This is a genomic window from Diplocloster modestus, assembly GCF_019042245.1.
GTDB classification, from domain to species: Bacteria; Bacillota; Clostridia; order Lachnospirales; family Lachnospiraceae; genus Diplocloster; species Diplocloster modestus.
Map to the genome: position 1 here is coordinate 1 of NZ_JAHQCX010000015.1, position 57,671 is coordinate 57,671.

The 57,671-nt window shown below is 48.8% G+C and carries 46 protein-coding genes, 1 riboswitch and 1 other annotated feature (1 of these 48 running past the window's edge); of the genes, 6 read left to right on the forward strand and 40 right to left on the reverse strand.

Annotated features, from left to right (window positions below):
- Window positions 1-382: 382 nt before the first annotated feature.
- The 10 genes from KTH90_RS18145 to KTH90_RS18190 all read right to left on the reverse strand — a co-directional run bounded on the left by KTH90_RS18145 (window position 383) and on the right by KTH90_RS18190 (window position 14,244).
- Window positions 383-736 carry a YraN family protein gene (locus KTH90_RS18145; RefSeq protein WP_158354330.1) on the reverse strand — a complete coding sequence of 118 codons (354 nt, stop codon included), beginning with the start codon at window positions 734-736 and terminating at the stop codon, window positions 383-385.
- 51 nt (window positions 737-787) lie between these two features.
- Entirely contained in the window at window positions 788-1,678 is an 891-nt protein-coding gene (pgeF, locus tag KTH90_RS18150; RefSeq protein ID WP_330656087.1) for a peptidoglycan editing factor PgeF, read from the reverse strand.
- A 291-nt stretch (window positions 1,679-1,969) separates the two neighbouring features.
- Entirely contained in the window at window positions 1,970-3,157 is a 1,188-nt protein-coding gene (locus KTH90_RS18155; RefSeq protein WP_158354329.1) for an FprA family A-type flavoprotein, read from the reverse strand.
- Between the two features lie 140 nt (window positions 3,158-3,297).
- Window positions 3,298-6,819 (reverse strand): pyruvate:ferredoxin (flavodoxin) oxidoreductase, encoded by a 3,522-nt coding sequence (nifJ, locus tag KTH90_RS18160; protein WP_238727229.1) that lies wholly within the window; start codon window positions 6,817-6,819, stop codon window positions 3,298-3,300.
- A 356-nt stretch (window positions 6,820-7,175) separates the two neighbouring features.
- Window positions 7,176-7,949 carry an ABC transporter ATP-binding protein gene (locus KTH90_RS18165; RefSeq protein ID WP_158354327.1) on the reverse strand — a complete coding sequence of 258 codons (774 nt, stop codon included), beginning with the start codon at window positions 7,947-7,949 and terminating at the stop codon, window positions 7,176-7,178.
- Window positions 7,942-8,823 (reverse strand): ABC transporter permease, encoded by an 882-nt coding sequence (locus KTH90_RS18170; protein WP_158354326.1) that lies wholly within the window; start codon window positions 8,821-8,823, stop codon window positions 7,942-7,944. Before KTH90_RS18170 ends, KTH90_RS18165 begins: the two co-directional genes overlap by 8 nt.
- A gap of 168 nt (window positions 8,824-8,991) precedes the next feature.
- Window positions 8,992-10,134 (reverse strand): ABC transporter substrate-binding protein, encoded by a 1,143-nt coding sequence (locus tag KTH90_RS18175; protein WP_158354325.1) that lies wholly within the window; start codon window positions 10,132-10,134, stop codon window positions 8,992-8,994.
- A 299-nt stretch (window positions 10,135-10,433) separates the two neighbouring features.
- Window positions 10,434-10,690 (reverse strand) — a binding site (T-box leader).
- Window positions 10,691-10,759: 69 nt separating this feature from the next.
- Window positions 10,760-11,860, reverse strand: a complete 1,101-nt coding sequence (locus tag KTH90_RS18180; RefSeq protein ID WP_158354324.1) for an iron-containing alcohol dehydrogenase family protein — start codon at window positions 11,858-11,860, stop codon at window positions 10,760-10,762.
- A gap of 184 nt (window positions 11,861-12,044) precedes the next feature.
- Complete coding sequence (locus tag KTH90_RS18185; RefSeq protein WP_158354323.1) at window positions 12,045-13,217, reverse strand: aminotransferase class I/II-fold pyridoxal phosphate-dependent enzyme; 1,173 nt, start codon at window positions 13,215-13,217, stop codon at window positions 12,045-12,047.
- 265 nt (window positions 13,218-13,482) lie between these two features.
- Window positions 13,483-14,244, reverse strand: coding sequence for a GntR family transcriptional regulator (locus tag KTH90_RS18190; RefSeq protein WP_158354322.1), 762 nt, complete (start codon window positions 14,242-14,244; stop codon window positions 13,483-13,485).
- Window positions 14,245-14,458: 214 nt separating this feature from the next.
- On the opposite strand from KTH90_RS18190, the gene KTH90_RS18195 reads away from it, so the two are divergent.
- From KTH90_RS18195 to KTH90_RS18215, 5 genes are all read left to right on the forward strand, one after another.
- Window positions 14,459-15,889, forward strand: coding sequence for a sodium:solute symporter family transporter (locus KTH90_RS18195; RefSeq protein ID WP_158354321.1), 1,431 nt, complete (start codon window positions 14,459-14,461; stop codon window positions 15,887-15,889).
- 229 nt (window positions 15,890-16,118) lie between these two features.
- Window positions 16,119-16,868, forward strand: coding sequence for a 5-formyltetrahydrofolate cyclo-ligase (locus tag KTH90_RS18200; RefSeq protein ID WP_158354320.1), 750 nt, complete (start codon window positions 16,119-16,121; stop codon window positions 16,866-16,868).
- Between the two features lie 541 nt (window positions 16,869-17,409).
- Window positions 17,410-17,715 (forward strand): BMC domain-containing protein, encoded by a 306-nt coding sequence (locus tag KTH90_RS18205; protein ID WP_158354319.1) that lies wholly within the window; start codon window positions 17,410-17,412, stop codon window positions 17,713-17,715.
- A 21-nt stretch (window positions 17,716-17,736) separates the two neighbouring features.
- On the forward strand, window positions 17,737-18,030 hold the full coding sequence (locus KTH90_RS18210; RefSeq protein WP_158354318.1) for a BMC domain-containing protein: 294 nt from the start codon (window positions 17,737-17,739) through the stop codon (window positions 18,028-18,030).
- A 140-nt stretch (window positions 18,031-18,170) separates the two neighbouring features.
- Window positions 18,171-18,737, forward strand: coding sequence for a flavin reductase family protein (locus KTH90_RS18215; RefSeq protein ID WP_158354317.1), 567 nt, complete (start codon window positions 18,171-18,173; stop codon window positions 18,735-18,737).
- A gap of 94 nt (window positions 18,738-18,831) precedes the next feature.
- Here the strand turns inward: KTH90_RS18215 and KTH90_RS18220 are convergent, their stop codons facing one another.
- The 16 genes from KTH90_RS18220 to gcvT all read right to left on the reverse strand — a co-directional run bounded on the left by KTH90_RS18220 (window position 18,832) and on the right by gcvT (window position 40,854).
- On the reverse strand, window positions 18,832-22,032 hold the full coding sequence (locus KTH90_RS18220; protein ID WP_158354316.1) for a hypothetical protein: 3,201 nt from the start codon (window positions 22,030-22,032) through the stop codon (window positions 18,832-18,834).
- A 1-nt stretch (window position 22,033) separates the two neighbouring features.
- Window positions 22,034-24,796, reverse strand: a complete 2,763-nt coding sequence (locus tag KTH90_RS18225; RefSeq protein ID WP_158354315.1) for an alpha-L-rhamnosidase — start codon at window positions 24,794-24,796, stop codon at window positions 22,034-22,036.
- Between the two features lie 49 nt (window positions 24,797-24,845).
- Window positions 24,846-25,682 (reverse strand): carbohydrate ABC transporter permease, encoded by an 837-nt coding sequence (locus tag KTH90_RS18230; protein ID WP_158354314.1) that lies wholly within the window; start codon window positions 25,680-25,682, stop codon window positions 24,846-24,848.
- Between the two features lies 1 nt (window position 25,683).
- The gene (locus KTH90_RS18235; protein ID WP_238727230.1) at window positions 25,684-26,559 is read right to left on the reverse strand and encodes a carbohydrate ABC transporter permease; all 876 of its coding nucleotides are present in this window, start codon (window positions 26,557-26,559) and stop codon (window positions 25,684-25,686) included.
- Window positions 26,560-26,630: 71 nt separating this feature from the next.
- The gene (locus tag KTH90_RS18240) at window positions 26,631-28,289 is read right to left on the reverse strand and encodes an ABC transporter substrate-binding protein (protein ID WP_158354312.1); all 1,659 of its coding nucleotides are present in this window, start codon (window positions 28,287-28,289) and stop codon (window positions 26,631-26,633) included.
- A gap of 318 nt (window positions 28,290-28,607) precedes the next feature.
- Window positions 28,608-29,621 (reverse strand): LacI family DNA-binding transcriptional regulator, encoded by a 1,014-nt coding sequence (locus tag KTH90_RS18245; protein ID WP_158354311.1) that lies wholly within the window; start codon window positions 29,619-29,621, stop codon window positions 28,608-28,610.
- 219 nt (window positions 29,622-29,840) lie between these two features.
- Complete coding sequence (locus tag KTH90_RS18250; protein WP_275061436.1) at window positions 29,841-30,221, reverse strand: iron chaperone; 381 nt, start codon at window positions 30,219-30,221, stop codon at window positions 29,841-29,843.
- 225 nt (window positions 30,222-30,446) lie between these two features.
- Complete coding sequence (locus KTH90_RS18255; protein WP_238727231.1) at window positions 30,447-31,217, reverse strand: PepSY domain-containing protein; 771 nt, start codon at window positions 31,215-31,217, stop codon at window positions 30,447-30,449.
- 149 nt (window positions 31,218-31,366) lie between these two features.
- Entirely contained in the window at window positions 31,367-32,734 is a 1,368-nt protein-coding gene (locus tag KTH90_RS18260; RefSeq protein WP_238727232.1) for a sensor histidine kinase, read from the reverse strand.
- Between the two features lie 54 nt (window positions 32,735-32,788).
- A complete protein-coding gene (locus tag KTH90_RS18265; protein WP_238727233.1) occupies window positions 32,789-33,457 on the reverse strand; it encodes a response regulator transcription factor in 669 nt (222 codons plus the stop codon).
- A 565-nt stretch (window positions 33,458-34,022) separates the two neighbouring features.
- Entirely contained in the window at window positions 34,023-35,393 is a 1,371-nt protein-coding gene (gene lpdA, locus KTH90_RS18270) for a dihydrolipoyl dehydrogenase (RefSeq protein ID WP_158354307.1), read from the reverse strand.
- Between the two features lie 150 nt (window positions 35,394-35,543).
- On the reverse strand, window positions 35,544-36,542 hold the full coding sequence (locus KTH90_RS18275; protein ID WP_158354306.1) for a lipoate--protein ligase: 999 nt from the start codon (window positions 36,540-36,542) through the stop codon (window positions 35,544-35,546).
- Window positions 36,532-37,962 carry an aminomethyl-transferring glycine dehydrogenase subunit GcvPB gene (gene gcvPB, locus KTH90_RS18280; protein ID WP_158354305.1) on the reverse strand — a complete coding sequence of 477 codons (1,431 nt, stop codon included), beginning with the start codon at window positions 37,960-37,962 and terminating at the stop codon, window positions 36,532-36,534. The genes KTH90_RS18275 and gcvPB overlap by 11 nt, the downstream gene beginning before the upstream one ends.
- Window positions 37,959-39,278 (reverse strand): aminomethyl-transferring glycine dehydrogenase subunit GcvPA, encoded by a 1,320-nt coding sequence (gene gcvPA, locus KTH90_RS18285; protein ID WP_158354304.1) that lies wholly within the window; start codon window positions 39,276-39,278, stop codon window positions 37,959-37,961. The genes gcvPB and gcvPA overlap by 4 nt, the downstream gene beginning before the upstream one ends.
- A gap of 44 nt (window positions 39,279-39,322) precedes the next feature.
- Window positions 39,323-39,700: a glycine cleavage system protein GcvH gene (gene gcvH / locus KTH90_RS18290; RefSeq protein WP_158354303.1), complete on the reverse strand. Its 378-nt coding sequence runs from the start codon at window positions 39,698-39,700 to the stop codon at window positions 39,323-39,325.
- Window positions 39,701-39,762: 62 nt separating this feature from the next.
- The gene (gene gcvT / locus KTH90_RS18295) at window positions 39,763-40,854 is read right to left on the reverse strand and encodes a glycine cleavage system aminomethyltransferase GcvT (protein WP_158354302.1); all 1,092 of its coding nucleotides are present in this window, start codon (window positions 40,852-40,854) and stop codon (window positions 39,763-39,765) included.
- 239 nt (window positions 40,855-41,093) lie between these two features.
- A riboswitch (glycine riboswitch) is annotated at window positions 41,094-41,176 on the reverse strand.
- A gap of 150 nt (window positions 41,177-41,326) precedes the next feature.
- Between gcvT and KTH90_RS18300 the strand changes: the two genes are divergently transcribed.
- Window positions 41,327-41,944 carry a superoxide dismutase gene (locus KTH90_RS18300; protein ID WP_158354301.1) on the forward strand — a complete coding sequence of 206 codons (618 nt, stop codon included), beginning with the start codon at window positions 41,327-41,329 and terminating at the stop codon, window positions 41,942-41,944.
- 117 nt (window positions 41,945-42,061) lie between these two features.
- On the opposite strand, the gene KTH90_RS18305 is transcribed toward KTH90_RS18300, so the two are convergent.
- The 14 genes from KTH90_RS18305 to KTH90_RS18370 form a co-directional block, all read right to left on the reverse strand.
- Window positions 42,062-42,934 carry a phosphatidylserine decarboxylase gene (locus tag KTH90_RS18305; RefSeq protein WP_158354300.1) on the reverse strand — a complete coding sequence of 291 codons (873 nt, stop codon included), beginning with the start codon at window positions 42,932-42,934 and terminating at the stop codon, window positions 42,062-42,064.
- Window positions 42,931-43,614: a CDP-alcohol phosphatidyltransferase family protein gene (locus KTH90_RS18310; protein WP_158354299.1), complete on the reverse strand. Its 684-nt coding sequence runs from the start codon at window positions 43,612-43,614 to the stop codon at window positions 42,931-42,933. Before KTH90_RS18310 ends, KTH90_RS18305 begins: the two co-directional genes overlap by 4 nt.
- Window positions 43,611-44,678: a lysylphosphatidylglycerol synthase transmembrane domain-containing protein gene (locus tag KTH90_RS18315; protein WP_158354298.1), complete on the reverse strand. Its 1,068-nt coding sequence runs from the start codon at window positions 44,676-44,678 to the stop codon at window positions 43,611-43,613. Before KTH90_RS18315 ends, KTH90_RS18310 begins: the two co-directional genes overlap by 4 nt.
- A complete protein-coding gene (locus KTH90_RS18320) occupies window positions 44,675-45,394 on the reverse strand; it encodes a phosphatase PAP2 family protein (RefSeq protein ID WP_158354297.1) in 720 nt (239 codons plus the stop codon). The genes KTH90_RS18315 and KTH90_RS18320 overlap by 4 nt, the downstream gene beginning before the upstream one ends.
- Window positions 45,395-45,885: 491 nt before the next feature.
- On the reverse strand, window positions 45,886-46,668 hold the full coding sequence (locus KTH90_RS18325; RefSeq protein ID WP_238727234.1) for a sulfite exporter TauE/SafE family protein: 783 nt from the start codon (window positions 46,666-46,668) through the stop codon (window positions 45,886-45,888).
- Between the two features lie 4 nt (window positions 46,669-46,672).
- On the reverse strand, window positions 46,673-48,058 hold the full coding sequence (locus KTH90_RS18330; protein WP_238727235.1) for a sulfatase-like hydrolase/transferase: 1,386 nt from the start codon (window positions 48,056-48,058) through the stop codon (window positions 46,673-46,675).
- 54 nt (window positions 48,059-48,112) lie between these two features.
- Complete coding sequence (locus KTH90_RS18335; RefSeq protein WP_238727236.1) at window positions 48,113-49,180, reverse strand: ABC transporter substrate-binding protein; 1,068 nt, start codon at window positions 49,178-49,180, stop codon at window positions 48,113-48,115.
- A gap of 55 nt (window positions 49,181-49,235) precedes the next feature.
- Window positions 49,236-50,207, reverse strand: coding sequence for an ABC transporter permease (locus KTH90_RS18340; RefSeq protein ID WP_158354294.1), 972 nt, complete (start codon window positions 50,205-50,207; stop codon window positions 49,236-49,238).
- Window positions 50,207-51,721, reverse strand: a complete 1,515-nt coding sequence (locus KTH90_RS18345) for a sugar ABC transporter ATP-binding protein (protein ID WP_158354293.1) — start codon at window positions 51,719-51,721, stop codon at window positions 50,207-50,209. Before KTH90_RS18345 ends, KTH90_RS18340 begins: the two co-directional genes overlap by 1 nt.
- Window positions 51,722-52,071: 350 nt before the next feature.
- Complete coding sequence (locus tag KTH90_RS18350) at window positions 52,072-52,839, reverse strand: MerR family transcriptional regulator (RefSeq protein ID WP_158354292.1); 768 nt, start codon at window positions 52,837-52,839, stop codon at window positions 52,072-52,074.
- 59 nt (window positions 52,840-52,898) lie between these two features.
- Window positions 52,899-54,314, reverse strand: a complete 1,416-nt coding sequence (locus tag KTH90_RS18355) for a sugar ABC transporter ATP-binding protein (protein WP_158354291.1) — start codon at window positions 54,312-54,314, stop codon at window positions 52,899-52,901.
- Window positions 54,311-55,354 carry a sensor histidine kinase gene (locus tag KTH90_RS18360; protein ID WP_158354290.1) on the reverse strand — a complete coding sequence of 348 codons (1,044 nt, stop codon included), beginning with the start codon at window positions 55,352-55,354 and terminating at the stop codon, window positions 54,311-54,313. Before KTH90_RS18360 ends, KTH90_RS18355 begins: the two co-directional genes overlap by 4 nt.
- 11 nt (window positions 55,355-55,365) lie before the next feature.
- On the reverse strand, window positions 55,366-56,991 hold the full coding sequence (locus KTH90_RS18365; RefSeq protein WP_158354289.1) for a response regulator: 1,626 nt from the start codon (window positions 56,989-56,991) through the stop codon (window positions 55,366-55,368).
- A 76-nt stretch (window positions 56,992-57,067) separates the two neighbouring features.
- Window positions 57,068-57,671, reverse strand: partial view of a Gfo/Idh/MocA family protein gene (locus KTH90_RS18370; RefSeq protein WP_238727237.1) — the 3' portion only. The gene runs 374 nt beyond the window's last position; 604 of the gene's 978 nt are visible here — the last part of the coding sequence; the start codon falls outside the window, past its right edge — the gene reads right to left on this strand; its stop codon occupies window positions 57,068-57,070.

A 57,671-nucleotide genomic window follows, 5' to 3' on the forward strand; every position in this document is an offset into this window, starting at 1 on the left:
CAAGGCCTGGACGTTTGGAGAAGTTGTCGCGTTCAAGATCCATGCGGTTGATTTCAGAAAAAAGAATATCTTTGGTATGGGAAGAAAAAGTCATAACTGAAAAACCTCCTTGTACTAAGTAGAAAAAACAATCCTCTAAGTACAAGGGCCGTTTTCACTGATCAATCAGTGAAAACGGCCGCACATTTAGGTTATGATGTCAAGTGCTATTTTGAAAAATGATACAAAATTTTAAAATTTTAGTTAGACCCTCATAGATTGAATACCCTATGAGCTTAACTAACTGACATTGATTCACGGCTGATTTTTAAAGGGCCGGGAGCGGGGGGCGAGACTTGCCGCCCGGCTCATCCCACTGTACTACACAGAAACCAGGATCAGATTAATAGCAGTAGGAAAACGCGTCCTTGATCAACTTCATCTCTTTCCCACAGATACAAACCACATCAAACCGGCATGGCAGATCCTCCGGCACTTTTCTGACCATCCGGTAATAATCTGCGGTCCTGCAGATGCGGTATATCTTCCGCCGATCGACGGCCTCCTCCGGTAATCCCCTGCTCTCGTCCAACCGGTATTTTACCTCTATAAATACCAAATAACTTCCGTCCCGGCCGATGATATCGATCTCTCCCGCCCGGCATCGGAAATTCCGGCAGAGAATTCGATAGCCGGCACTTTTCAGATATGCTTCCGCCTGATCTTCATAATCATTACCCTTGTGCCGAAGATTCATCGTGGAATCCCCCTCCTTATCATTTACACGTTCTTTTTCTATTGGCTTCCTTCAAACCTGCTCCGGCAATAGTTCCAGAAAAGCCGCCAGGTTCCCGCGCTTTCCATTTGTAGCCCGGTGTGAGAACAGCCAATCCTTCTGGCAGCAGGTACAGATTCCCGCCGTGAACAGATGCCCTTTACGGATTCCCGCTTCACTTAAGATTATCTGGTTTGCCCTCCACAGATCCAACTGATATTTCCCATCCTCTTTTTGTTCTGCAAGCTCCGGCATCTGTACCTCCGTGAATTCTTCCCGAAAAGCATCCGCCACGTCTTTACTCACCTCATAGCATTCCTGTCCGATCGAAGGGCCGATCGCGGCCAGGATGTCCGACGGATCGCTCCCGAAATGTTCCCGCATCATACGAACTGCCTTATCTCCGATTTTTCCAACCGTTCCCCGCCATCCGGAATGTACCAGGGCGATCACACGTTTTACAGGATCTGTGAAAAAAAGAGGGACACAGTCTGCATAAAAGGTAGTCAGTACCAGATTCGGTGTATTCGTGATCAGTCCGTCCACATCCGTATAAGGGATAGGCCTGGAATAACCGATGCCCCTGTCTTCCTCTGTTACTAACCGGATATTGGTCGTATGGGTCTGTTTTGAAAATACAAGATCCTCCACCGAAAAACCAATGGAGGAGGCGATCCGGCGGTAATTCTCCCGCACTGCCTCCGGATCATCCCCGCGCTCAAAACTCAAATTCAGCGAAGCGCAGCTTCCCTGGCTGACACCTCCAAGCTTCGTGGAGAATCCATGCCGGATGATCCCTGTTTTTGCAAGAGCCGGGAACATCAGATAGGGGGCCGGTCCTTCCGTACACAACTCCATACTGTCACATTGCTTTATCCTGTCTGTATCGCCTGTTCCCTGGTCTGCCATAAAATATTTTGTCATAGGGTTCCACTCCTTCCCTTATATCGAAACTCATCGCCCTTGCATTTTACTGTATGATCTTTATTTATCCTATCTTCTTTCTCTAAATCTTTTATTTTACCTTTTTGCTTAAAAGTAATTATACTATAATTCCGATCCTGAATCCACAGTACGTCTATTTTAGTTTTTTAAAATAAAAAACTGTTACCTCTGCGGGTTTGTCTGTATTCTTTCAACAGAAAACCGCCAGGGTAACAGTTATTTTAACGTAATTCATTGCACCATGTATTTATAGCAAGTACAAAAGATTTATCAACCTTCGATCATTCTCAAAAATTCTTGCGCCTTCTCTTCCACTTTGGACAAATCGCTGTCCGAGGGCTTGAACACGCAGGTAACGGCTTCCTCAAATACTTTATATTTCAAAACGCTCAGAAGCTGCGTCAGCTGCTTGGACGCTTCTCCGCTCCATCCATAGGAGCCGAACACCAGCACCGGTTTATTGATATTGTTTACCACATCACTGCTGGAGATCAGATCTATAATGGGTTTGAGCGCCTGCTTGTTGATCGTGGGGGAACCGAAAAGAACCGCACTAGCCTCATTCATCACAGCCGCCAGCTCTGCCTGCGGATGCTCGATGGCATTATAAAGTTCGGTTTTGATCCCTGCGGCCTCAAATATTTCTGCAAATTTCCTGGCCATGATTTCGGTATAACCATAAGCAGTTACATAGAAGATGGCTATCTTCTTCTCAACCGGCTGTTCCGTAGACCAGGTACGGTACAGCTCCATGGTTTCTTTTAATTTTTCCTGAAGGACCGGGCCGTGACTGGTGCAGGCTGTCTCGATCTCAAGTCCTTTTAATTTATCCATTCCCGCGATTACAAACTTCTTGAACGGGGAGAAAATGCAGGTATAATAATTCAGCCGCTCGCTGGCATAAGCCGCAGGATACTTGATATACCGGTCTAATACCGAGGGTTCGCAGAAATGAGAACCAAAGACATCACAGCTGAACAGAACCTTATCCGCCTTCAGATACGTAAACATCGAATCCGGCCAATGCAGCATAGGAGCCACGATGAAATCCAGTACGACACCGCCGCCCAGATCCAGCTGCTCTCCTGTCACCTGCTTGATCGCCCGGCTCTTGAACTCCATGTTGGTGATATTCGCCAGATTACGGATCGCCGCGGTTGTTCCGATGACTTCCACCTGGGGATTCGCCGCCACGATCTTGCATAGGCTGCCGGAGTGATCAGGTTCTGTATGATTTAAAATGACATAGTCTATGGCGGCCACATCAATATAATTTTCGATGTTATGGAAAAACTCTTCTGAGAATGCATCATGTACGGTTTCAATCAGGGCACACTTTTCCCCCTGCACGAGATAGCTGTTGTAACTGGTACCATAGTTGGTAGTCATGATAATGTCAAATACACGCATAGAAGGATTCTGCACACCAACATAAGAAACATGTTCCGTAATTTTCATTGTTTACCTCCAGTGGCGCATTTACTGCGCCTTAATTTCAGGGATGGACGAACTGTTTTTGTTCGGCCTTACCTTTCCTTTTGATTTTAATAAAAAAGAGCAGGCGGGGAAGTTTAAACTTATTCCCCGCCCCTTATATACTATTCTGCCAATTTTACCAGATGAGCATACTTCTCTTTTGCAGATTTTTCTGCTTTTGCGAAAAGATCTTTTGCTCTTTCCGGATTCTGGCGCATCAGTGCGCTGTAACGTACTTCGCTCTGAATGAATTCCTGATAGTCAGCCTTCGGCTCTTTGCTATCTAACTGGAACGGATTCTTGCCTTCTTCTGTACGTCTCGGATCGAAGCGGAAGTTATGCCAGTAACCTGATTCCACCGCTCTCTTCTCTTCTGCCTGTGCGTTCTTTAAGCCGCCCTTGACACCGTGATTGATACAAGGTGCGTAAGCGATAATCAGGGAAGGTCCGTTGTAGCTTTCCGCTTCTACGAATGCCTTGATACACTGATTCATATCAGAACCCATGGCGATCTGTGCTACATATACATAGCCGTAGCTCATAGCGATAGCTGCCAGGTCTTTCTTCTTCACATCTTTACCGCCTGCTGCGAACTGAGCGGTTGCGCCGGTAGGTGTGGATTTGGAGGACTGTCCGCCGGTATTGGAGTAAACTTCGGTATCGAATACCAGTACATTTACATCCTGTCCGCAAGCCAGTACATGATCCAATCCACCGAAACCGATGTCATATGCCCAGCCGTCTCCGCCGAGAATCCACTGGGATTTCTTGGAGAGATACTGTTTTCCTTTCAGGATCTCTTTGGCAGCGTCACAGCCGCAGGCTTCCAGCGCACCAACCAGATCAGTGGTAGCTTTGCCGTTGGCAGCACCGCTGTTGTAGGTTTCAACATAGTTTGCAACTGCTTCTTTCACATCTGCCTTGTCCGTACTCTCAGCCAGAGCTTCCAATTTACCTCTTAAGCGGTCACGTAAGGTCTTTTGGCCTAAGAACATACCATAACCGAACTCCGCATTATCCTCAAACAGGGAATTCGCCCATGCGGGTCCGTGTCCTTCTTTGTTAACCGTGTAAGGCGTGGAAGGTTCGGAACCACCCCAGATAGAGGAACAACCGGTCGCATTGGAGATATACATTCTGTCTCCGAACAGCTGGGTAGCCAGTTTTGCGTAAGGTGTCTCACCACAGCCGGCACAGGCTCCGGAGAACTCAAGCAGCGGCTGTTTGAACTGGCTTCCTTTTACGGTGTGCTCTTTGAACTTCGCTGCGACTGCAGGCTTGGCATCCAGTTCCCTTGCGTAATCGTAAACTTCCTGCTCTTTGAGCTGGCTGTCTAAGGGTTTCATCACTAATGCTTTTTCGCCCTTCTTGCCAGGACATACATTCGCGCAGGCACCGCATCCGGTACAATCCAGTACGGTAACGGTCATAGCAAACTTCATATCTGCCACGCCGGTCATCGCAAGGGTCTTGGTTCCTTCCGGTGCATTCGCAGCTTCTTCTTCGGTCATGGCTACCGGACGGATTACTGCGTGCGGGCAGACATAAGAACAGAAGTTACATTGGATACAATTTTCCGGATTCCATTCCGGAACATCTACCGCGATACCGCGTTTTTCGTAAGCAGCGGTTCCCTGAGGGAAGGTACCATCAGCCATATCTACGAACGCGGATACAGGGAGATTGTTTCCTTCCTGCGCATTTACCGGGATCTGGATATTGTTTACAAAATCAACAACATCTTTTAAGCCCTTGGTAGCCTTCATGCCCAGATATTCGTCTTCACAGTCTTTCCACTCCGGCTTCACCGGAACTTCCACTACGTCCATAATACCTCTGTCGATGGCGTCATGGTTCATCTTGACGATGGCCTCACCTTTTCTTCCATAGGTAGCGGTAGCGGCATCTTTCATATATTTTACAGCGTCATCAACCGGGATAATATTCGCCAGTTTGAAGAATGCTGCCTGAAGTACGGTATTGATTCTTCCGCCAAGGCCGATCTCTTTACCAATCTTGATACCATCAATGGTATACATTTTGATATTGTGCTCTGCCATATAGCGTTTTGCCTGTCCGGGCAGATGCTGCTCGATCTCTTCCGGAGTCCAGCTGCAGTTTAACAGGAAGCTTCCGCCGTCCTTTAATTCCTGAACCATGTTATATTTTCTAACATAGGAAGGATTGTGGCATGCTACAAAGTCTGCCTGATGGATCAAGTAGGTGGACTTAATCGGTTTCTTACCAAAACGCAGGTGGGACATGGTTACGCCGCCGGATTTCTTCGAGTCATAGTCAAAGTATGCCTGGGCATACATATCCGTATGGTCGCCGATGATCTTGATGGAGTTCTTGTTCGCTCCAACCGTACCATCTGCTCCCAAACCCCAGAACTTACAGTTAACGGTTCCTTCCGGAGTGGTAACCGGGTTCTCGGTACGCTCTAAGGACAGATGTGTAACATCATCGTTGATACCAACGGTAAATTTGTCTTTGTCTTTGTTGTTAAATACAGCGATGATATCGCCAGGGGTCGTATCTTTGGAACCAAGTCCGTAACGGCCGCCTACAACCTTAACACCGTCAAACTTTGTGCCTTTTAATGCGGCTACAACATCCAGGTACAGAGGCTCGCCCAGTGCTCCGGGCTCTTTGGTTCTGTCTAATACGCTGATGAATTTAACAGTCTCAGGAAGAGCATCGATAAAATGGCTTACGCTGAAAGGTCTGTACAGACGTACTTTTAACACACCAACTTTTTCACCCTTGCTTACCATGTAGTCGATCGTCTCTTCAATGGTATCATTGACAGATCCCATAGAAATAATAACATGCTCTGCATCGGCAGCGCCGTGGTAGTTGAACAGTTTGTAGTCCGTTCCGATCTTCTCGTTTACCTTGTCCATGTATTTCTCTACGATAGCAGGCATCTTGTCATAATATTCATTGCAGGCTTCTCTTGCCTGGAAGAAGATGTCAGGGTTCTGAGCGGAACCACGCAGTACCGGATGTTCCGGATTCAGCGCGCGTGCACGGTATGCGTCAACCGCATCCATGTCTACCATTTCCTTCAGATCTTCGTAATCCCACATCTCGATCTTCTGGATCTCATGAGAAGTTCTGAAACCGTCGAAGAAATGGATGAAAGGAACCCGTCCCTCGATCGATGCCAAATGCGCGACCGCACCCAGGTCCATAACTTCCTGAACGGAACTTGCGCAAAGCATCGCGAAACCGGTCTGGCGGCATGCGTAAACGTCAGAATGGTCACCGAAAATGGATAACGCATGGCTTGCCAATGCTCTGGCGGATACATGGAAGACGCAGGGCAGTAATTCACCGGCGATCTTGTACATGTTCGGGATCATTAAAAGCAAACCTTGAGAAGCTGTATATGTAGTCGTCAATGCACCTGCCTGAAGAGATCCGTGTACGGCACCTGCAGCGCCTCCTTCAGACTGCATCTCTGCAACTTTTACTTCTTGTCCGAAGATGTTCTTTCTTCCCTGTACTGCCCACTCATCCGTATGTTCTGCCATGGGCGAGGACGGGGTGATAGGGTAGATGGCTGCAACGTCGGTAAACGCATAAGAGACATGTGCTGCGGCAGTGTTGCCATCCATGGTTTTCATTTTTCTTCCCATTGTTGTAAATCCTCCTTATGGTTTTTCTTTCTATTGTACATATAATTTGTCTCCGTTCCTATTTTAAATCAGAAGTACCGCAATGTAAAGGGTAAACGGGGGGATTCGCATTGTTTTTTTTGTTGTACAATTTTTGCGGGGGACAGGGATGCACTTCATTATGTGGATGATATGAATAACTTTTCCTTCTATAAAAAAAGGGACTTCGTATTTTCAAATCCCGGCGAAGGAAATCCTGTATTTTGAAGCCGCTTACAGAAAATAAAGACAGATGGATACGCTGGAACATGGTTTTAACGAAAAAAATATCCATAATGCCATTCAAAAATATAATGGCATTATGGAAAACCAGAGCATCAGTTTCCGCATTCAATGCTGATTTCGTTGAACAGCTTCAGGATTTCGTCGACCTGGGTGCGGCTTTTTGAAGAACCGCTTTTATCCAGCACGCATTCCCCCTGATGCATCATCAGCAGCCGGTTCCCGTAGTCCACGGCAAACCTTAAGTTGTGGGTGACCATGATGGTGGTCAGATTCTTTTCTTTGACGATCTTGTCGGTCAGTTCCATGATCGTATCAGCGGTCTTAGGATCCAGTGCAGCCGTGTGTTCGTCGAGGATCAGGAATTCGATGGGTGTCATGGTGGACATCAGAAGGGCCATGGCCTGACGCTGTCCGCCGGAGAGGGAACCCACTTTTACGTCCAATTTGTCTTCCAGGCCCAGATTCAGCAGGCTTAACTGATCCCGGTAGTAATCTTTGCGTTTTTTGTCCGTGCCTTTTCCCAGGAGATATAACTTACCCTTGTTATCGGCCAGGGACATGTTCTCCAGGATGGTCATGGTCGGACAGGTCCCCATGGCGGGATTCTGATAGACACGGCCGATGTGGCTCATACGCTTGTATTCTTTTTCTCTGGTGATATCACGGCCGTTCATGAGGATCTGACCGCGCTCTACCCGGATACTTCCGCAGATGATGTTGAGCAGGGAGGTTTTTCCGGAACCATTGCTGCCCACCACGGATACGAATTCGCCGTCCCGGACCGTGAGATCAAAATTGTCAAACAGGCACATTTCATTGATCGTGCCGGGATTGTAATATTTATGAATCTGTTTTAATTCAATCATTGGTCTTCACCTTCTTTTTAAGCTGCATGCTGATCACCAGAATGATCAGGAAGAGGACGGCGGTAATCAGTTTCATATAGGTTGGCGGAAATTTCGCCAGCGCGGTGGCCACACAAGCTTTATACAGGATGGAACCGATCAGGACAGTGGTGGTGGATCCAAGGAAAGTCAGTCCGCGCAGCAGGCTGATCCCTATGATTACACTGGCCAGACCGATGACGATCGTTCCGGTTCCCATGGAAATGTCAAAATATCGCTGCTGCTGTGCCATAACGCTTCCCCCCAGGGCTACGAGGCCGTTGGCAATCGCCAGACCGACGATTTTAACCAGGCCCTTATCTTTGGCCAGGGAGGTGACCAGTACATCATTGTCCCCGGCTGCCCGCAGGAGGAAACCGGACTTCGTCTTCAGGTAGGCATCCAGCAAAAACTTACAGATTAAGGCCAGGACCAGGACAATAATCAGTGTTTTAAAGTTTGCCATTTTTCCGGTAAAGATGTTGTTTATAAAAGTATTATCAAAGATCGTTTCCCGGCTGAACAAGGGCACATTGGCTTTGCCGGCGACTACCATATTAATGGTATATAAGGCGGTCATCATGATAATTCCGGACAGCAGGTCGCGAACCTTTAATTTTACATGAATCAATCCGGTACAGATACCGGCCAGGACTCCTGCCGCAAAGGAAATCAGCAGGGTCAGATAAGGATTCACGCCATGGGTGATCAACAGGGCACTCATCGCCGCTCCCAGCGGGAAGCTGCCGTCAACCGTCAGATCCGGAAAATCCAGAATTTTATATGTGATATATACGCCAAGAGCCATAATTCCAAAGATCAGCCCCTGTTCCAAAACACCTAAGATGATGCCCATATCCTTTCCCTCCATGAAAGAAACTTATAAGAGAGCATCCGCTCCCTTATAAGTGTGACTGTGACCCAATTGTCCAGCTCTTTATTTTCTCTCTAAACTGATACCTGCTTTACTTACGCTTTTTTTGTGGCAATCGTCCGCCGTATTGATTACACTTGTTTACAGAAATTATTCCGCCGCCACGATTTCCGTAAAGGTTTCAGAAGCCCGGGTCTTTACGTCATCCGGAAGGGAGATACCCAGATCATCCGCCACCTTGGTATTCAGATACAGTTCACTTCCGGTGATGGTCTCCATTTTGATCTCACTGGCTTTCTTTTCACCTTTTAATACCTGGGCTGCCATCTTGCCGGTTTTAATTCCAAGCTGGTAATAGTCAATGCCTTCTGAAGCCAGGCAGCCTATTTTCACCTGCTCGACTTCACTGCCGAATACCGGGATTTTCCGGGTATTGGCTTTATCCAGAATCGTGGGCAGGGCGCTTACCACCGTATTATCCGTCAGGTTGTTCAGGCAGTCCACCTTGGATAACAGATTATCCGCAGCCAGCGGCGCGTCCGCCGTAGTGTTAATCCCTGAGGTTACCAGCTCGAACCCGTACTGTCCTACCGCTGCTTCATATTCCGCAATGGTGGATTCACTGTTTACTTCACTGGTCGTGTACATGATACCGATCTTTTTTGCATCGGGAAGCAGTTCCCGTATCATCTTAAGCTGCGCGTCTACAGGAAGCTTATCGCTGGTTCCGGTCACTTCTCCTACCGGCATTCCATCTTCTTTGGCAAGCTCGGCTCCAACCGGGTCATTGACTGCGGTATAGATGACCGGAATCCCGGAATTCATCGCTGCGTTGTAAGCACTCTGGGCAGCCGGCGTAGCAATGGCACAGATCAGGTCCACTTTATTGGAGACGAAGCCCTGGGGAATCTGATTCACAATACCCATATCTGCTTCCGCGTTTTGATATTCCACTGTCAGGTTTTCCCCCTCGATGAAGCCTTCCTCGGCCAGGCCGGTGAGAAAACCTTCCCGGCAGTTATCCAGGGATCCATGCTGTGCAAATTGGGAAATTCCGATCGTAAATTCTCCTTCCGCTAATCCGCTGGCCGGCTTATTTTCTTCGGAAGCTGCATTGTCCCCGGGTTCTTCCGGTTCCTTTGCTGCCTGGGGATCATCTGTCTGGGGTGCCGGCTGTTCGGTAGCCACCGGATCCTTCCCCGCGGAAGATTCTTTTTGTTCACTGCTGCAGCCCGCTAATAAGGCTGCTGCCATTGTCATACCTAGAATAACTGCTAAGATTTTCTTTTTCATAATAACTTCCTCCTCTTATACCTGTTGTGCATTTTTACATGTTCCGTGCCTGGAGCGTCCGCGAGGCGAAACACGCAGCGGTAACTTCCTTTCCGCCGCAACGCGATCCCGGCAGAGTATTTTTTATTTCATAGTCGCATTTTCCCATGAATGAAAAAGAGTTTCGCTTGCGAAACTCTCCGCCTGCGGCGGGCCGCGCAAGCGGCATCTTCCTTTCCGCCGCAGTGCGATCCCCGCAGAGCGTTTTTTATTTCATAGGAGCACTTTCCTATGAAATAAAAAAACCGCCCCAAGCAAATGCTTGAGACGGTAATTAACTGATTAATTATCGCGGTACCACTCAAATTGACTGTACAGCCCACTTTGTTCATGTACTTCTAATACATGCCGGAGTGGATAACGGGCCCGGTTCCCGTCAGAGCCTACTCTTAACACCTGCTAATTTCGGTCTGCCCTCGAAAGTCCATTCAGTCTGATACGCCATACCGCAATCCCACCGCCTGCGGCTCTCTGTAATCTTGTTATTAGACCTACTACTCTTTCTCAACGGTTTCAATTATTTATCTTGTTTCATAGATTAATACAAATATATGCAAATGTCAAGACTTTGTTCCTTATTTCTTTTCTACGACTGCACAGCCAGGGATTTTTCAAACAGCTCCCGCATCTGTTCTAGCGTAACCGGATATGGAAAGTTGGCAAGTTTCGCCGTATTGGCCATCATACCGTTCGCATAAGACGTGATCTGATCTCCGGTCACTTTGATGATTCCTAAAATTTGCTGCATGTACTCCCGGAATGGATCAGCCCCATCAAAATTCAGATATTCCAGAACCTGGCGCACCTCAGCCGGCTCTTTCGTCCCATACAGCTCCAGAAATGCTGGGAGGAAGATTCCAACGGCTTTTCCGTGGGGTACGCCCATGTGGTAGGTCAGATAATAGCTCATCCCATGCGGGAATGAGGTGCCGGTATGGCTGATGGACATTCCGCCAAGGGTGGATGTGCGCATGAGTTTTTCATACTGTCCGCCGCTTAGTTCCCCGGTTGACAGCGCTTCCTTTATTTCACCCCAGAGTTTTAACCCCCGGGCACTGAAGAGCCGGCTGTATTCCGTTGTATTTTTATTCAGATGGCTTTCGATTAAGTGCGCCAGCGTATCCACAGCCGTATGGATCAGCAGCTCCCTGCCTGCGAAAGTCAGGTACTTGGCATCAGCCAGCGAAAGGGCCGGGAATACATGGTGGCTCATGCTCTTCTTCGTCTGCAGTTCATGCAAGGTCAATATCGCATAAGGCGTCACCTCGGAACCGGTGCCTGCCGTCGTGGGTACGGCTGCCACCGGCAATGCCTCTAATTCTTTCTTCTCATAGAGTACAGATGGCTCTTCTTCCGGATGGTTCATCAGCAATGCGATCGCTTTTGCCGCGTCCATAGGGGAACCGCCTCCGATTCCGATCACAAAGTCCGCTTTCTGTTCACGGCCAAAGGAAGCCGCGCGGGCGACGGTCTCCACCGACGGATTCTCTTCGATCTCATCGAACAGGCTGTAGCTTACGCCCTGGTCTTCCAGACTCTTTACCACATCATCATAAGCACCGTTTATCCTGGCAGAATGCCGGCCGGTGACCAGAAGCGCGCGGCTGCCTAACGCTGCTAATTCCTTCCGGTGCTGATAGACACAGTCCTTTTCCAGATAGAGCTTAGTTGGCATGTAGAATTTCATATTTTTTACCTCCTCTATTTTTTATAGCTATGAGCACTTAGCGGCTGTTCTTTAGCCGCTTACGTGCGATGCATGAAAAATAGTCAGCGAGGTTTTTTCGAGCGCTACTATTTTTTATTGCAGGACTTATTTTTAATCTTATTGTTACATAGCCTGTTTTATACGGCTTATTGCCGTATGGCTTTTATTTATGTATCATGCCGCTCTCCGCAATGGATTTGACCGCTTCTCTTAACTCATCCGGCGGCAGCACCAGGGCCAGCCTTACATATCCCTCTCCCAGTGAGCCGAAGCTGCTGCCCGGCGTACAGAGCACACCTGTCTTTTCCATTAGTTCCATAACAAAATCATTGGCATTCGTATAGCCGGCAGGCAGCGGAGCCCATACAAACATGGAACCCCGGCTGTCGGGAACCTCCCAGCCGATGTTCCGCAGCCCGCTGCACAGAGCGTCCCTGCGCGCTTCATACTCTCTGCACTGCTCTTTCACCGCATCCTGGGGACCGTTCAAAGCGGCGATGGCCGCATACTGGACCGGATAAAAGATGCCATAGTCAAACTGGGAACGAATCTTCTTAAATGCCTGCACAACCGCGGCATTTCCCACCACAAATGAAATACGGGCCCCCGTCAGGTTATAGGATTTCGACAGGGAGTAGAATTCCACTCCTACGTCCTTTGCTCCCGGAAAGGAGAGAAAAGATCTGCCCTCATTTTGATCATAAATAATGTCGGAATATGCATTATCATGCAGGATCACCACCTGATATTTTCTGGCAAATGCGATCAGTTCTTCGTAGAATTCCTCCGGCGCCACCGCACAGATCGGGTTTGCCGGGTAGGAAACGATCATGAACCGGGCGGCCCGGGCCGTCTCATCCGGAATCGCATCCAGATCCGGCAGAAAATCATGCTTGGCGCTTAATGGATATTCAACCGTTTTACACCCTGCCAGGGACGGGCCTATTTTAAAGATCGGATAGCCGGGATTCGGTACCAGCACCACATCCCCCGGATTACACAGAGCCAGGCCGATATGGGTGATTCCCTCTTGGGAGCCATAGACGGACATGATCTCGCCGGTTTCAATCTCCACACCGAATCTTCTTTTATAATGGGCTTGTACTGCTTCCAGAAGTTCCGGCAGATCGGTCAACGAATATTTATAGCTGTCGGGCTTTAACGCGGCTTCGGCCACGGCCCGCATTACATGGGGCGCCGGCTGGAAATCTGGTGTCCCCACGGACAGATTATATACTTTTTTACCTGCCTGCATCAGCTTTTCTTTTTCCACATTTAAAATACTGAATATCCCTTCACCAAAATCAGTCAGTCGGGATGCGAACTGTATATTCATTTCTTATATCCTCCTGCGTATTTCCGATTGGCAGCATCCTTAGCAGCGCTAAGGCTGAAGGGACACCGGATATAGTATACTCCTAAATTTTAGCAGAAACAATACTGAAATCCATGTCGCTTCCATTTGCTTATCTCCTCCACTGGTGTATCGGGCTGCTCCTTACGTTTCATCCAAGTCAGTAGGGGACATGTCCATTCCGGTTTGGGACATGTCCAATCTAGAATGGACATGTCCCAAACCGGAATGGACATGTCCCCTTTTGTTATATTTGTTCTATGGCACGGATCATGGTGAATTTGATATAATCTGTGTTAAAATAGGTCTTGCTCAAAAATACCGGCGTATTGTTGTTGTCATAGTAGATAGAATCCAAAATAAGCAGCGAATCACACTGCAGCAGGTCTTCCCCCATGGTATAGGCCATCACTTCATTGCCCCCTGCAGTTGTGATTTCTGTCGAATCCCTCACGCAGCGGATGCCGGCGTATTCCTGTATTAACTCAAAGGGGAACGCCTCCAGAACTTCATCGCTTAGCGTGTCCCAATCGTACAAAGTCTGGGGAAAATAGTTGATGCACAGCAGGCAAGGTTTCTCATCCGCATAATAGACCTTATTCAAGGCCAGAATCTGATCATCTTCCTTTAGGCCCAGATCCGAGCGCTGAAGCGGGGAGGCCTCCTGTACAACCCTGGAGAGTACCTTCACACCTGGCTCAAATCCACTTTTCCGGATCAGCTGGTAGTAGTCATGTCCGGTATAGAGATCCAGCTTCATCTGGTTCAAGTTGGGATTGATGAAGGTGCCTTTGCCATGGATCCTCATGATCGTCCCCTTGCCTTCCAGATCCGTCAGAGCCCTGCGGATGGTGGTCCTGCTCACAGAGAGGATTCTGGCCAGCTCCACTTCGGATGGCAGCTTGGTCTGGCCTGCGTTTAACATCTGCCCGATATATCTGCTTAAGGATTCTCTAGCGATATCGCTTAAAGTTTTCTTCGTTAATGGGGCTAAAGGTGACTGTTGCATAAGTATCTGATACCTCCGGCTTACTTCCTTTCTGGTATTCTACCACTTTTTTGACATTGCCACAAGTACGCCCTCCCGCCCCACAACCATTCATTAGTCAAAAAGTAAAAATGCCATCCTAGTAACAATTGACACTCATTTCTACTCATGCTATACTCAAGGTATGATTATAGTACCTATTTTAATACCTTTACTTTTATGAGGAGGCGATGAAATGTCTGGCTATGGAATTCTATTGGTAGTGTTAAGCATCATTGTAGGGGTTGCGATCGCACTGCTATCCACCAAGTACAGCAAAATGAAAATGAAAAAAGACGAGCACTTCTTCACTGCGGGCCGCAATGTATCCACCGCGCTTATGGTGGCCACCTTTGTCGCATATGCAGTCGGCACCGGTCTTCTTTTCTCTCCCGCGGAAGCCGCCTACACCACCGGTTTTACCGCAATGATCGGCTACGCGTTAGCGATCTCACTGGCATACATAATTTTTATACCGGTCTCCAAGCGCATCCGGGAACGGATTCCGGAGGGCCATACCATCGGCGAGTATACCAAAGTACGGTATGGCAATTTCATGTATGTAGTAACCCTCATCACCACAACGGTATATATGTTTATCCTGTTTGTATCGAATCTGACCGGCGCCGCCCTGGCTTTTAAATATGTGGGCGGTGTGCCCATGCTGATCAGCGTGCTGGTGGTAGGCGTACCGACCATTTACTTTGCCACCCGCGGCGGGGTCAGCGCGGCGATATTTTCCAACGGCCTCCAGTCCATCCTGATCACCCCGTTCCTGATCCTGCCGGCCATCTTCGCGCTGATCCATTTTGGCGGAGCCGCGCCGGTCTTTGACACGATTATGCAGAAGCAGCCGGAATTCCTCGAGATCTTCTCCCCCTCCGGCGTACAGTTTGCTATCATGATCATCATCGCCGTCTGTGCGGCGGAACTGTTAAATCAAACCTTATGGCAGCGGATCTATTCCGCTAAAAGTCATAAAGTGATCCGCAATTCACTGTTAGCAGCAGCCATTATGGTGTTTCCCATGACGATCATCGCAGCGTTCTTTGGTCTGGCCGCAGTGGCTATGCAGATCGATGTTCCCCACACCTCCGTCGTAGGCGCGTTAGTCATCAACGCCAGCGTACCGCAATGGGTGTGCACCCTGTTCGTGCTTGTCATCATGCTGGGCGCTTCCTCGACAGGCGGAGATGCCCTGAGCGGTTTCTCTTCCATTTTCTCTCTGGATATTGTAAAATCGATCCGTCCGAACATGGATCCGAAAAAATCAGTGCTCACCGCCAGAATCGGTGCGGTTATCCTGGGAATCCTGGGGATGACAATTGCCTACTTCGCGCCTTCGATTCTCTTCCTGCTGCTGATGGCAGACCTGCTGGCTTCTGCGGCGGTCGTGCCCGTAATCGTCGGCCTGTATTCTCCCCGGATCTCCGGCGCCATCGCAGCAGTCGCCACGATACTGGGTATCCTCGCAGGCCTGCCCATGTTCATCATGGGAAACAGCCTGGTCAGCTTCTTCTCCGCTCTGGCTGTCTCCACCGTTACAGTCCTGATCGGCCATTTTGCGGGCAAAAAGAATTTCGATTATGAGCTTCTGAAAACCAAGATCACCAATATGAAGGAATAAGGAGGAAAACCTTATGCACTATTCCAGTATTTTTTTTGATATTATCATCTATCTGTCACTCGTTTCCCTTTTTGCAGTGTTTGTATTTCAGATCTGGGCATTTATGAAAGACCTGAAAAACAAAGACATTTAAATATTATCAAAAAACCATGTTATCAGAAATAAAACGTCATCAGAAATAACGTCATCAGTTAAGATATCAATTCTGAACAAAAAGGAGGAAAACAGCATGTCTAAAATGGATGCAAAACAAGCGCGCATTATGATCTGGGAAGAATTAAGAAAGGTCGCACGTCCGGACTCCCGTTTCAGCTGGAACTTCGCTGAATTTATCACCGATTACGAGGGCAGCGACAAATGCGCCGATCTGCTCTGTCAGCAGGATTTCTACAAAAACGCAAAAGTAATCTTCATTACTCCGGACAATAATCTGGAATGCTTCCGTGAGCGGGCCATCCGTGACAAAAAGATCATTCTCATGACCAACTACGGCATTACCAGGGGTGTCTTTCTGATCCGTCCTGAATGGATTCCCGAAGGAAAGGAAGACTTCGCCTCCACCCTGGACGGCGTGCAAAGATACTGGAAGCACATGACCCTGAAAAAAATCAAAGAAGAAATCGGCAAAATAGACCTGATGGTTACCGGCGCATCCGCCATCACTCCCAGCGGCATCCGATTCGGCAAAGGGCACGGCTATTTCGATCTGGAATGGGCGATGTTCTACACCATCGGAGTCGTAGACATCCATACCCCGGTCACCGTAGTGGGCCATGACTGCCAGGTAGTGGACGTAGACGTGGAGGTTCAGCCCTACGACACCGCCATCGACTACATCATCACCCCCACCCGTGTCCTCAAAACCAGGAGTGAATTCCCGAAACCCACACGCGGCGTTATCTGGAGTATGCTGGCCCCCCACATGCTGGAACAGATCCCCCCGCTTCAGGAGATATGGTGTGATAACTTCTGTAAATAACCGACTAAATCCAACCGCCATTACGGGTGTCCAAAATGCAGTAAAAGAAGCATCAAAAAAGCAAGTTGATATCTAATACATCAGCCGAACAAAAACCATTTACAATCATATGACACAAACATATGAAACAGTCATACTGTCAAGTTCATAGGAAAAAGGACCTGCAAATAACATTCCCGTACCCCCCATTTCCCCCTGTATAATACGATGGGCTGTACAATACCAGGTCCTTTTTCCTATTTCTGTTATTACTTCATAACTACTTCACTACCAGGCCCTGCCTTTTTTCCTAGTTCCTACATTACTAAGCCCTGTCTTTTTTCCTGCTTTCTACAATATATTATGGTTAATGTTCATTATCTTTATGGTTAATATTCATTCTCCACAAGGCTCCAACACGAAACAACACAATTCAAGCAGAAAGCAACACATATTTATGAAAAAGTGTTGTATTTTATTGGAAATCCCTTTATAATATGAAATTAGAAGGTTGAACCAGAAGACTGTTCACCCATACCTAAAAATTTTCCAGGAGGAAATCATGGCTGAAAATACAAATTACGAAGGCCAGGCCATCGGAATCTTTGAACTGGACAATCAGTGTGCCTGTTATGTAGCACTAGATGCCGCTTCCAAGGCCGCTAATGTCAGAATACAAAGCGTAGAGAGAAATCGTTTAAAATGGGGAGCCTGTGTGAAAATGAGAGGCAGCATATCGGATGTCCATGCCGCTATGGAAGCCGCTTTAAGAATAGCACAACCCATTTCCAAGATCGTGCACCATTCCATTATCGCCGCTCCTGCCGCGGATACGGAAATTTCTATGGCCATGACGATTAACAAATAAAGGAAAAGAAAGGGTATCGCGATGAAATACGGAGCATTTGGATTAGTAGAAGTTCTGGGAAACGCAAGCGCCGTCCGGGTGGTAGATCAGATGTTAAAAACATCCGATGTGGAATTCAGGACCTGGAATACCCGCTGCGGCGGTCATACACTCATATTCATGAGCGGTGAAGTAGCTGCGGTAACCGCCGCGGTAGAAAGTGTGCGGACCAATCCTCCCTGTGAGGTATTGAACACTGCCGTCATTTCCAATCCTTCCGCAGAAACTGAACGGCTGGTGGCGGAAAACGAATCGAAACAAAAACTCAAAAAATAAAAGCCATATAAAATTTTAGAACTGTTGCGAAATTCAAAAATCGTTGCAAAAAAACGGGTGTTTTTGGCATTATCCTTAGCGGTAATGCCATTCTTTATACGCAAAGCAAATGTAAACCATAGAAGGAGGACGACGATACTATGAGAAAAAACTTTGGAGCGAAACCCTACACCTATCCACAGGTCGTATTTATCATTACCACTTATGGAGAAGATGGGACCCCGGATGCCATGAATGCCGCATGGGGCGGAATCAGTGGTGATACACAGATCACCATGTGCCTGAGCGCCGGCCATAAAACTGTGAAAAACATCATTGCCCGCGGGGCCTTTACGGTCAGCATGGCGGACGCAGCTCACGTGACAGCCTGTGATTACGTAGGACTCGAGTCTGGAAATAAAGTATCGGATAAGTTTGAAAAAGCTGGTTTCCATGCGGTAAAGTCGGAGTTCGTGGATGCTCCGCTTATCGAAGAGCTGCCGATGGCTGTGGAGTGCAAGCTGGTAAGCTATGACGAGGCTTCCTGCCGCATGGTTGGCGAGATTATTAACGTCAGTGCGGATGAAAGCATTTTAAATGAAAAGGGCATCATAGATCCTGCTAAGTTTGATCCGATTGTTTTTGATCCGGTGAACAATGCATACCTGAAAATAGGCGAAAAAGTGGGCAGCGCGTTTAAGGATGGAATGGTATTGAAAACCAGATGATGGAAGGGGCCGTTTACACGGCCCGCCGCAGGCGTCGAATTGCGCAATCGGGTCCCGATTACGTAGATATTATTATAGCACTTATAGGCTATAATCACGGATTATACATCTCTACGGCTATATCCGGCCGTTCCAGCAGTCCCTGCGCTTCCAGTATATAGTTGTCTGACCAGTCATTTCCTTCGGTCATAAAACTGGCCGGTTCACAGTAGGGCGGATGCCGCTGCCTCTGATGAAGCGGCCCGAATGTATTCTTCCGATTTAATATCACTTCCACTTCTGATAACCCATCCGTTTCTGCGGTGTACGGTGCCCATGGTATCAAAACCGCAGTATCTCCCACTGCTTTCAGACAACTTCCCTTCCAATCAGGAATACAAATTCTTACCCGCTTCCCCGCCGGTATGGGATCCGGCAGCAAATAAGACACCCCGCCTGAATAGAAAGGGAACCCCTGGCTGGTCAAATCACCGATTATGATCTTCTCTGGCATCTTATCCAGCACCGGTTTGCATCCTTCCGCCAGGTATACTCCAAAGTTTCCCAGCAGATATACTGCTTCCAAACCACTGCCCTTATGATAATCATATTCTATCATCAAGCTGTTCTGTCCGGCCTTCAGATCCCTTTTGGGAAGCTGAATCCTGAAAAAGCAGGGGTCAGTCCATTCCCGGCTGCGGCTCCATTCCACCGTTTTTCCATTTAAGCACAGCCGACTGACATGTTCCAGCTCTTCCAACACCAGCTCCACGTTCCCTGGTACTTCCCTTGTCTCCCATTCATAGAACAATCTTACCCTGCCGAGCGGTTCATCCTTTTGATTCTGCCTGACTTCAAACCACGGCTGGAGCATCTCCGGCCCTCTCACTGGAATTCCGAAATAATTTCTCAGCTTCTGATCAGTCCGCAATACATCTTCAGGCCCGGTCCGATATACCACTTTGCCATTTTCGATCACTTCCGCCTGAACCCGGTCTAAAACACAGATATTTTGTTCTGACAAGCGGTAATCATACTGGTCGGGCATCGGGAGCCGAACGGTATCCGTATTTTTCCGGAGTGCTGTTTTTGAAGTGATATGGTTTTCTTCCATTTGCGTGATCAGAAATAATTTCATCTCACATGGTGCAAAATCTGTCACTATACTTTCTGTCTGTCCGTCTCTTTGAGCCTCAAATATCTCTGTATGTCCATCGGCTGCATCCCAGTATTCAACCACAGCACTGCATTCCATTGCGTTCCACTGGATTCTGACGTTCTGAAAGCTCTGCTCTCTGCTGGTATTCAAGACCAATACTGCCCTCTCCCAGGAATTTTGGGCACGGGAACGATCGGAACTCTGGAAATTCTGCCGGGAATTCTGGGTAGTCCGGGCACTCCGGGGACTCCTGAAACTCCGAACCAGAATCTCACTTACAGCCATGTCCTCCGCGCTTATCTTTACTTCACCTCCACCGGCGCCGGCGGCCGCGATCCGCTGCATATCCCAGGGAATCCGTTCACTATAAGCAGCCAGCCGCACACAACGTCCGCTTTTTACGGCATCCACATAGTCCGGAACATTCCCTGCGAAGATTACCTGGCCGCCGTTTTGCTGAAATTCCTCCAGCAAAACAAGCGTGGAGGATCGGATCGTATCCATTCCCGCAACCAGAATCTTCCGATACCGGCATGCTCCCAAGATCAGCTCCTGCTGTTCCACACGTCCGTGAGCCGCCAACAATCCCTCATCTCCATAATCGAACTCGATACCATGGCCGGCCAGACCATAGAATAATTCCTGGAATTCCATCTCCAGCCTGTTGATATCAGGGTCTGCGGCCACCATTCCATCAAATGCTCCCGCATAAATTCTGGCCCACACACTCTCGATCGGATAGACAACCAGCAGGCTGCATTCCGGTTCCAATTCATCCAGGAACACATGGATCCGAGAAAAATAGTCTTCCACCGCCCGGTATTCCCGGTACCAGGATGCCTGGAAGAAAATACTGGCCGGATAATCCCGTTTGGCCTCCCCTTTCATCGTATACCAGCACAGATGAGGGCAGCGGAAATTAATTCCAAAAAAAGCCTGCCAGTTTCCCATAGCCTTATACCCCTCCAGGCTGACATTCCAGCCGCTGCATCCGTATAATTCGGACAGCACCTGCGGTTTACCCATCTGTCTGGCGGCGGAAACCGCCTGCTTTACGATCCACCAGCAGCGGTTATCCTCAAAAAGTACATCTACCCCGGGTATATCCATATATTCATAGAATCTCATAAGGGAGCCCTGCATCATGGTCTGGGCCGTCAGAGAGTCCTCATGGAGCACATGGCCGGTAAACAGCATCTGATGTTCCCCGCACCATTTCTGTATGGGTTCTGCGTAATTCTCCAGAAAAAGCTGCTGGCACAGCTCCATATAATCCCATTTTACCTTTGACAGTTTCTGCCCCTCTTTCAACAAAAATAATTCCGGCAGAAACTCAGTCAGGGAATAGCCAAAACGTGTTTTAAATTCTGGAAAAAGTGCAGGCGTGTAGGGCAGTGCGTGTTTACTGCCTCCGGAGAATTCGGAAAATACGGCTCCTCGATGGGGTTCGTCGGTAAAGATTCCCTGTATTCCGCGCCCGATCCTGCCGCCGCAGTGCACTGCATATGCCTCATGGGTCAGCTGTATAAAATGTTCAACTGCCTCCCTGTTCATCGTATCCAGATAAGTATATCCATTATATACTTCCCGGCACTGTGCCGGTATGACAGTAAACTTAAGAACGGTTTCCCCAGCCCTAGGAAGTTCCCCTTCCCTCAGTCTCCTGGCCTTCTGATAACAGCAGCCGCTGAGAATGCATGCAAATACAGCGATTGGATTCTCCTTCCAGAGTTCCGCTGTAAACTGTTCCGCCCCGATGGCCGTCATTTTCAAAAAAGAAGCGCGGTATGCTTCCTCTATCGTGGCCAGACCGCCGGCCGTTCCGGATGGCCACCGGTCCTCATCATAGAGCCAGGCCTGCATTCCTTTTCCTTCCCCGTAATCCGCGCATTCATTTGTCAGGGCAAACCATTCCTCACCCAGATATTCCGTTTCCAATCCCACTCTGGAATGCATGAAAAAGCCGCCGAATCCCATTTCCTCCAGAATGTCAATCTGCCGGAACAGTTCTTCCCGCTGAAGTTTCCCATTCCAGGCCCAGAAGGGTTTACCCCGGTAAGAAACTCCGGGATTTTGAAATTCTTCCCTCTTTCCTTCCCGCATGTGACTTTCCTCACAGACAGACATGTGAGAACATCTTTTTAGTTCAGAATTCATCTCATATCTCCTCTGGAATTAATTCAATGCGGTGACGGCCGCTGTAAAGCCTGATTGTCTTATGTACATCCGCCATTTCCGCATCCTGCCTGTCTTGCATGTCGCTGTCCGGTATATCATTGTCCGGTATATCACTGTCCGCATTATATTCATCGATTTTATTTCCATCGGTTTTATTGTTAGTTATTCTATTTCCATCCACTATAATCTCTGCAATCTTAAACCCTGGTTCAGGAATCTTTAAGTTCACACAAGTATTCCAGGGCACTTCCGTCAGAATGACCACGCGGTCTTCCATCCGTTCCCACCGGCAGGACAGAGTTCCATTCATAAAGGTATGGGAAGCTTCGGCAAAAGTAAGTTCCCCGATCATAGCAGGCTCCAATTCGTACACCCGCTTCCGGGGATCATCACCCGGGCGGATGCCTCCCAGTCCTTTCAGGAACCAGGTGCTGAATGCGCCCAGCATCGGATGACTGTGAGAATTCATATGACCGCCCGCCATATTTTCCCAGCGCTCCCATATGGTAGTGGCGCCTTCCTCCAGCATATATCCGATGCTGGGATAGGTTTTCTGTATGGTTACCTGATATGCCACCTCATCCAGCTTCTCCTGGTTCAGCAGGTCATAGAGATACTTGGTCATCTGGTTTCCTGTCGACACATGATAACCGCGTTTCACGATCAAATCATCCAGCAGATGACCCAACACCTTTTCTCTGCAGCAGTCCGGTGTGATCCCCAGCAGCAGAGGGAACAGATTGGCTCCCTGGGAGTTTTGGTCATAATATCCTTCTTCCTCGTGCAGAAACGCCCGGTTCACCGCTTCTTTTACCGATTCCGCCTGCCCGGCACAATAATTCCCATACTCCGAATCACCAAGTACTTGAGATGCCTTTCGCATAATTTCACAGTCGTAATACAGGTAAGACGTGGTCACCAGCTGCGGCGCGATATTCTTCGGCACGGCGTTCTCACCCCAGCCCAGCTGTGCCTCGGTCATCGGAGGCGCCCACTCGCCCATATATTTTTCGTCCAACAGGCCGTTGGCCCTACGTTTGCCTAGTTTGAACTCCAGATATCTTTTCATACCGGGATAATGTCTGCGAAGGATCTGCTCATCCCCGTAGAACAGATAGAGATACCAAGGCAAAAGCAGATACACGCTGGACACATGGGATGCGGGACTGTCCCCAAAATAATATGGTATCGTATCGGGTATACATCCATTTTCCTCCTGGGCATCCGCGATATCCCAAAGCCATTTCTCATAAAATAAGATGGTGTCAAAATTATAGAGCCCCTCTTCAAAACGCACGGTCATATCGTTCATCCAGCCCAGTCTCTCATTTCGCTGGGGACAATCTGTGGGGATACTGTGCATATTATTTTCTTCTGTTCTGATCACCGCGTCATAGATCCGGTTGAGCATATCATCTGAGCAGCAGAACGCGCCGTTTTTCCGGACATCCGAACAGACGTTTACCGCCTGGACCGAATCTATCAGGACTTCACGATCCATCTCCAGCTGCAGGTATCGGAATCCATGATAGGTGAAACGCGGATGATAGGTTTCCGGCCCGCTGCTTCCTATGATATAGGTATCTGTCGCCAGAGCCCCCCGCAGATTTTTCTGATTCACTGTACCGTCCGGCTTAAGCGTTTCCGCAAACCGCAGCACTACTTTCTGCCCGGGCTTTCCCTTGACTTTTATTTCCGCCCAGCCGGACAGGTTGACACCGAAGTCGACGATCATATGATAATGGTTCGGATCGTCCAGGAGACGGATATACTTCGGTTCCTGCCGCCCAATTTCCCGGATCGGAGGCATCAGCTGGCAGCAAAGGCGTCCTCCCGGAGACGGAACCGGAACCGCGAAGCTCCATTCGCCGTCCTTTTCCTGATAACCGTTCTCTCTCCATCCATTCTTCCTGAGCCTGGCGTCATAAAATTCTCCGTTATAGATATTGTTCTGGCGGATCGGCCCATCGCTGACCCGGAAATCCTGTTCGTTAGACGCCAGGACACACCGCCCGTCGATCCACAGATCGCACAACAGCTTCGGTGTATCAAGCCAGTCCGGCAGCCGGCCGATCAGATCTTTAAAGCTCTCATGGGCATTGCCAAGCCACCCTTCCCCCAGCACCACCGCCAGCACATTTTCCCCTGGTACCAGCAAAGCGGAGATATCAACCGCGCGATAGAGTACCGTCTTCCGGTAATCCGTCCAGCCAGGGTCCAGCATGCTGTCTGTAATTTTCGTTCCATTTATGTATGCTTCAAAGTATCCCAGTCCACTGATATAAAGCCTGCCCTGCTCAAACGGCTCCCCGATCTGGAAACTGCTCCTGAACATAGGAGCCCTGCCGTTCACCGGCGCCGGCTCTCCGATCCAGATTCCCTTCCAGTCCTCTTTCGTGAGTTGCCCCATCTCGAACCGGCTCGTTCCGTTCATCCGGTATCCGGTTCCGTCAGCCTGTTTCAGTCCCACGGTTACTTCCCATATATATTGTCCACGGCTCTTTAATGGCTGTCCGTTATATTCGATCGCAGCACACCGTCCGGAAATGTGTTCTTTACTGTCCCAGACCTCCTCTTTCTTAGTTCCGGATATCAGGGAAACCCGGATCCGGTAAGATGTCTGACAGGTGTAGCGCAGCTCGCCCTCCATCCTCCAGGAAAATCTGGGTCTTGGGTTCATGATCCCCACAGGCGTTTCCAAGTATTCGCAGGTCATCCTAAGCCTGCTGTTCGAATTCTGCATATGCCTTTCTTGTCTCCTTTCTGTCTTCGTGCGGGTTTTGTTATTTTGCCTATCCCTTAACCGCCCCGACCATCATGCCCTGCACATAATACTTGAGGCAGCTGGAAGTGGCCACCAGCAGCGGTACCGTACCGATCAGGAATGCCGCCGCGATCAGGCCCATGTCCGTCGCGCCTTTCCCCGCCGCGTTATTGAATACGATCTGGCAGAAGGTCTTCATCTCATCTCCGCCGGTTATGGCAACCGTGGGCCAGATATAATCGTTATACATGGCGACTACCGCCGTGATTCCCACGGTAATCAGGATAGGCTTCGAAAGCGGAACCGCGATTTTCGCAAAGGCATAGATCTCGCTGGCGCCGTCGATTCTGGCCGCCTCAAACATATCACCCGGCAGGCTCCGGTAAAAAGCTTCCGCCAGGATAATACCAAATATCTGCTGCCCGGACACATATGGGATAATCAGTGCCCAGAAAGTATTTAACAGGTGCATCCCATTTACAATGTTATAGCTGGGGATGATTAAAAGTGTATAGGGAATCATCATAACAGCCAGCACCAGGGTATATAAAAGCTTTCTTCCTTTGAATTCCATGCGGCCAAACGTATAGCCCGACAGCGCCACCACGATCAGAATCAGGATCAGGGAAATCAGGCATACAAACATGGAATTGAAAATCGGCCGTATCACAAAGTGAAAAGCTTTCTGAAAATTAATCCAGTATATCTTCTCCGGTAATCCCAGGAAATCATTCACAATCATTACATTCGGCTTCAGTGACATATTGATCATCATGAGAACCGGAAAAAAAGTAGCGGCCAGCAGAAGAATCAGAAATAATCTGCTTAAAAGATATCCAACGCCTATTTTTCTGTGACTGCGCATACTATTCCTCCTCTCCCAACAGTTTTCTGGACGCCAGGGTCAGAAGGATGATCACGATAAATAATACCACCCCCAGAGCCGATGCGTATCCAAACTTCCCATCCCCAAAAGCGATCTTATACATCTGCAGGGCCGGTATCATGGTAGAATAACCGGGGCCTCCCCCAGTCGTGGCGGCAATCAGTCCAAATCCGGACAAGCTGCCGATCAGGGACAGGGTTACCACTACTTTGATATAAGATTTGATATTGGGTAAATGTATATAGCGCACGACTTCCATCGAAGTGGCTCCGTCCACGATAGCCGCCTCATATAATTCATCTCCGATCGCGTTCAGCCCCGTATGCATAATCAGAAAATACATACTGGAGATAAACGGAAATCCGATCAGAATGATACAGATCAAAGCCGTTGATTTCTCGTTCAGCCAGTTATGTGTCAGTCCGCCCATTCCGAGCGCCCGTAAAATAGAATTGAAGCCAAAATTCGGATTATATAAATATTTCCATATCAGAATCGTTACAATCTGTGGAATCAGCATAGGGATGACAAAAGCGGTTTTGAAGAAGCCAGCCACTTTCTTATGTTTGATAAAGAACAGGATTTCCGATGCTAAAAGCGGGAAAAAGACACTGTTAAATACGGCCATAACTGTTATAATCGCCTGATTTTTAAAGGAAGTCAGAAACATTTCATCTTTGAATGCCGCGATATAATTCGTAAAACCCACCATCTGAGAAGACACTCCGAAGGTGGAGTCTGTGAATGACGTGTATACCGCATTCCCGATGGCATAATAAGAGAATACTGCCATCAAAATCAAGGTAGGCGTCAGAAACAGATACGGCAGCAATTTTGCATGTATTGATTTTTTCACAACCATCCTCCTCGTCTTTTTAGATCAGGGGTACCGCGTCTTTGAGCCAGCACCCCTGATTCCTTAAGTGGTTATTCTTTCGGTGTATCATCGGTAGCGGGATCAAGGTCATAACCGCCCGCTGTCTTCGCATCCTGGTTATAATTCGAATAGATGGGATCAAGCTCTTTTAACAGACCATCCACTTCCAGCTCCTTATTGGTATAGCGGATAACAGCATCATTGAATTTTGGTATGTCAGCCTGATTGGACCGCTCCAGCCCGGTAATTGAATTCCACTCTTTTGAAGGAGCTACCGGCTCGAATCCTGCCAGAATTCCTTCCAGTTCTTCACTTAAGGTTACCCCTTTGATGACACAGGGACCCTGCACGTAATTGCCGTTGGTCAGCGTCTCCTCATAGCAGAGCTGTGCTCCCTCCGGCGAATACCAGAATTTATAGAAATCCTTTACTCTGGCCATATGGTCGCTGTCCTCTTTATCGATGATACTCATGATGTTTCCGAAATCCCAGTAGCTCCTCAGATCCTTCTGGAAACCTTCCGGCGGATTCGCAAAGGAATTGATCTGGAATGTTGCCCAGTCAAACGCCATATCCCCTGACAGCTGGTTGATATCGCTTAAGATCAGTCCCGCATTAAAACTGGCCTGATATAGCATCGGGGAAATCTGGGATTCAAAGTCGGCGATACACTGGGTACTCTCCGCTGCGATCCAGTTTTTCGGGAAATACTGGCCCAGCTTCTGGAACTCGGTCCACATTGCCTTATTTTCCGGCGTATCCACTCCATTTTCAATTCCGTATTTCAGCATCCGCTCAGGGCTTAACACACAGAACTGATCGCAATTCGGCTGGGCTTCATCGAATTTAAAATCTTTATTGGAAGCCATCGTATTTTCATCCCAGAGCGCGTCTTCCGGCTGAATCAAAAATTCCTCTTCTTTTGCGCGGTAGATAGCATCAGCCAATGTATTCCCCAGCCGGAAGCTCTCATATCCCGCCGACAGCGGTACGTCGTATCCGGCGTCTTTTAACTTTTGGCATACTTCCACTACTTCCTCATAAGTTTCCGGTACCTGGATATTATTCGCTTCAAAGATGTTTTTGTTATAGAAGAAAGCAAATCCGATCTTATCAAACGGCAGATAAGGCCGGTACTTGCCGCCGCTGTTGCTCAATACGCGGGTAAGGTCGTCCTCCTCAAACACATCTCTGACCTTGGCATTTCCATTATAGGGATTCTCTTCATCCAGCATTTCGGTCATATCATACAGATATCCTTTGTCCACGGCCAGATCCATGCTATTATTCGTCAAAGCCATACCGACAAAATTACCGTGCACGATATCCGGAGCATTCTCCTTTTTGTCATCGCTCAAAGAGGTTACCATCTTCGTCAGATAAGCGTCGTTATCGGAAATCACATCCACAACCACCTTGGTCTCCGGATGAAGCTTCATGTATTCTTCCGCCAGTTTTTTTTCACCCGCTGTGTAGAAGTTATTTATGACAGATAATATAATCGTATCTTCTTTGCTGGTATCCCAGGCCGCTTCTGTTCCGTCGGCTGGAGCCGGTGCTGCTGCCTGGGCTGCGGCATCCGGCTGCGCGGTCTGGCCGCCTGCCTTCTGTCCGCTGTCCGAATCAGAATTACCGCATCCGCTTAATATCATTGAAAAAGTCATTACAGTTGTCAGTAACAGGGAAATTGCTTGATTTCTCCTTTTCATGATTGCTCTCCTTTTCTATGTATCCACGATTTATGTCTCCAAGTATTCGTGAAAACGTTTTAATAAATTTAAAAACCAGTTTAAAGAATTCCTTTAAAGATTAATCAGTTTTGTATTCTTGTTTTATCCATTTTCATATGATATAATACTTGTGCTGTTTTCCACGGATTATCGTTCCACCGAGGCCGTATTGGGAAACAGTTATTTTTTGTCTCTTTGGAAAGCCACCTCCCTTATCTTTTCATTTTCCTTTTTATTTACCTTTTTATCTACTTTTGCAATAACCTGCCTCCTCCTTTTTTCTTCTTTTCTAATATATCATCTGCAGCATTTTGCAGTTGATTTCCGTATGGTCAGCTCCAGCGTATTCCGATAATAGCTGATGGTGTCCTCCATCATGTCCGCATACAGAAGTTCGAAGGCTTTGCGCCCCAATCTGTTCTGATCCACTGCCATAGTGGTAAGCGAAGGTTCCCAGTACTTTCCGAAGGAAATCCCGTCAATCCCCATTACCGATACGTCTTCCGGAATCAGAAACCCGCTTTCCCGGAACGCTTTCATAGCTCCTAACGCCATCAGATCATTACCGCAGATAACCGCTGTAAACTTATGTCCCAGGCTCATCAGCCGGTTCGCGGCGTCGTAGCCTTCCGTCATGCTGGTCGCATAGGGATATTTTCCGTCGATCAGCAGGGAATCCCGGCAGGACAGTTCCAGTTTGTTTACCATGTTCTTATAACTGATACATCTTAAATCGTAAGGCAGATTCCTTCCCAGACCACTCAGATAAGCAATATCCCGGTGCCCCATTCCATACAGGTATTCCATCGCTTCCTTCATCGCAAAGATATAATCGTTCTCAATCGAAGCGATTCTGCGGTAATCCACCTCCACATTGCCGCTGGTCACGATCTTAATTCCACGTTCAACCAGATCATACAGCTTATTTACTTTGAACTTATAGGGAAGCGCCGTAACAAAAACCCCATCCAGCCTGCGTGTGATAAAATTGTCAAAATAGTCATCCAGCTTATTAAAACCTGTGCAGATATTTACAAAATAATTTTTTTCATTGGCCGCGCTTTCGAATCCCCTGGCAATCTCTCCGAAAAAGGGATTTGAAATATCCTCCAGCACGATTCCCACCTGCATGGTACGATTGGTCGACATACTTCTGGCTATCATATCCGGGCGGTAATCCAGCGCTTTCACAGCTTCCATCACTTTATGTACTGTTTCCTCTTTCACTTTACCTGACTGATTCAGTACGTTCGATACTGTCGCGGTCGATACGCCTGCCAGCTTTGCCACATCCGTTCTGGTCGCTTTCATTTTTTCATCTCCTGTTTTACCCGGGTAAATTTTATAATAAAAAAAATTTCCGTTTGTTTTTGTTAATTTAGTATTTTTTATAAGTCTAATATTAACATTTATCGTGTAATTTGTCAATATCTTTCTGTCAATTAATTTACCCGGGTAACCAAAATGTATTGCTGATTACCGACAAAAAAATAAAACTGTATCATTCGTAACATAAATCAAGCGCAGCGGCTACTTACGCCAGAATGTGGAGCATTCCGCTTTGTCCAGCTTATTATAGGTTATCATTTGTTTAAGCAATGGAAAATCCACAGGTTTGTTCCATGGGATACGTACCAGCTGCTGGCTGTGCTCATATCCTGCTTTTACTATCTCATCTGAAAAATGCTCAATTCCAGCCCTTTCCGGTGAAACTGCCATATGCTGCTTTGACACGCTGAAACCGATGATAAAGGTTCCATGCTCGGTAAACATGGGCTGGTTCCACGCTACATTAGGTGTCAATTCCGGGAATTTATCCATCACCCATTTTAAAACTTCCGCTACTCTCGCCTGCTGTGTCAAATCCTCTATCTTCTCCAAATACTCTTCAAAAATATGGATTCCGCTCAAATTTTTTTCCTCTGCTTTCTCAAAAGTTCATTTTCCATTTAATATTGTTTGATTTTTGCCGGATTAGATTCAACATTGCTCTAAATGCATAACATTTCCAATAAATTGTTACCCACAAGAATTATTATATGGATAAGTATGGACGACTCCCGGCCATATCATACGTCTCTTCCCCAGATCTGGACAGAACCGCATTTTATATGGCCGGGAGCCGTGTTTACCGAATCAATTAAATACAGATTCTTCCTCCCATTTCAACACCGTACCATCTGTGGTATCGATTTCGAATTCATATTCCATATCACTGTAAATAATTTTCCCCTCATAGACGAGCCTGCCGTCCTCCTCATCCAGCTTCATCCGGATATCAGAATCGGAAGCTCCCGGCACTTTCTGAAGCGCAATCTGCCTTGCATCACTCTCACTGATCTGGGTAGCAGAAGCGCCGGCGCCGCTAAGAGCAGCCTTCCCTGCCTCCTCTTCACTGATTAAACCGTCCGGCATATCTGCTCCGGCAAAATCCTTGTTCTCAATATCATAATCGATACTTAAAATAGTTCCCGTTGCGGCATCAATATCATAATCATATTCTTTATTCCCGGAATAAAACTCTACCTCATATTCGCGCTTTCCGTCATCGGTGTCCAGTTTGACCTTCATATATGAGATATCCGCATCGCTGACTAAAGCGTGGGCAAGGGCTATCTGCTTCGCCTTTTCCTCACCGATGAATACGGATGCCTCCGCGCCGCTTGAGGGCTGCCCTTCCTGTGACTGGATCGCCACACTGTCCCCTTTCGCCGGCTGGGCGCTGTTGTTCATTTCATTCTGGATTACATCTACGGATGCTGCGCTTTTCTCAGACTGTACCGTCTCATCGGAAGCGGCGATCTGCTGTGTAACAGGCGGAACTTCTTCCCTGGAACCGCACCCGGTCAGCAGAATTGCAGATAAACTAAGTATTGGAAACAGTGTATAGACTGCTTTCTTTTTCATATTTGTGGACTCCTTTCAATACATGAAATATTTTTTAATATGTCTTACTTATTTAAAGTATAAGTATCATATATTAAAAGAACATTAAAATGGTAAATAAATATTATTTCTTTTCTTTCATCATTCTTAACCAATCACAAGGTGTTCACTCATTCACAATCCACCGGAAGAGTGAAAGTAAAGATACTCCCCTCATGCAATACGCTTTTCACCGCGGCTTCACCACCGTGGGCCTGGACGATCCATTTTACCATAGGCAGTCCCAGCCCGGCGCCCTTCCCGTCTTCGGCACTGCGGGAAGTATCGACCTGATAAAAACGGTTCCAAATCTTATCCAGCTGATCCTGCGGAATGCCGATCCCGTCATCCTCGACAGCTCCCCGAATCTGTCCCTCTTCTTCTGATAAAGTGATCAGTATTTGACCGTTATCTTTCCCATATGTGATACTGTTAGAGATCAGGTTCATCCACAGGCGCATCATCATCGTCTGGTCAGCCACCATCATAATCCCGGGCTGAATCCTGGTCTTGACTGTGATGTTCCTGGATGCCGCCTGAGTCCTCAGCTCTTCTGCCGTCATCTGTGTCAGTTCGCTGAGATTTAAAACCTCCTTATGTGCCTTCTGTCTTCCACTATCCGCCCTTGCCAGAGTCAAAAGCTGCGAAATCAGTGCGGACATTTTCTTTGCCTGTTTTCGTATAACCTGCAGACTAGATTTCATCTCCTCCGGTTCCTCCTGTACACTAAGTGCGTATTCACTCTGCGTGAGTATCACCGAAACCGGAGTGCGCAGCTCATGGGAAACATCCGAGGTAAACTGCTTCTCATTTTCAAAAGATTCCTGCAGCCGGTCCATCATACTGTCAAACGTATGTGCCAGCCGGTGGACCTCATCACCTCCGTCACCCAGACTGATCCTCTGCGACAGATCCTTACCGCCGCTGATTCTCTGTGCCGTACCGGTGATGTCTGACAGCGGCGCCAATGCCCGCCTGATAATCAGGTAGCCTCCCGCCGCGATACACAGCACCAGAAACGGAAGCAGTACCAGAGCCAGCCGAACCACCGTGCTCAAGGCGCTGTCTGTCTGTTCCTGAGAGGTAATCCCGCGAATCCACACATTGCCATAACCCTCTATAGGACTGCAGTAATCATAATAATACCAGTGGGCCTGGCTGGATTCCGCCTGTCTGAGTTCATCCATAACCAGCACAGAATCCCCCCGGAACTGGGAAGGAGTCCGCCCATACAGGAATCTCCCTTCAGAATCATAGACAGAAAGGTAGATCCCCTGCCCCAAATAATCCAGCAGATCATGATCGATCTCCAACCTGCCCTCCTCATAATTAATCTCCTGAAAACTCTCTGTGACAGCACCCTTCAGGCGCTGTTTTGCATCCGAAAGAACCCGGTTTCCACTGATAAAAAACAAAAACCACAGCACCAGGATCACCAGAAGCGTCATAAAGATCGTATACCAGACCGTTATTTTAGATTTTATCGATATATTCTTCATAGGCACATATTCTTTCCCGAGGCAGGCATACTCATCCCCGCCGTTTCACCGGAATCATACTTTCAGCACATAGCCGGCACCACGCACCGTGTGAATCAGTTTTGGCTCAAAATCATCATCAATTTTTTTCCGCAGATAACGAATGTATACATCCACCACATTGGAGCCCCCTTCGTAGTCATAATTCCAGATATGCTGTTCGATCCTGTCCCTGCTCAAGACGATACCCTGATTATGAACCAGATATTCCAGAATAGAAAATTCCCTGGATGACAGAGGTATCTCCTGCTGATCCCGGAACACCGTACGCGCGTCACAATCCACCGTAAGATTCGCCACCCGGTAACAGTGATCCGTACGTCCGCCCTCCCTGCGCAGCATAACCCTTATCCTGGCCAGCAATTCGTCAAAAGCAAAGGGTTTCACCAGATAATCATCCGCCCCCGCATCCAGACCGTTCACCCGATCCTCAACACGATCCAGAGCGGTCAGCATCAGGACCGGAATCCTGCTTCCAGATGCCCGCAGCTTTTTCAAGACCTCCAGCCCGCTGACCTTCGGCATCATAATATCCAGGATACAAGCGTCATATTCCGCCCCCCTAAGACAATCCAGGGCCTCCTCCCCATCATGGCAGGAATCCACCGTATAGTGGTTTTTAATCAAAATTTTAGTTATCACATCATTCAGATGCTTTTCATCCTCCGCTACCAGCAAACGCATGAATCCGCACTCCCTCCAGCCTCTCTGCAGCCCCATCGCCTTCTTCTATTCCCGGGCCTCCAAAGTAAATACTAAATTTAAGTTTAATTATATAATACTATAATATAACAAAAACATGAAAGAAACATTAAAATCAAAAACTGCCCTGACAAAAAATCATCGGGCAGTTAAATAATACCTGTCTAAATATATAAACAATGCCACACCTAACTCCCCCAGCACCCTCATTCAAAGCTCCGGCGTATAAAAACATGGAACCCGGCCAGCTATAAAACAGGGAGGAGAGGGAAGGTACGCGGCCATGCGGAGCCGGACGTCCAATCCCGTGGGGCCGAATCGCTTGAGACCGGACCTTAGAACAGGTTACGCAGATGCAGGGAGAACCTCGCAGGGCCTGGAACACTGTCCGAGCCGTTTTCTGGCGAGTTTGTTCCAGGCCCTGCCAATAAGAGGTTCTCCCTGCATCGGAGTTACCTGTTCTTAGGTCCGGCCGATGCGATTCAGCCCCACGGGATTGGACGTCCGGCTCCGCATGGCCGCGTACCTTCCCTCTCCTCCCGGCCCCTTAATCCCGGACCGCCTCCCCGATAGCCTCACAAAAAGTCGGATGCGGATAAATCACATTTCCCATGTTCTCAAGGGTCAGCCCCATCTCAATCGCCTGCACAAACTGGCTGATCATATCCGTAGCCCGCGCGCACATCAGCTGTGCTCCCAGAATTCTTCCACTGTCCGGGTCCGCCAGCACTTTCATAAACCCTCGCTCCTGCAGCGAAAGCACTGTTTTTCCATTTGCAGACATAGGATACTTGCAGACCTTCACCGGAATTCCCTGCTCCTTTGCCTCGTCCGCAGTCAGCCCCGCGCAGGCGATCTCCGGATCTGTATATACACATCCAGGCACGGTTCCCAGGCAGATGGTTTCAGGTTCGCTGAACATAGACGCCACCGCGGTCAGCGCCTCGGCCGTGGCCGCATGGGCCAGCTGTACACCTCCAGCCACATCACCGGCCGCATAAATATCCGGTATGCTGGTTTCAAAATGCTGATTCACCAGGATACAGCCCCGCTCCATCTCCGGTGACATTTCATCCTCAAACAGCCCTTCCGTATTCGCCCGGCGGCCTGTAGCGATGAGCACGGCATCCGCCGGCACCTCGATCTCCTTATCCTTTTCCACATAAGTACACGTAAGGCCCTCCGGTGTTTTCACGATTTCTTTTACCGTAACGCCTGTATAAATATCTGCGCCCCGTTTTTTCATAATCATCTTCAGGTTTTGAGATATTTCCCGGTCCATCCCCGGGAGAATTCTCTCCATGCTCTCCAGAACCGTCACCTGACATCCCATCGCCTGGTATGCGGTGGCAAATTCCATACCGATTACACCCCCGCCAATAATCACAAGCCTGCCAAAGAGGTCACCTTTCATTTCCAGAAGCTCATCGCTGTTCAAGACTCCCTTAAGGCCGGAACCGGGAATCGGCGGGCTGGCCGGCCGGGACCCTGTAGCGATCAGAATTTTACTACCGGCCAGTTCCTGTACCTCCCCGTCCATACCCGTGATTCTTACCGTTTTTTGTGACGTAATCGATGCGCTCCCCTCATACAGGGTGACCTTATTCTTTTGAAATAATTTCAATATACCATCCCGCAATGTCCGGACTACCTCTTCTTTTCGCTCCCTTAATTTCTGATAATGGATAGCCGGTCCTGCGCCTGTCAGCCCGATCCGCTCTCCCTGTTTAAGCTCCTGATAGAGCAATGCCGTATGCAGAATCGTCTTAGTCGGTATACAGCCCCGGTTCAGACAAGTGCCGCCCACTCCGCCGGAATCTACCACTGCGACTTTTTTTCCCATGCCGGCAGCTTTCAGCGCCGCGGGATAACCCGCCGGCCCGGCGCCAATCACGATAAGATCATATTGTTCCGTCATTCTTGCCTCCCTGTCCATTTATCTGTTCATTTATCTGTTCAGCCATGTTTTTGCAGTCACTTTCAGACTTTATCCCTTCGTTTCCCAGCCTTGCTTTCCTTATCCCCGTACTTTCCTGTCATTCATCCATTTTCCTGGCCAGCATTCCCGCTATTCAAACAGCTCGGGCAGCATCCCGGTGATATCCTGTCTCATCGTCTCCTGCATGGGATCCATGGCAGATACCTTTTGTACCGCAGCCTTCAGTGACTCCGGTTCATATAACACTCCATCCAATCCTGCCGCCAGTTTCGGGATATATTCCGTATCCAGGGCATCCGAATATATCCGGGCGTGATGTACTTTCCCATCGTTTACCGCCAGATGCAGCTGTACCTCCCCCCAGGCGAATCGATGAGATATCTCATGCTGGAAAGGATGCCTTTGACCATAATTCCATTCCCAGGATGAAAATTTGTTCTCCAGCGCTTCCAGTTTCTCGACGCGGATACGGGAGGGGTCCATCGGCCGGACGGGCCCTTCATATACCTTGGCAAAAGCCATCTCCAATTTTTCTTTCATACCCGCCACCGTAACCTGAGGGTTCAGATCGGCCAGATTCACCACTCTCGAACGGACAGAGTCCACACTTTTCGCTTTCAGCTTCTGTGAAGATACGTTCAGATATCTGGCCAGCTGCTGCTGATCCACCCGGATCAGCAGCGTACCGTGGTGGCACCCCACATCGGCCGCCTGGTAAAATGCATTGCCAGAAAACTTTCTGCCCTCCGCTTCCAGATCATTTCTGCCGGACTTTTCCGCACGGATCTCACACATGCGCACAGCCTCCAGGATCACGGCCAGCTGACGGTCCACATCATAATACGGCTGCCTTGCTATAAACGTAAAATTCAGGTTTCCCAGATCATGAAATACCGCACCGCCGCCGGACAAGCGTCTGGCCAAAAAACCTCCATCCTCAGAAAGGCTCTTGGTCCGGCACTCTTTCCATGCATTCTGGTTTCTTCCGATGACTACGGTCCTCCGGTTCTGCCAGAGATAAAGGATACACTCATGCTCTTCCACCAGGTCCATCAGATAGTTTTCCAGCGCCAGATTCCGGTAGGGATTCGTCCCATTATGAACCAGTATCGTCCGTTTATTCATCATAGCTGTATTTCAGATGGGGTTTCCTGGCTGCCTGCACTTCGTCCAGCCTGCCCACAGGCGTCACATGGGGCGCCGCTTTGACCACTTCAGGATTCGTTCTGGCCTGCTCATATATTTCTTCAAATGCCCGGATGATCTCATCCAGATTCTCCTTTGATTCCGTCTCCGTAGGTTCCACCATCAGAGCTTCCGCAACGATCAGCGGAAAGTACATGGTCGGGGGATGGATTCCATAATCCAACAATGCTTTCGCAATATCCATGGCCGACACACCGATCTGTTCATGCTCCTGCTCCAGGCTCATGACGAACTCGTGCATACAGGTCCGATGATACGGCATCTTGTATTTATCCGCCAGTTTTTCCATCAGATAATTGGCGTTTAGAACCGCATTCTGACTGGCTTCCAACAGGCCGTCTTTTCCGAGCATCAGCGCGTAGGTCAAAGCCTTCACGACTACCAGGAAATTCCCATAGAAGGCCTTTACCATACCGATGGAATCCGGCTGCCTGGTGAAGGTATAGGGTCCGTCTCCCTCCACCTGCACCGACGGCAAAAACCGGGACAGGAAATCCTTACATCCTACCGGCCCGCTGCCCGGGCCTCCCCCGCCGTGAGGAGTCGAGAATGTCTTGTGCAGATTCAGGTGGATCACGTCAAAGCCCATATCCCCCGGACGCGTAACGCCCATAATGGCATTTAAGTTTGCCCCGTCATAATAGACCAGCCCGCCGGCATCGTGGACGATCCGGGTGATTTCCAGAATATTTTTATCAAACAGGCCTACCGTGTTGGGATTCGTCAGCATCAAGCCTGCCGTATCCTCTCCTACCGCCTCCCGAAGCTTTTGAAGATTTACGCATCCATCCGGATCGGAAGGGATATTGACTACGGCATAGCCAGCCATCACCGCGCTGGCCGGATTCGTACCATGAGCCGAATCTGGAACAATGATCTTCGTACGCTTCTCATCATTCCTGCTGTCATGGTAAGCCTTGATCAGCAGCAGGCCTGTGAATTCCCCATGCGCACCGGCCGCCGGCTGGAAGGTCATCCGGTCCATGCCCGTGATCTCGCAGAACACCTGTTCCGCTGTTTTTAACACCTCCAGGCATCCCTGGACGGTATGCTCCGGCTGAAGCGGATGCACTCCGGTAAATCCGTTGAGAGCCGCCGTCCTCTCATTGATTTTCGGGTTATATTTCATCGTGCAGGAACCCAGAGGATAAAAGCCGTCATTGACTCCGTGGGTCCGCTTCGCCAGCTCGGTATAATGCCGGCTGATGTCATTTTCGGAAACCTCGGGAAGCCGCAGTTCCTTTTCCCTCCCATATTCCTGAAAGTCCCAGACCGGCACTTCGCATTCCGGAAGCACCGAACAGCCTCTCCCTCTCACACTGCGTTCAAAGATCAGTTTCATCTGCTGCACACCTCCTTTACGATTCCTGCCAGGCGGTCAATCTCTCCTTTGGTATTTAATTCCGTGGCACACCACAGAAGTTCCCGGCCGCTTAAGGGCAGCCCTCCCAGAATTCCTTCCTCTTCCAACCGCGTCAGAAGCACCCCGGTATCCACCGGGCACCCGGTTACAAATTCATGAAAGAATGGCCGGCTGTATTTTGCCGCACATCCCGCTTCCTGAAGCTTCTCTGCCAGATAATGGGCCATAGAAGCGCTGTTTACGGCCGCCCGTCTCATTCCTTCCGGCCCCATAGCCGCCATATAGACAGAAGCCTTCATCGCGCACAGGGCCTCGTTGGAACAAATATTGCTGCTGGCCTTCTCCCTGCGGATATGCTGTTCTCTGGCCTGAAGAGTCAATACGAAGCCTCTCTTCCCCTGGGTATCCACGGTCTGGCCGACGATCCGGCCGGGCAGTTTCCGCAGCATATCCTGTTTGGCAGCCATAAATCCCAGATATGGGCCGCCGAATCCCATCGGCATTCCAAGAGGCTGCCCCTCGCCGACTGCCACATCCGCATGATACTCCCCCGGTGTTTTTAACACAGCCAGGGAGATGGGATTGCAGCCGACCACATATTTGGCATTCCCCTCGTGGACCAGACTGCCGATTTCCTCCACCTCTTCCAGGATGCCGTAATAATTGGGCTGCTGTATGTAGACACAGGCTGTCTGCGCATCCAGCATTTCTTTCAGCGCCCGCGTATCGGTTGCACCATCTTTTTCCGGTATGATCTGAACCTCTATATTTCTGCCGTAACAATAAGTCTGTATCGTCTCCAGCACCTGAGGATTTACAGCAGCCGAAACCAGGATCCCGGTTCTTTTCCGGTCCAGACACATCAAAACCCCCTCCGCCGCCGCAGTAGCTCCGTCATAAACGGAGGCATTGGAGGCATCCATACCGGTCAACTCACAGATCATCGTCTGATATTCGAATATCGACTGTAAATTCCCCTGGCTGATCTCGGCCTGGTACGGCGTGTAGGCGGTGACAAAGTCTTCTTTCTCCGTTACACTGTTTACAATGGCCGGAATGTAATGGTGATAGGCACCCGCTCCCCGGAAAACATGAGGAAATACGGTGTTTTTCGCCGCCATCCCCTCAAGCTTCTGCAAAACTTCCAGCTCAGACATGCCAGCGGGAATCTTTAAATCCCCGTGAATCTGCATCTGCTCCGGCACATCACGGTACAACTCGTCGAAACTGTCATAGCCGATCGCATGCAGCATCTCAAGCTGCTCCTCTTTTGTATTTGTTACATAACGCCCCATAACGATCCTCCTTCATTTAATCGGTAACGCCATCCGCTATGCGCCTACAGTTCTTCCAGATAGGCCGCATATTCAGCCGCATCCATCAATGTCTCCTGATCGGAGATGTTTTCCACTTTGACAAACCAGGCGTCGTAGGGCTGTTCATTAATGGATTCGGGACTGTCCAGCAGCTCTTCATGAATGGCAGCTACGATTCCGCTGACTGGTGAATATACGTCGGAAACAGCCTTTACGGATTCCACATCGGCAAAGCTTTCCCCGGCAGTTACTTCATCCCCTTCTTCCGGCAGGTTCACGAATACCAGATCCCCCAATTCCTTCTGCGCATAATCCGTCAGTCCGATCGTTGCGGTGGTTTCGTCCTCAAAAAGCAGCCACTCATGGGATTTCGAATACTTTAACTCCTTTGGAATATTCATGTGTATTTCCTCCTATTTATAATTAATTTTAAATTATTATTTGAACATTTATGCCTGCGCAATTATTTCTTTTTTCTTTTATAAAACGGGATAGGGATCACTTCTGCCCCGATCATCCTGTTCCTGACTTCCACCTCTACTTTTGTGCCGATGTCAGTATATTCCACCGGCAGCAGCGCCATAGCCACCGGATATCCAAGATATGGACAGTGGGTTCCGGAAGTGGTTAAACCTATCTCTTTTCCATCCGCATACACCGTTTCCTGTTCTCTTATGATCCCTCTGCCGGTCACTTTCAGGCCAACCCGCTTTCTAACCGGTTCTCCCCTGTCCAGCAGCGCTTTTTTACCAATAAAATCTTCCTTATTCATCTTCACCGCGAATCCCAGCCCGGTCTCCAACGGTGTAATCTCATCATCCATCTCATGTCCGTACAGCGGCATCGCAGCCTCCAGGCGCAGCGTGTCCCTGGCTCCCAACCCGCAGGGAATAAGTCCCTCGTCCCGCCCGGCATCAAGCAGAAGATCCCATATCCCTCCGGCATCTCCTGTGCCCATATACAGCTCATAACCGTCTTCCCCCGTGTAACCGGTTTTCGATATGATACAGGATATGTCATCTACTCTTCCATCCATGACCGCGCTGTAATATTTCTTCGGAAGTTTCTCCTCCGGCACCAGCTTCGTCAGGATCTCATGGGCTCTGGGGCCCTGCAGAGCGATCTGGGCTACCTGATCGGACAGATCCTCAAAGTTAGCGTCCGGAAATTGATGTTCTTTCATCCAGGAGAAATCCTTCTCCCGGTTTGAAGCATTTACCACAATAAAATAATAATTTTCCTTGATTTTGTAGACAATCAGATCGTCAATCACCCCTCCGTTCTCATTGCACATCGGACTGTATCTCGCCTGGCCGTCATACATATTACTGAAATCATTGGTCAGCAGCATGTTTAAGTTTGGAAGCGCTTCCCTGCCCGTTAAGAGCACCTCACCCATATGGGATACGTCAAAAAGGCCGCATGCCTTACGCACCGCCATGTGCTCCGCGATCACCCCCTGCTCATACTGCACCGGCAGCAGATAACCTGCAAACGGCACTATTTTCCCGTGGTTTTCCACGTGTTTGTCGTACAATGGTGTCTTTTTTTCCATGTACTCACTCCCTCCTGATAGATTGAAATACCTTATTATGGATAAGCGGCATCTTCCTTTCCGCCGCAGTGCGATTACCGCGACCGGACTTACACCTGCACGTGTGCTCCAGCTTTGCTGGACACACTGAAATAAAAAAAGACATACGAAAAAAGCTTTCGTATGCCTCTGTCTGTTTACCTGAAAGATTACTCCGCACTGGAGCATGCCTCTTCGGTGATCCTGCTTTTCCAGAGTCTCGTCCGGGTATGGTCCTTTTGCCTGAGAGTTTATGCAATTCCCCTTCGGCGCTGTTTTACACAGTCTCTCCCATATCCATCATCCGACTTATCCATATTATAGGTATATTTTAACATATATAAATGGATGGAGCAACCGCTTTGTGGAAAAGGATTTTGTTGTATGATTTTTCCAATTACCGCATATAATAACTGCGTAAATTCCAAAGAAACCCAAAAAGAAGGAGGGCCCTATGAACCAACAACATTATCCTTTCACCCTGCCGCCGCTTCCGTATACTTATGATGCCTTGGAACCGGCTATCGATATGGAGACGCTGCATTTTCATCATGACAAGCATTTCAAAACCTATGTGGATAACTTAAACAAGGCTCTGGAAAATCATCCGGAATATCATGACTGGACACTTCCCATGCTGCTGTCCCGTCTCGATGAACTCCCGGAGGATCTGCAGAAGCCTGTCCGGAATAACGGCGGAGGTGTTCACAATCACGCACTCTATTTTGATTCGATGAAGCCAGGTAAGAATGAACCCTCCGGTGCTATCCGTTCCGCGCTCGAATCCCAGTACGGCTCCGTGGATCACTGGAAAAGCGAGATGAAAACCGCCGCGCTCGGACAGTTTGGTTCCGGTTATGCATGGCTGGTAAAAGACGCAGACCAGCAACTGAAGGTCATCAATCTTCCGAATCAGGACAGCCCGCTTACCTATGGCTACTGTCCGCTGCTCCTGGTAGATGTCTGGGAACACGCTTATTATCTGAAATACCAGAACCTTCGGGCAGACTATGTAGATGCATGGTTCGGACTGATTAACTGGGATGTGGTGAACAGACGTTTTTCTGAATAAGCTCACAATTGATCAGTAGAAATTAAGAAAAGGCAAGAGGATGACTGACATTTAGGGGTCACATCAGTGATCCTCTTGCCTTTTTTAATCTGTTTATAAGCATTTATGACCCGCATTTCAGGTACCGGCTGATACGCCGATGCGTTCCCCCATCTTCACTATGGTTTCCCCACCGATACGGGTATTCTCGATCAAATCCTGATCCAGTCGGACACGACCAGCAGGAAGAAGAACCACGATGGTGGAACCGCCGAACTCAAACCGGCCTTTCTCCTGTCCCTTATTCACAAAAGTTTTCCGGGGCTGATTGTTCGTGATCCGGCCGACCAGCAACGCCCCCACCTCCATGGTTAAAAGGGTGCCGAAATCCTTCGTCTTTAACAGACAGTACTCCCTGGTATTTTCCTTATAGATTGGATAACAGTCATTGGCAATGGGATTCACCGTGTGAAACACCCCCGGCACCTTCCGGTCTGCTGATTTTAATCCATCCGCCATATAGCAGTACCGGTGGTAATCATCCACTGTCAGGCGGAACACACAGGCAAAACCGCCTTCGTAACGTTTCGCCAGGCTCCCTGATCGAAGCAGACCGTTTAGCGTATACCATGTATTCTTGATCTGAAAACTCCGGTCATCCCGAATGGGCCAAACACTGAGTTTTCCGTCGCAGGGACTGACCAGTACCTGTTCCCCCTCTGCGATGGGTCTGGCCGTCATCTGTAATCTTCTGGTAAAGAAATCATTAAATGATTGAAATTTTTTCTTTTCACACTGGCTCAAATCGATCCGGTTCCACCGGACGAACGGTTTCACCAGCAGTGCGGATACCCGGGAATTTAACAGCCGTCCCCCTGCTTTGGATAGAGAGGGACGAATCAGAGGCTTTAACAGCAGCCGGCCTGCTGCGTGGGTATAGAGAGCTTTTAGCAGCCGGTCCTGACCAGATGACTTCTCTGTCAGTCTGCCCTCTCTGTCAAAATATTTCAATGGACTCCTCCTTTGAGTATGGCCCCGTTCAGCAGTCCGCCCCGGAACCGGATCGGATATCTGGTAAAGATCAACATGACCAGCAGCGCTGCGGCAACCACAAGCACCAGAATCGCAAGAGTTGAATTCTTCGGCTTCTTCACTTTAAAATCCACTATAAACAGGATACCAACTAAAAGCAGGATGACATGTAACAGGACCCGGAACACGAAATCGGGTACAAAAAACTGAACCATGAACACCATCGGCAAGGCCACCGCCATGGAAGTGATCGGAAGCCCCCTGTAAAACTTTTCTCCGTCCTCCGATACCAGCGCATTCTTGGATTCCATCACATTAAAATAACCCAGCCGGATGACCGATGCCGTACAATACAGCACGATTACCGCTATTCCCAGTATTCCCCGCACACCCAGCAGATAACAGATCAACGCCGGAAATGCGCCGAAACAGACCATGTCGCACAGGGAATCGATCTGGATTCCAAATGCCTTCGCATCTTCGGACCGGTTCTTCATGGCTCTGGCGATCTTACCGTCGAACATATCACAGAACCCCGACAGCGCCAGGCAGAAAATGGCAGTTTTAAACCTTCCATGAATCGCCTGTGTCATCCCAAATACGGAAGATGCCAGACTTATATAAGTTAAGATAACTGAGTGATTATAAAATCCTATCATATGCTTTTTCCTTTACTTTGTTGTTCAAACAGTACCCGTTCGGGTTTTGGTTTACCGATTACAAAATGTGCCACGACCGTCATGGCAGCGCTAAACAGCAGCTGGCTGTAGTAGGCCAGCCCTCTGCTTAGGATCATGCCCGGCAGCAGCAACGCCGTGCCGAACACCGCAGGGAATATCATCAGAAACAGCTTTTCGCTGATCCCCATCCCTCCCGGCAGCGGTAGCATATCCACTGCTATAGAGATGGCCGCCTGCAGCATCATCACATCATAGATACTGGTCCCACTGAGTCCGAAAGCCCGGTAGACCAGATAGGTGACAAAAAACAGGGCAAAGCGCTGGACAAAAGTAATCAGTGTGACATTGACAATCACTTTCTTGTTCTTTTTAAAATATGCTGCCGTTGCCGTATACTGCTCCATGGAATTCGTGAGCCTTTCGGCCCGCTCCGGTTTGTCCTTCAGAATGTGCATTCTGACCAGCAGCTTCAGGCAGGCCTGCATGATATTCTTCGCCAGCACCGGATGGAACACCAGCACCAGCATAATAGCGCAGCAGAACACATTCAGGGCAACCCCCAGATAAAATACAGGGAGAATGCCGGTCAGATACCGGTTCACGAATCCACGCTGGAATATCACCAAAAAGAGCCCGGTAAAAACAAGGATCGATTTATACGTGATGGTGACCACCATCAGTACCAGCGTAGAGACGGATATTGGAATTTCATTTTTCTTCATATAATAGATCTGCGCCGGCTGGCCGCCGCTGGCCGACGGCGTGATACAACTGAAGAAAAATCCCACGCAGGAATAAAGGAAACAGGTTCGCTTTCTCGTCCGGATGGAAAGTGTCCCCAGCATATAATGGATAATGATCGATTCTCCCCAGATAAAGAAGATTACAAATATCATCCCGAACAGCAGATACCAAAGTTTTACCTTCGTCAATGCGTGTAAAACCGCATGCAGATCTTCACCTTTAAACACTCCATATATAGTAAGTCCGAATACCGCTGCTAAAAACAGCAGATTCAGTATATTTTTCTTTTTTCCCTTCACCGTAAACTCTCTTTTCCACTGTCCGGAGCTTTTTTGCCAAACAACAGTCCGGTAATCCGATCCATCCATTTTTCCACAGACCGGTAAAACTGCGTGTGGTGTGTCAGATAATAAGCCGCTTCCGCTATGACCATTCCACCAATCACGTCAATGATATAGTGCTGCTTCGTCACCTGGGTGGAGACAAAGACCAGTATGGCGAACACACAGGAGAATATCCGGTATGCCCGGGGAATGGACTTCTGACCCCGGATGCCGATAAAACAGAACCAGCTGACCAGACAGTGAATCGACGGAAACAGATTCGTAGCTTGGTCGATCTGATAGATCATTCGCAGCAGCTCTGTCCACATACCGCTTCCTTCCAATACCGGTCTTACATTCGTAGTGGGTATCAGGAGGTAAAAAACACCACAGATCAACCGCGATATCATATCCGCCGTCACAAACCGCATACAGTGCTCTTTGCTGATTCTCGCAATCATTATGTAATTCACAATCCAAAACAGATAACAGACTAAATATATACTTACAAACCATGGCACGACCGGAACCATCCGGTCAAACGATGTTGTAAAATCATAATGCTTCCAATCGGAAGCTAAACTCGCCAATCCAAAATAAACCAGACAATTTACAATGACACAACTGATCAGAGGTATAATCGCGTATGCCGGTACCAGCTGTTTGGAACACCCCGTTGTTTTCCTTTCCATATTACAGCTCCTAACTTGTAAGACCATCACATATTATAGCAAATTTCGCGGTTGTCTTATAGGTTATTGGGTAATCTTAATATTTCTTAATATTTCCAGTGATCCTACATTGGCTATTCTGGAATGTTGAAATGAGAGGGGACTGGCACCTTTCGGCAGTAACGTCATAGCTTCGGGCAGCTGCGTGGAGAAAGGGGCCTGTCCCCGGATGTTGACTGGAATAGTTCCTCTTCCGGGGAAGCAGGCTCTTTCTCCGGATAGGCCGGCATACGGGCATAGGGGGACAGGCTCTTTCTTCGGATAGGCCGGCATACGGGGACAGGCCCCTTTCTCCACGCAGCTGCCCGAAGCTATGACGTTACTGCCGAAAGATGCCAGTCTCCTCCCATTTGACTGTTTTATTGCGAAAAAAAGGATGTATGTCAATTACTGACTTACATCCTTTTTTTCAAGTACGTATAACCTTCTATATTATATAATTACAAACTGATTCAGCTTCTGGCAATGTTATACAGGCAGATTCCCAGTATCACCACCATCAGGCAGATGAACAGCCGGCTTACATGCTGGTCTTTCAGCCGCCGGTTAATCCTTCTTCCCAGAGCGGCTCCCAAGATGCCGCAGATCCCCATTCCTGCCAGGAGTAATACAGGAACCGGCGGTATGGTTCCGGTGCTCAGGGTAAGAAGCAGGCTTGAGATCTGGGAGAGACAGATGATATAGATCGAGTTCTGCGCAGCCGTCTTGGGCCCCATGGAGAAAAAATAGTATAGAACGACCAAATTCACCGGACCGCCTCCGATGCCCAGAAAAGAGGAAAGAAAACCCAATCCCAGTCCAATCAAAATACAGCTTACACGATTTTTTATCTGTAATGTCCTGATATGTTTCTGCCTGAGCGTATAGATAAGCGCTGCCAGAGTAATAAAAAACAGGAGGATGGACTGGCCCGCGGTCAGCAGGCTTGTGGAATTCACCGCTGACCTTAGATACTGAAATAAGGCTTTTCCCGCAATGCCGCCTGTGACAGCGCCGATCCCCAGGTAGGAGCTGACCGAAAAATCGATAGCCGTGTCCTTTGAGATCCTGGCTTTCACAACGGAGTAGGCAGACATGGTCAAAACAGTGCAGCCTGACAGGAAACTGATCGCAGAGACCTCCAGTGTACCAAAAGCATCCAGAACCGGTTTTATGATAATACCTCCGCCGATTCCACAGATGGAACCGGCGACTGAAGCAAAAAAACTGACGAAAAGATATAATATCTCCATCATTCACCTATTCTTTTATAACCGTCCGCATATGGCCGTCACCATCCACGTCTTCAAACCAGGCATACAGGGAATGCCTCATCACTTCCGCCTGCTGCGGATCCTTTAAAACGAGATTGTCCGCTTCTTTCCGGTCCGCCGACAGATCGTAAAGTTCTTCCTGTATGACCTCCGGCAGCACTCGGTCCGGTATCGGCCGGTCGATGACGGCCTGATATTTCTCCGGATGGTACTTGATATCCTCGTCAATGTCATATTCCCACTGAGGCAGTTCCAGATAGGATGCGACCGGCGGATGGATGAATTTCAGATCACCTCTGCGGACCGCACTGTTACAGTATTTCTCCGGCCGGTAACGGTTCCACTGCCAGTAGACAGACCGCTCCGGCAGGGAATCCCCGTAAAAAGCACTGTCTGCGTTGATCCCATCCAGCTTTAGATCCTTCGGATAATGCAGTCCGCACATGTGCATCAGGGTGGGCAGCCAGTCAATTCCATGAATCACTTCCGCAGAGCGGCTTTTCTCTGCTATTTTCCCCTTATAGACCACCACTGCCGGTACCTTGATTCCGCCTTCGTACACCCGCATTTTACTTCCCCGCAGTCCGCAGTTATAGCGCATCAGCGCAGAGTTCCCTGACTCATCTCCCAGATCCGGACCATTGTCACTGGTGAAAATAAGAATCGTGTCCTGATACAGCCCTTCTTCCTCCAACACATGGAGCACTTTTTGGATACCCGCATCCATGCATTCGATCATCCCGTAGATCGCAGCCACTTCTTCCGTAAATTTTCCCATGGAACGGTATTTTTCTACATAGGTCTCCGGCGCCATCAGCGGATAGTGCGGGCAGTTGTAGGCCAGATGCAGGAAAAACGGCCGTTCTTTGTGTTCTCTGATGTAATTCACCGCCTGTTCGCTGAACAAGTCCGTCAGATACTGTCCTTCACAGGCAACCGGCTGCCGGTTACATTCTATATGGTATTGATAATAATCACTCCATCCTCCCCGGAAACCGAAGAAATAGTCAAAGCCCCGGTTATTCGGATGATAGGCCGGATCGATGGCGCCCAGATGCCATTTACCGATCAGTCCGGTGTCGTAACCATTGGCCCGGAATACATCGGCCATGGTGGTCTCATCTGTATTCAGACGGTCCAGCCCTCTGGCTTCCAGCGTGTCCACCACGCCGGTTCGGTGGGGATACCTGCCGGTCATGATGCCGGCCCGGGCCGGGGCACACACCGGGGAAGCGCTGTAGCATTCCTCCAGTGTGCAGCCTTCTTCCACCAGACGGTCCAGAGCGGGTGTATGCACGTCCGGGTTAAACGCGCCAAAGTCTCCATAGCCCATATCATCCGCCAATATATAGATCACATTTGGTTTTTTCATTCGAAACTCCATTCCGCTACCACTATTTTTATATCCTAGTTGTGATATAGATGCTTAATTCAAAGGATTGATAATTTTCTGGATTTCCTCGGAGTCCAGGTTGTCTTTCGTCACCAGCGCTACGCCGGTGTCGATCAGCGGTTCCACTTCTTTCCCGTTCAGTGCGTCCACTGCCTTTGCGACTGCGTCATAGCCCATCTTGTAGGGGATCTGTGTGACGATGCTGGATGTGATACCGTCCTTGATCTGGGCACAGGTCTGTTCTGTGGCGTCGAAACCGATATGTGTGATTTCTCCCACTTTACCTCTCTCGGACAGAACCGTAGCCGCCGCGATGGTTCCGGTCTCGTTGTTGGTATAGATTCCCTTGATATCCGGGTTGGACGTGATCCAGTCATTGATGATAGAAATCGCTTTGTTCATGTCATTATCCATGTACTGGGTCTGGATCAGCTCCATATCCGGATAATTCTTTTCGATGTAAGCTACGGCGCCGTCACTTCTGTCTCTGTTATTCTTTACTCCTTCGGCGCTTCCCAGCACAGCATATTTTCCGGATCCACCCAGAGCCTCGCCCAAAGTCTTGCCTGCCAGTTCCCCGGCTGCGTAGTTATCGGTTGCCACATGGCAGATCGGTACATCGCTGTTGATTGTGGAATTGAATGTAATAATCTTGATTCCCTTGCTGTCCGCTTCCTCGCAGATCGGGACCAGCGCTTCGGAGTCCAGGGTAGACAGGGCGATGGCATTGGCGCCCTTCATGATCGCGCTTTCCACCAGCTGTATCTGCTGTTCATATTCGGTCTCGGTGTCACATCCGTCCACCACCACTTTGACTCCCAGATCCTTACCGGCCTGTTCCGCGCCCAGCTGGACGGTTTTCCAGAAATCCCCGGTGAAACTCTTCATAATCACTGACACATAGTAATCTCCATTGCTCTCACCGGGTGCCTGCGTTTCCTGACCTGCCCCGGTCCCACCGGCAGGTTCCGCTGATTCCTTCTGCCCTTGTGTCTGCGCCTGGGTGCCCGCCGCGGGCGCCTCTTCTTTTGCTCCGCATCCGGCCAGTAAACTGACTGCCAACATTCCACCCAATGCCACACTCCATAATTTTTTTCCCATACTGTAATGTCCTCCTTGAATTTAATTTTTAGCTTCCATTTCGGAAGTTTTTTCATTATGAGCCGCTCTTCGCGTTTCTTAATTTATCCATGTAAACCGCTCCTATTACTACCAGGCCGGTAATTACTGTCTGCCAGTTCTGTGATACGGACATCAGATTTAACCCATTCAGCAGGATGCCCATAACCAGCGCTCCCAGGATCGTTCCGCTGACCGTTCCGTGACCGCCGGTCATGGATGCTCCCCCTATGACTGACGCGGCGATCGCGTTGCATTCATAACCGGCCGCTATGGTCGGCTGTCCTGAATTCACCCTGGCCGCCAGCACGATCCCCGCGATGGCCGCCATAACTCCGCTGTAAGAATAGGCAAACATCCGGATCTTAGCCGTGTTGATCCCTGACAGCTTGGCCGCGTCCTCATTGCTGCCGACGGCGTAGATATGGCGTCCAATCACCGTTTTCTTTAAGATAAAGGCTGATATGATCCCAAGCAGCACCAGATAGATGGCCGGAAACTGAATCACCCCAAAGAGCTTTCCCTGTGCAATCTTTTTAAAAAAATCCGAGTTGGTAACATACACCGGGGACGCATCCGTAACTACCAGCGCCAGTCCCCGCAGTACCATCTGCATCCCCAGCGTAGCCACGAAAGGCGGAAGGCCCATTTTGGATACACAGAATCCATTGACTACTCCGATTACCGCGCCCAAAAGGATACACAGCAGAATCGCAACTGGAAGCGGGATACCGGCTGAGATCATCATGGCACAGACCACGCCGGCCACAGCGATCGTTGAACCGATGGAAAGATCCACCGCCTGCGATATGATTACGAATACCATTCCATAAGCGGTTATGCCCGTAACCGCGGTCTGGGTGATAATCAGCAGAAAATTATCAGTCGACAGGAAATAAGGGCTTTTAAAAGCGAAAAAGATACATAGTAAAATCAATGCCAGCAATACGGTCAGCCGCTGAAGCTGTTCATTATCCAGCGAACGGAATTTTTCTTTGATGGTTGTCATCACACTACCTCCCTTTTACGTGTATGCGTATTGGATGCCATATGCAGGATCGTCTCCTGGTCGGCTTCGTCCCTTGTCACTTCTCCTGTGATCCTTCCCTCGCACATGACGACGATCCGGTCGCTCATCCCCAGGATTTCAGGCATATCCGAGGAAATCATGATCACGCCGACGCCGCTTTCCGCAATCTTATTGATCAGCGAATAGATCTCATACCTGGCTCCCACATCGATTCCCCGGGTTGGTTCATCAAATATGATCAGGTCCGCCTGCCTGCACAGCCATCTGGCGATCAGCACCTTCTGCTGGTTGCCGCCGGACAGGAACTTGGCGATCTGCCGATCGGACGGGGTTTTGATCCGAAGTTCCCGGATCTGATCCGCCACGACCTTTCTGGCCTTCTTTTCATGAATAACGTTATAGCTGGCATAGTAGGGAAGGCTGCCGATGGTGATATTCATCCCCACCTCCATATCCAGGAAAATACCGTCCTTCTTCCGGTCCTCCGTCAGATAGAGCATCCCTCTTTTAATCGCGTCATAGGGTCTTTTGATATGCAGCTGCCGGCCATTTAAATAAAACTCTCCGGACTCCACAGGGTCGGCTCCAAAGATCGCTCTGGCAAGCTCCGTTCTGCCTGCTCCCATCAGTCCTGCCAGACCTACCACTTCCCCTCTTCGCACACAGATCCCCGCATCCTTTAACACTTTTCCGCGGCTGACATGTCTGGCCTCAAATACCACCTCTCCTGGTTTTGCCGTCCTCTTGGGATACTGCTCGGTGATACTGCGGCCTACCATCAGGGTCACCACCCCGTCGATGTCCGTGTCCTTCCAGAGCATGGAATCCACATAGGTACCGTCCCGCAGAACCGTGACCCGGTCCACGATCCGTTCGAACTCCTCCAGCCGGTGGGATATGTAGACGATTCCTTTTCCCTCGTTTCTCAGAGAACGGATGATATCGAACAGTGTGTTCACTTCATTTTCCGCCAGCGCGGAGGTGGGTTCATCCAGAACCAGGATATCGGAATCCACCGCCAGAGCTTTGGCGATCTCAACCATCTGCTTTTGCGCCACACTTAAGTTCCCGACGATTTCCGTAGTCCTTATGTCGATCGAAAGTTTCTGCATCAGCTCTTTTGCCCTCTGATGCATCCTTTTGTCATCCACCATACAGCCCGCCGCTTTTGTCGGTTCCCGGGTAATAAAAATATTCTCCGCCACATTCAAATCCGGCAGCAGATTCAGTTCCTGGTGAATGATACTGATTCCCTGTTCCTGTGCGTCCCTGGGATTCCTGGCCTGGAATTCTTTTCCTTTAAAATGTACCGTACCGCTTTCGGCTCTATAGATACCGGTCAGCACCTTCATCAGCGTGGACTTTCCGGCGCCGTTCTCACCGATCAGGGCATGTACTTCGCCGCGTCTCACGGTAAAATCCACACCGCTTAAGGCTTTCACTCCCGGAAACTCTTTACAGATATTCTTCATTTCCAGTAAGATTTCTCCCATTCTGACACCCCCTTAATTTTGTTTTGTGATCCTTTCGATAGATAAAGTTTAACATTTCCGCCCCGGCCGCCTCAATTGGGTGAATTTATGAATAGGTGTGTGATTTTATTTTTTTGTCGAATCTATGCAGTAATAGAAACCGGCCGACATATTTTTGTGTAATAATCATTATATAACAGATAATCAATCCAAAGTTTTGATAAAATTTTCCATAAAAAGATATCCTGTTCCTTGTCAAACAGTGCATGCTAGAATCTCTCAATTCAAAAAAGCCGGAAATCCCGATTCAGAATTTCCGGCTTTGTTTCAGACTCCAAAACCTGCCGCTATCATACACGTATCTAATTACATTAAGATATTTTTCCATCAAAATAACAATGCAAAACAGCATTCATAAACGCATCAATCTCCTGCTGCTTTTTTGCCATCTCATTATTCCATTCCCCTTTGGCATTATTAAAGGCTTCCAGTTGGACAATCAGATTGAGATCCCCGCCGGTAAATTCCAGAACCATATTCCACCACCGGTCTGCCAGCTCCTGGCTTAGAGCACTGTCTGCCGCCTCCCCGCGCCGTTTCAGTATAAGTGCCTCCTCCACCATCTCTTTATAAGCCTCATAAATTTTCAGACCGGCGTCAGCATCCTCCCCAAACCGGTCCCGTATATGATGCCTCAGCGGTTCGTCCATGTGTTTCCAGACCCAGTACCCCTGATTCCCGGTCTTCAGAAACCCTATAATTTCCGCGTATTTGGTAAAATCCACCTCCTGGTCAGCCAGGACCTCCTCCTCCAGTTTACTGACCGCCTGCAATGCCTCCTGCAAAGCTTCGATTTCCTCCCGGATCGCCAGCTTTTGATGTTCCAGAGCCATAGCCACGTCCTGAGGGGTATCCAGTGTAAGCAGTCTGTTCCTGATCTCCTCCAAAGAAAATCCCAGATACTTAAACGATAAGATCTGGTGGAGCTTAACAATATCCTTTGTAGAGTACAGCCTGCGCCCGCCCTCACTTTTCGCTGAAGGCTTCAGCAATCCCTCCTGATCGTAATACTGCAACGTCCGCACGGTAGTCCCCATTAAACGCGCCAATTCCCCCACCGTAAGAAATTCTTTATCCACGATTATGTTCCTCCATGATTCTTATTCAAGCCGTAAGAGCCTGCCCCCCAGCAGACGCATCAAATCAAATCATTATAATAAACCATTCTGGTACAGATCTTTTCCATTTCCACTGCATTGGTCGAAAGAATCAGCACACTTTTCCCCTGCTTCTGCAGATCATAAATATAATGAAGCAGCGGATGGCTCTGGGTCAGCTCATCGGTTAAATTAGACAGCTGCATAACCAGCAGCTCCCACCGGTACTGGGAATATCTTTTGATCATCAACTCCAGTATCTCCGAACGGTGCAGCTGTTTCAGCGGCTTTTTGCCCGGCTCTGTGTCTCCGTCTCCGAGGAACTTCCCGGTAAAATACTTTTCCAGCGACTTATTCAGGACTCCGGGAATACGGCACAGCTTATCGAAGGCCAGGATTTCCACATTATCCCGGGCGGAGAGATCCCGAAATGCGGTTCGTTCCACCGTGTCATAAAAGAGGCCGATCCCCTGTTTCAGCAAGTCTTCCAGGCTGCCGGTCATAAGCAGCTGTCCGTCCATTTCAAGTCTCCCCATTTTTTTCTTCATAAATATACCGTCGATAATACCGTCACTAACTTTTTCACCGGCTACCACCCCAAGGATTTCACCATTCCCCAGCTGTATCGTATCTGGACCGAAAGCCGCGACCGCAGGCAAGGTAATGTTGATATGGCCCGTCTGCAGGGAGGTTTTCTTCTGCAGGGGGATCAGATGCTTATAAATATTCTGGTGATACTGCCGCAGCATCGCCTCGTTGTGGATTTTATACGGCCCGTCATCCCGGTAAAACGTTCTGGCCATGCTGTTTTCGTGCATATAGTAATTTAGATCCGTTTGATCGAACAGGGGCGTATGCACACTGGAAAAATAAATCACCGCGCCGCCCTGCCGGCGGAATTTTTCAGTACAGTCCACAAGCTCCTGCTGTTTCTTTTCATCCGTAATCTCGTTTATGTGATCGATCGCGAGCAGTTTCACATGGTAAACTTCGATGGCTTTCGCCAGCTCCAGAAGATAACGCTCATATTTTGTCAGCTTGTCCACGGGAAGGTCCAAAGAGACATCCAGATGGTATTTCATCAGGATCTCTGCCGCTTCCTTCCTGCATCGGGCGTTGGATAAGATCAGCTGCCTTCCGGTCTTTTGTTTTAAAAAAAGCAGATTGTCCATCACGCTCATATTGCGGATACAGTTGCTTGCGTCGACCAGAAACGTGTAAGGATCGTTTCCGCTGGTACGGACCGCTTCCTTTAAGCTGTCATTCATCTCGATTTTCCCCTCATCCGGTGCTGTCTGAAATAGCAAAAGCTCCGTCAGCCTTCTGCGGGCCTTTGTACTGGCGCAAAGGATACCCACCTGATCGCCTTCGCAGATTACACAGTTGATATGCCGCATGACCCGGCCGGCCGAGAAAGTCTTTCCCACATCCCGGAAACGGCATAATTCAGCTTTCATGATACCTGTTCCCCTTTTTCTTTGATCGGAGGAAGCAATATTTTCACTTCCGTCCCCAGCTGCTCCAGGCTGTTGATTTCCAATCCATATTCCTCGCCATAATACAGTTTAATCCGTTTATTTACATTGATCAGCGCAATACCGCCCTTCTTCGGCCTTTCTCCTGTTATGTCCGCTGCTGGATCGCTGAATTTGTCAAGCAGCTGTTCCAGATCCGCCTGATTCATCCCTATTCCATTATCCTGGATCAGTATTTCCAGATAACGGTTGGTAAAGGTGGACCGAATATGGATAATTCCCATACCGGTCTTCGGCTCCAACCCGTGGTTAATGGAGTTTTCAACGATCGGCTGTATGATCAGCTTTGGTATCTTATATTCCATCAGCGCAGCATTGTTATAATCGCAGTCATTGATCAGATAGAACCTGTTTTCAAACCGGTATTGGATAATTTTGAAATAATTATCCAGATTATCCAGTTCTTCCTCCAGTGTGATGATGTTATTTTTCATATTAATGCTGTACCGGAAAAATTTGGCCAGCGCCTCCACCATATCGGCGGTGTCGCCAAGCCCCTCCTCCACAATATCGCCCCGGATCGCATCCAGCGCGTTGTAAAGGAAATGCGGATTAATCTGGCTTTGCAGCATATTCAGCTCCGCTTCCTTTTTTAACAGCTTCTTTTCATATTCCCGCTTTGCCAGCTCTTTTTCCCTGGAAGCTGCCTCCAAAAGTTCCGGAAATATGGTCATATCACGGTTTAACATTTCTTCCTCCAGCGTCTGAGCACTGAAGATCTGATGCAGCCGTTCCTGTGTCTTTCTGTTTTTCTTCCGGCAAATGATCAGTTCATAAAGGGTACCTGCTAACCCTATGAGATCCAACAAAAGAATGAGATAAAGACCACCCTTCACACCGCTGCCGTCTAAGCGTTTCAGTGGAAAGAGCAGCCACAGGCCAATCAGAAGGGACAAGAACAAAAGGACTCCGGTGCCTGCTAACCAGGTCAGAAATGAGCCATTCCTGTTTTTTAAATTCATGGGTATTCCTCCTACGCATTCATCCGGCGGTATTCCTGGGGTTTGATTCCCACCCGTTTGGCAAACAGCCTGCTGAAATGGCGCGCGTCAGAATAACCGCAAAGTTCAGCGATCTCCGAAATATTTTTTGTCGAATCTTTCAGCAGCCGTTTTGCATGATCAATCCGGACCTGTATCAGATAGTCTGTGATAGTGACTCCCGTCTCCTGCTTGAACAGCCCGCTGAAATAGTGATAGCTCAGATCCACCTGCGCGCATACCTCTTCCAGGGATACCGGCTCTTTATAATGTTGTTCAATATACTCGATGGCGATGGTGATCGGCTGCTTGTGCCTGCTGTTCATGGTCTCAAGATAGCCTGCCATGATCTGCGTAATGTATTCACAGACAGCCCGCTTCAACTGTTCAAGGCTGTTCAGCGCGAGGAAATATTCATTCTGAGCCGATATTTCCTCCTGTAATATTTTAATCCCGTCTTTCTTAACCTCTTCCCGGAACTGATTTAAAAGTTCCATCAGCAGAATTTCCAGCTGCCACGGGCTCTCCTTCAACTGAGGTGCCCATTCTTCAAAACTCTGTTCCAGAAATTCCCTCATCAGTCCGGTCTGGTAGTTGTGGATCATCTCATCAAACTTGTGAATCCACTGTTTCGTCAGCACGGGAGCCGCTTCCTTTAGCTGAATCCGCTCAGCTGAGACCGGTTTTGAGGTCCCGAACACCGGCTTCATCCTGGTACAGGCAAAGGCGTCCCGGACACTTTTGCTGATCCCCGAATGGCTTTCATAAAATCTGCCGACTCCCAGTATGGATTCTATTTCCGGATAGACTAACAGGGCGGACGCCCAATCCGAATGGAGCTTTAAAAACGCTTTGTTCATTTCTTCTTTTTTGCCTGCCGGGATATTATAGATACATTCGATGACATTTTTTTCTTCGATCATGGCCCAGTCATAGCACAGATCGGAAAGCAGCCGTTCGGCCATATTATATACTTTATAAGAGACCGCTGGGCTCTCCTGCGCTTCCAGCAGCCTCCGGTTCGCATGGTCCGGACAGAATATCCGGATGAGGAACGCTCCATACAGCCCCTCCCGGAACCGGAACCCATTTTGCCGGTTAAACTGCTCCAGATCTGTCTCACAGCCCCCGATCTGGTGCAGGCAGTTAAACAGGAACTGGTTCCTGGCCAGTTTCGTAAACTCTTCCTCCAGTTTCTGCTGCTTTTTACCGATATCACTTCGTTCTATCCGCTGTGACTCTTTGATTTTCAGAATTCTCGCCAGACTGCTGTTCAGATCGGAAGCGTTGATCGGTTTAATCAGGAAATCGATCACACCGCTTTTCAACGCGTCATAGGCGTAGTCAAAAACCTTGTACCCGCTGATGATAATAACGGATATCTTCTCCTGTATCTCCTGCACTTTCCTGGCGAGAACCAGACCGTCCACACCGGGCATCTTGATATCCGTAATCAGGATATCCGGATGCAGCTCCCTGACTTTTTTCAGCGCTTCCTCGCCGTCGTACGCTTCTCCCGCGTATTCCAATCCCAGGTTTTCCCAATCCACAAGGTTTTTTACCAGTTTCACTACCCGCTTTTCATCGTCCGCGATTAATACCTTGTACTTCTCTTCCATTGGATAAAGCCTCTCTTCCTTCTTCTGCCCTTCCTCATAGAATTTCCATAAAGGGAAGCTCTATGCACATGTCTTATCATTCAAATGGATATTTCATCCCCAGTTTCGCCCGGATCGCATCCATCAGCTCCATGATCCTCAAGGTCTCCTGAAGCGGCATGAGAGGCGATTCCAGTAGCCCTTCCCGAAGGCAGCGGCAAGTCTCTTGGATCTCGTATTCATATCCGCGGATTCCGGCTTCCTTTTCGTAAACAGCCGTTATTTCCTTTTGTTTGTTATAAACCGTCATCTTTTTCCAGTGATTGAATTCATCAATGAGGATCAGCCCCTGCTGTCCGCTGATCAGCCCCTGGGTCATAAGCATGGACTCCATGGAACAATGCAGTACCGCCATACTTCCGTTCTTATAACGCAGGGTAATGCTGTCCTGGAGATCCACTCCTTTCTCCGACATTTTGGCAACAACGTCAAAGCCTTCCACCTGGTCCCCCAGCACCATCGATGCAAACGTAAGAGCGTATACCCCCATATCCAGCAGTGCGCCTCCGGCCAGCTTAGGTTCGTCCAACCGGGCCCAGCCGCGCAGATTATTGCCAAGGGAAGCTTCCACCGACTCCACCTGCCCGATCGCGCCGCCGGCCAGCAGTTCCCGCAAGGTTTGAAGCTGCGGGAAATACCTG

Coding starts and splice junctions, on each gene's coding strand:
- KTH90_RS18200 (WP_158354320.1), top strand. CDS start 16,119: ATGTCTAAAATGGATGCAAAACAAGCGCGCATTATGATCTGGGAAGAA.
- KTH90_RS18300 (WP_158354301.1), top strand. CDS start 41,327: ATGAACCAACAACATTATCCTTTCACCCTGCCGCCGCTTCCGTATACT.
- KTH90_RS18265 (WP_238727233.1), bottom strand. CDS start 33,457: ATGCGTTTGCTGGTAGCGGAGGATGAAAAGCATCTGAATGATGTGATA.
- KTH90_RS18155 (WP_158354329.1), bottom strand. CDS start 3,157: ATGAAAATTACGGAACATGTTTCTTATGTTGGTGTGCAGAATCCTTCT.
- gcvPB (WP_158354305.1), bottom strand. CDS start 37,962: ATGAAACTGATCTTTGAACGCAGTGTGAGAGGGAGAGGCTGTTCGGTG.
- KTH90_RS18180 (WP_158354324.1), bottom strand. CDS start 11,860: ATGAAATTCTACATGCCAACTAAGCTCTATCTGGAAAAGGACTGTGTC.
- KTH90_RS18215 (WP_158354317.1), top strand. CDS start 18,171: ATGAGAAAAAACTTTGGAGCGAAACCCTACACCTATCCACAGGTCGTA.
- KTH90_RS18275 (WP_158354306.1), bottom strand. CDS start 36,542: ATGATGAATAAACGGACGATACTGGTTCATAATGGGACGAATCCCTAC.
- gcvT (WP_158354302.1), bottom strand. CDS start 40,854: ATGGAAAAAAAGACACCATTGTACGACAAACACGTGGAAAACCACGGG.
- KTH90_RS18175 (WP_158354325.1), bottom strand. CDS start 10,134: ATGAAAAAGAAAATCTTAGCAGTTATTCTAGGTATGACAATGGCAGCA.
- pgeF (WP_330656087.1), bottom strand. CDS start 1,678: ATGACAAAATATTTTATGGCAGACCAGGGAACAGGCGATACAGACAGG.
- KTH90_RS18310 (WP_158354299.1), bottom strand. CDS start 43,614: ATGATAGGATTTTATAATCACTCAGTTATCTTAACTTATATAAGTCTG.
- KTH90_RS18335 (WP_238727236.1), bottom strand. CDS start 49,180: ATGGGAAAAAAATTATGGAGTGTGGCATTGGGTGGAATGTTGGCAGTC.
- KTH90_RS18185 (WP_158354323.1), bottom strand. CDS start 13,217: ATGAATATACAGTTCGCATCCCGACTGACTGATTTTGGTGAAGGGATA.
- KTH90_RS18220 (WP_158354316.1), bottom strand. CDS start 22,032: ATGAATTCTGAACTAAAAAGATGTTCTCACATGTCTGTCTGTGAGGAA.
- KTH90_RS18190 (WP_158354322.1), bottom strand. CDS start 14,244: ATGCAACAGTCACCTTTAGCCCCATTAACGAAGAAAACTTTAAGCGAT.
- KTH90_RS18320 (WP_158354297.1), bottom strand. CDS start 45,394: ATGGAAAGGAAAACAACGGGGTGTTCCAAACAGCTGGTACCGGCATAC.
- KTH90_RS18195 (WP_158354321.1), top strand. CDS start 14,459: ATGTCTGGCTATGGAATTCTATTGGTAGTGTTAAGCATCATTGTAGGG.
- nifJ (WP_238727229.1), bottom strand. CDS start 6,819: ATGGGAAGAAAAATGAAAACCATGGATGGCAACACTGCCGCAGCACAT.
- KTH90_RS18240 (WP_158354312.1), bottom strand. CDS start 28,289: ATGAAAAGGAGAAATCAAGCAATTTCCCTGTTACTGACAACTGTAATG.
- KTH90_RS18325 (WP_238727234.1), bottom strand. CDS start 46,668: ATGATGGAGATATTATATCTTTTCGTCAGTTTTTTTGCTTCAGTCGCC.
- KTH90_RS18210 (WP_158354318.1), top strand. CDS start 17,737: ATGAAATACGGAGCATTTGGATTAGTAGAAGTTCTGGGAAACGCAAGC.
- KTH90_RS18170 (WP_158354326.1), bottom strand. CDS start 8,823: ATGGGCATCATCTTAGGTGTTTTGGAACAGGGGCTGATCTTTGGAATT.
- gcvH (WP_158354303.1), bottom strand. CDS start 39,700: ATGAATATTCCAAAGGAGTTAAAGTATTCGAAATCCCATGAGTGGCTG.
- KTH90_RS18255 (WP_238727231.1), bottom strand. CDS start 31,217: ATGAAAAAGAAAGCAGTCTATACACTGTTTCCAATACTTAGTTTATCT.
- gcvPA (WP_158354304.1), bottom strand. CDS start 39,278: ATGGGGCGTTATGTAACAAATACAAAAGAGGAGCAGCTTGAGATGCTG.
- KTH90_RS18330 (WP_238727235.1), bottom strand. CDS start 48,058: ATGAAAAAACCAAATGTGATCTATATATTGGCGGATGATATGGGCTAT.
- KTH90_RS18260 (WP_238727232.1), bottom strand. CDS start 32,734: ATGAAGAATATATCGATAAAATCTAAAATAACGGTCTGGTATACGATC.
- lpdA (WP_158354307.1), bottom strand. CDS start 35,393: ATGACGGAACAATATGATCTTATCGTGATTGGCGCCGGGCCGGCGGGT.
- KTH90_RS18360 (WP_158354290.1), bottom strand. CDS start 55,354: ATGAATTTAAAAAACAGGAATGGCTCATTTCTGACCTGGTTAGCAGGC.
- KTH90_RS18245 (WP_158354311.1), bottom strand. CDS start 29,621: ATGAAAGCGACCAGAACGGATGTGGCAAAGCTGGCAGGCGTATCGACC.
- KTH90_RS18230 (WP_158354314.1), bottom strand. CDS start 25,682: ATGCGCAGTCACAGAAAAATAGGCGTTGGATATCTTTTAAGCAGATTA.
- KTH90_RS18165 (WP_158354327.1), bottom strand. CDS start 7,949: ATGATTGAATTAAAACAGATTCATAAATATTACAATCCCGGCACGATC.
- KTH90_RS18340 (WP_158354294.1), bottom strand. CDS start 50,207: ATGACAACCATCAAAGAAAAATTCCGTTCGCTGGATAATGAACAGCTT.
- KTH90_RS18365 (WP_158354289.1), bottom strand. CDS start 56,991: ATGGAAGAGAAGTACAAGGTATTAATCGCGGACGATGAAAAGCGGGTA.
- KTH90_RS18345 (WP_158354293.1), bottom strand. CDS start 51,721: ATGGGAGAAATCTTACTGGAAATGAAGAATATCTGTAAAGAGTTTCCG.
- KTH90_RS18355 (WP_158354291.1), bottom strand. CDS start 54,314: ATGAAAGCTGAATTATGCCGTTTCCGGGATGTGGGAAAGACTTTCTCG.
- KTH90_RS18225 (WP_158354315.1), bottom strand. CDS start 24,796: ATGCAGAATTCGAACAGCAGGCTTAGGATGACCTGCGAATACTTGGAA.
- KTH90_RS18145 (WP_158354330.1), bottom strand. CDS start 736: ATGAATCTTCGGCACAAGGGTAATGATTATGAAGATCAGGCGGAAGCA.
- KTH90_RS18205 (WP_158354319.1), top strand. CDS start 17,410: ATGGCTGAAAATACAAATTACGAAGGCCAGGCCATCGGAATCTTTGAA.